Consider the following 47,406-nt stretch of genomic DNA (forward strand, 5'->3'; position numbering starts at 1 on the left):
CTGCCGCCGGCTGACGCAACGATGGCGCTGCCTCCGGTTGAGTAGGAAACAGCGCATCCTATCGGCTCTCCAAACCGGCTGAAGCACGGCCATGGAATCGCACGGGGCACAGCGCCGCCGCCGGCAAGGAGCCCCTGATGCGGCTCCCAGGCGGCGGCGCCCACCGATGGAACTGCGGCATCAGCTTTCAGCAGTTCCGCAGATGTGGCGCACGTATCGGAAGAGCCAGGTTGCGTGAGGCGGCTAGAGGAGACTCGGGAGTCTGAACGCGAAGAGAATCACAACGGCAATTTACACCACTTGACAAGACGTGACCCACCCCTTTTCCGTCGCATCCGAAGGTTTCCTTAAATTGTATCCAACTCGTCAGCATTATTTCGTAGATCGTGTTGCCCGCCTCGGGCTTGGTGAGCTGAACCAGGAGGCGCACGACCTCGACAGGAGTGTAGAACTCCCCGCCTTTCTTGCCTGCGCTGTCGGCAAAATACTTGATAAGGTATTCATAAGCCGCGCCCAGCAGGTCGGGGAATTCGAAATTGTCATTGACCAACACGAATTGAGGTTGGTTGAAATGGTCCAGCAGGTCTTTCCACTTCTGGTCGGGGATCTTGGTCTTGCCTTTGACGGCGTTGAAATCGATGTTGTTCTTGAGCACTCCGGCGAGGGCATCGTTTTCGTCTTCAATCGCAGCTATCGCCTTATTGAGCATATTGCCGATATCGTATTTCAGGTCCTTCAGCGCTGGAACCGTTTCGCCGTTTTCGTCGATCCACGACTGATGCCAGCGAGCGCGCACAGGAACAAAGAAGGTCTCGCCGTAAGATGTCTTGTCCTCAAGGAGCTCGTCAATCAGTTCGGGCCTATCTTTCAGATGAGCAAAGGACTCATGAACCAAGTGTTCGCGCCTGAGATCGAACTCATCCGATAAACGCTTAAGAAATAGCATGCCGAATATGAATTCTTTGAACTCCGAAGCATCCATGCTGCCACGCAGGATATCGGCAGCCCTGAGAAGGAAGTGCTCCAGCTTGGAAAGGGTTATCTTTTCGGTAGACAAACGAAACTCCCCCTGCGCCGTGAATCTCTGGCATAGTTCGTCAGAACGAGACGATGTCCCTGCAGCGGTTGGGGCTAGATCAGCGATGTGCTCTACTGTGCCGCGAGCGAAGACGAAATGCCATCGTTTGAGAGCCCCAACTGATTGAACTGCTCTATCCTGGGCACGGTGATGGGAGACGGCGAGACGATCAAAAGATGTGAACTCGGATAGAGGCCAGAGAGCGGGCACTGCTCCCATCGCGTTCCACTTGCCGGGAGATCCCAGCCGCGCAGCCACACCATCGCACCGCGCCACAGCGCAGCCGCCCCGCCCCGCTGCCCCGATCGATGGCTTAACCTGCAAACCCGCAGGGTGATCCGGGTTGATCCAAGGGGTGGTTACTATCTGTCCATCGAGAGGCAAAGCCTGCATCAGAAGTGTCCACCCAGTGCTGCTCGTGCGTCCGGGCCCCCCGAATCGCACAGCAACTGGGATCGAACCAGGCAAACTGGGACTCAGGACAGCCCCGCCTGCCCTCAAAACCCGCCATCATGCCGAGGGGTGGTGAATTACGATCCAGCGAAACGCGAAGGCTGCACAGAGAATGACCAGGGGGTGGATCGCAACTGTCCACCCCACCGTGGTTCGCAGGATCCGAGCCCGAACACGAGCCCAAACCCGGGGTAGGAGCCGAAGCCGAAGCCGATATCAGAGCAGAGCCCGCGCCGCCGCGGCTCCCTTCTGAGAAGTATGTTCTCAGCAACAGTGAGCGTTGGAATGAGGTTGAAATGAAACCGGGCCTCTCGGCCCGGTCCTTATGTAATTGCCAGTCATCCTAACTCACAGCCTACGCCGCGCCAGTACGCCAGGGCATGCCTATCCGCCTACCACTTGTGGCATTTCACGCACTCGTCATCGTTCTCGATCCACTCTGCATGGCAGCCGATGCAGGTATCGTGGGAGATGCTCACCGGTGCTGATCCATTCTCTCCGTGCACCTGCCCACCGTGGCATGCCTGGCAATCAAGCCCAACTCCCTCATGGAGGGTGTGCGGGATCTTCATTGTCTCAGTCTCGCTGATGCTCTTGGCCTTAGGGTGGCACCTCAGGCAGAAACTCTCGTCCGCCTCAACCTTGAGGTCCGGCGTGGCCCCTGACTTCTCCACCCTCTTCATGCGTGCAATATTGAGCATGCCCCGGACCCATCCGCCGACGCCAGGTCCTGTGTGACAATCCCAGCACTCTACGTTCTTGTGGTTTGATTCCTTCCATGACTGCGCATACGGCGCCATCGAGTGGCATGAACCACACGACTCCGACGCCTGCTCACGCCTCGAGGCTGCCACAGCCCCTCCAATTGCTACGACGAGAACGACCAAGATGATAGCCTGCAGCTTACGCGTAGACAACTGACGAACCTCCTTTGTGATGAACGGGCTGCCCCAATTAGTCGGTGTAGAATGCCAGGCTCTGGAGCTCGAGGGTTAGGTCAGATGCATGGACCTTAACATCCTCAGGCGCAGTGAGGTTCACTGGCGCGAAATTGAGCACTGCCTTTATCCCCGCAGCCACGCACTGATCCATCACTGCCTGCGCGTGATCGGCCGGCGCCGCGATCACGATTATCTTGAGCCCAAGCTCGCTGATTCTATCCCTCAATTCATCCACATGAAAGACGGGAACGCCTGACTGCTCAGATCCGATCTTCGAAGGATCCACATCGAATATCGCAGCAATGTGCAGCCTATCTCTGACCACGCTGCCTGAACCGCCGTGGGTGTCAACGTGATAGTGAACGAGCGCCCGCCCCAGGTTTCCGAATCCCACCAGCCCGATATCTGTCCTCTCGCCCAATCGGAGAATATCGTGGAGTTGAGAGATGAGGTATTTCGCATCGTAACCGATGCCCTGTTTGCCGAATTCCCCAAAGAACGTGAGGTCCTTTCTGACCTGCGCCGGGGTTAGCCCTGTCCATTGCCCCAATTCCTGCGATGATACGATGACGTGGTCTCTCCTTGCGTAGTCCTCAGCTGCCCTGAGATAGAGAGGCAATCGCCTCACGACCACATCTGGTATCCTGCTCTTCCTCATTTGCTGCCCCCTGGCCTCTCGCATTTGCCCATAGCTGAGCATTCTAGGTTGTCGGGGTCAACCACCTCTGTCGCCACCGACATGAACGAGGAGGCCCCGACCGATCGGTCGTAAAGATGAACCCCATAGTATCCAAGGGCAAGGAAGAGGAACCCGCCGATAGCCGAGGCCAGTGAATGACCGATTACGAGGCCTGCCCTGCTTGCCGCAGCCGGCCCCAACCCAAGGCCCGCTAGGAACGCAAGCAACGGGACTCCATATGCAAGCCCAGCTGCACGCATCAGCTCGCGGCCGGAAAGCTCCAACGCCACGGTGTCGCCTACATCCGCACCTGCCTCGTTCCTCACGGTCACGGCGTGAGGCGCGTTGTTTCCCAGCTGACATGCGCCACAGCTCTTGCACGCCGTTGGCCGGCTTACCAGCACCTCGACATGATCTCCGTTCAAGCGCTGCACTACCCCATACTGCCTCATGCCGACCCACCAAGCCCCCTCTCACCCTCTGCGATGAAATCCCGGATGAACAGGGCCACCTCGGGAAGGCTCAACGGCACATCTCCAAGAGCGGCCCGAATCTCTCTGGTATCCACGTGAAAAGATCTCTCCCCCCGCACGTGATTATACACGAAATCCACGTTTGGGTTACATACTGCCAGCACACGAAATGTGTCAGCCATGTTGCCCAGAGGCGCGCGGTCGATATGCGAGAGCCCAAACACCGCAGTGACAGTCGCCCCAGCGCCACACGAGCTGTCGATCCCGAGACCGCCGCCGCATCTTTCGGCCGCGGCAGCGAAAAGCGGAACTCCCAGGCCGACAGGGCGAGTAATGCGTGAGGTCACGAACGGGTCTACGATTCTTCGGGCGGTCTCTGGATCCATCCCGGATCCGTCGTCGGTCACACGTATGGTCATGGAGTCTGCTTGGGCATTCTCGATCACGTCGATCTGCACAAGCCCGGCGCCCGCGGAAATCGAATTCTGCACGATATCGAGAATGTGAAGCGATAACTCTCTCATGCTGATCCCCCCGCCACTGAAAACGGCCAACCCCGCTGGAATTGCGCAGCCTTGCCTGCGGCCAGTCTATAGGACCTCCACCCGTCGGCCCCCCACTCCGCGTAAGGCCATGATGATCTCCGACGCCGTAGGCGCCTCAGCCCAGATGAGCGAGGAACCAAGTCCAATCTCGTCCAGGGAGTGAGCATCTGATGAACAGACGAGCGTGCGCCCTACAATGGCAGGGATGTGTGCAAAGGCCTGAGTTCCGCAGGTGTTGCGGGATATCTCGACCGCAGGTATGTCCAGGTGTTCAGGGATGAAACCAAGCTGCCCCAGTATGCTGAATGAGGGCCTGTCTACATGTGCTGGCAAGCAGATCCCGCCGAGCTCTGCAGCGCGGAACGCCACATCGTCCACAGACAGGCGCGTGGGTGCAGCAAGAAGCGCATGTTCCTCCCGGATTTCACCTGTGGCAGCGTCCTGCACCCATTGCTCTCCGAAGATCTCCCTTACATTGACTCCCGGCGCCCTCGCAATCGCCACTTCGCGCTCCCACTCCCCCAACGCCGCCAAGCTCGGGAGCAGCACCAACAGGTGGACGTCTTCCACGGTCGACACTTCCATGCCCGCGATTACGGTGAGCACGGATCGGCAGGGGTTCGCATTCACATCCGCCGCCGCAGCTTCCGCCGCCGCCTCCGCGTTCGCTTCTGCAATCGCCCGGGCCACGTTGCCGCCAGTGTTGTGGTCGGTGATGGCAACGACATCGATCCCCACCTCGCGGCATCTCCTCACGATGCTGCCCGGGCTCATCTCCCGGGAGGCGCACGGCGAAAGGAAGGTGTGTACATGCAGATCCGCCGCGAAGGCCCGGGGCATTCTACACTTCCCCTCTCACTCCGAGGGCGTACATCTTTCCTACTGTCTCGAAGGCCGTCATCCGCGTCGTCAGAACCGGTATTCCACGGGCCTCCGCCTTCTCCACCGCATCGGCGTTCATCGTAAGTCCTCCGACTACAACTACTGCCGACAGGTTAAGCAGCGCAGCAACTGCCACGACATTCTGATGAACCTGCGAGGTAACCCATATTGCCCCATCCTTCGCGCGCCCCATCACATCGCTGAGCAAGTCGGATGAATACCCCGCCTCAACCTCGCGATCCAAAGAGCTGCACCCTGCGATGCACACCAATCCGAGGGCATCTGCGATCTCCCTCAACGTCATGGCAACGACTTCCCTTCTCGTTTCCCCATGGACGGCACGTCTTTCTTTGCGAGCCTGAGCAGTTCCTCGGCGACCTCCTGCATCCTCTCTCTCAGCTTGAACACGCAGTCTATCTCCGATGCCCTCCCGCATGCGATGTCTTCAGCGTGGGACCTGCATGTTGGAGATCCGCATGCTCCGCAGTCTAGGCCCGGAAGGCCCTCCACCATCCGCTCGAGTTCACTCATCTTCATTATTGCCGTCTCAAGGCACGCATCAAGCTCAAGGCCTGATAGGGGCGGAATCTCACCGGATATCGAGAAGAACTCCTCGCCCAGCTCGTCCACAGTGCCGATAGCAGATGCAATCGCCTCAGCCGTGTTTCCCTCCAGGCTCTCGGAGATCTCCCTCATCCTCACCCTGGCCACAAATGGATTTTCAACGGTGACCGGCCCCCCAACACATCCTGCTGGGCAGGCCAGGGCCTCGATGTAATCCACTCCAGAGAGGCGCCCTCCGTCCGCCTCCTCAAGCACGCCGAGAACGTTGTGGATTCCATCCACTGCGAGAGAGTTCCGAATCCCGATGGCACGGAGTTCTCCTCCGTTTCTCGCCCATCCGAACCCCAGAGACGAGCCTCTGTGCATCGGTCGCGCGACCCCGTTCGCACCGAGGCGGCTTACGATCTGTCCGTAGATATCAGCGATGGATATAGCCCCATCCACATACGATTGCACAGAGCCCACAGGCGCAATGGCAGATGTTACCTTGGCCGCACACGGAGTTATGAAGAACACGCCGATTCGGGCGTCGTCGATGCCGAGGCTTCGCGCGGCCTCCAGCCTGCTGACCCTGGCCGCCGCGTACATCGGGCTCTCCACCCTGGCTATGTGCGGGATAAGACCTGGGAAACGCACCTGGATGAGGCGGACCACAGCCGGACAGGCAGCAGATATCAAGGGCCTGGGCTCGGGGTGACTGGAAACATACCGACGGATGCACTCTGTCGCTATGTCCGCGCCGTACGACACATCGCACACGGAATCGAAACCAAGCTGTAGCAGTGCCCACACCACTTCGTCAGGGTTTTGGGCCCGTCTGATCTGCCCATACAGAGTTGGCGCAGGCACAGCTATTCGGTAATCGAAGCGCATCAGGTCATCGAGGGAACTGGTGATCACGGCCTTCGCGTGGTTCTCGCATGTACGCACACATTCGCCGCAATCGATGCACCTTTCGACGCTGATCACGGCCTTTCCCTCCCGAACCCTGATGGCCTCGGTAGGGCATCTCTTGATGCAATTCGTGCATCCTTTGCATTTGTCCTCGAGGAGTCTCACGGAATGGAATCTGGCAGTCAAGTCCGCATCAACCCCTTCACGACGTCGACGATAGCAGAGCCTCCCCCTAGTTTACGCCGATCACGATCGTCACTACGGTGCCTGCACCCATATTCGATTCGATGTTGAACAGATCGGAGCATCTCTTCATGTTCGGCAACCCCATTCCGGCCCCGAATCCCATCTCTCGCACCTCATCTGAGGCGGTGGAGAAGCCCTCGCGCATAGCAAGTGAGATATCCGGTATGCCGGGGCCCTCGTCCCGCGATGTGAGGGTGATCCGCCCCGAATCCACCACAAGAGACAGACTCCCGCCGATTGCGTGGATCACCAGGTTCATCTCAGCCTCGTAGGCCGCCACGGCAGCCCTCCGAACTAAGTCGGATGAGATGCCGAGCTGCCTGAGGATCTGCTTTATCCTGGCCGCTGCCTCGCCGGCCGCAGCGAAGTCGTATTGGACGATGGGGAATTCCATGGAGATCATGACCCCGCTCGCCCCATCCGCACCTCCCGCCCCGCCCGCGCCCTCTGGCTGCCCGCAGCAGCTCACGGCCCTCACACCCCAGAGGCCGGAGAGGGCCCGTGCTGCTCGCGAATGTAAGTGCCGCTGATTCCCGCGCCGTACAGCACTCCGCAGGTCTCAAACAGAGGCAGACAGGTTGCCATCAGAGGGATTCCCCGCTCACGCGCTAACGCGATCACGTCGTCGCTCGGGCGCTTGCCCCTTACGAATATTATGCCTGAGAGGCCCGCCACCTCAGCGGTCCTCACTACCTGAGCGCTTGTAAGGCCGGTGCAGAGCAGCGTGTTCTCATGAGTGAATGCTAGAACATCGCTCATGAGGTCCGCACCGCAGGCAGTGTCGATCTCCAGAACCGAGAGCTTGTCCTCGCCTGCAAGGATCTCAGCCCCGATGAGCTTCTTGATCTCACCTAGCTTCAAGGATTGTCCCTCCATTTGCCGCAGCTGAGTGCGTTGCCACGTGTGCTGCCGCGCCCGGAAAGCCGAGCGGGTGGCCCGGCCGGCGCAGTAGGCGCCTGCCGGGCCTTCACATGGCACTCACTCAACGATCACCACTTCATATCCTTGAGATGTGAGTGCATCACTGAGAGCTATTGCGTTCTCCCTCCGCGCAAAGGCCCCGACCTGCACAGAGTAGGGACCCCCGCCTGCCACGTAAATGGGATAACCCTGTGCTTCCAGTTCAGCCGCAACAGCAACTGCTGCCTCCTTGGTCCCGAACGACCCCACTCTGACCCGGAACAGCGGGCCTGAAAGCGCCGCCGCCTGAGTTCCCGAGCCAGATGAAGTAGTTTTGGAAGCGGCAGCGGCCTGCGAACCTGGTGAGGTCGACTCTGCTGACGGACCGGTCGATGTCGCTGTTGCTGTTCCAGCGGCGACTGTACTTGAGCTCGCGCTGGATTTCGGAACATCGATCTTCGGAACAGCCGCGGAAGGCTCCTTCGACGAATCCGTCGCACCGGAGTCGCCCGTGCTCTTCCATGGGTAGTAACTGTAGCCCGCATCTGCTGAGTCGCTCTTGGCCTGCGAGCCCCGGTTGGGGTTCATCAGGCTCAGCACCTGCTGCCCGATGAGCCAGCCCACCCCGATCGCAGCCACACTCACCAGGACCACGGCGAGGATCCACGACAGGGCGCTGCTTGTGGATGCCCGTTTGACCGGCATAGACGATCCCTTCCTTTTGCTCGAATCATCCGGCACGGGGCATGGCCCCGTCTCAGTAGATACTTCTATTCGGTAGTAATACCACTCATTCCTGACTGATTCCTTCCCACGGAGGCAACATGAACCTATCCACTACGAAAGCGGGCGCCCCGCGATCCCGGGTGATAGCGCTAACAAGGCCAGGGTTGGCCTGTTCAACCCCTCGTGAGACGGCGAAGAACCTCACCGGGACATCAACACGCAGTGAAAGCTCTTCTGCAGCATCCAGGCCGGCTCTCACCTCATCCAGAGTGCTCTCGGCGCCGAGGTTCGTGTTGGACACAATGCCAGAGCACGACAGGCGGGACGCACGCTCTACTGCACGAAGCATCGAGATCATCTCATCCAACGTAGAGGAGAATGGCCTGAGTGTGTTGACAACGTACAGCATATCATAACCGGAGCGCTCCAGATGTATGTGGAACCGTCCGATGGCGCGGGCGCCGTCATCATCCCCACCCATATCCACAACGACCTGCACCAACGGATCATCAAAGGCCCCGAATATCTCCGGCGACACTGCAGGCAAGTCCGCCATCTCGAAACTGGCCATGGTGGAGACCACCCTGATGCCACGAGCTCTGAATCCCTCCGCAAGTTCCCTCGACCGGAACATGGGCTTCAGTATGTCGATATCCACTAGGGTCACGGGGCGTCCTTCATTGGCGATCGCCACTGCGAAGTTGGCCGCAAGTTCCGTCTTCCCGGAGCCGAACGCGCCTGTGAACACAGTAATGCGCGAACTGCGAAGCGAATCGATTCCGGCCTCCCCCAGATATCTCTGACGATTGCGGGCATCATCTACCGAAGGCGTCAAGATCAGTCCCTCCACATCCCTCTTACTTCGCCGATGAGATACAGCGAACCAGACACCACCAGGAGTGAAGCGCCGCGCGTGCGCGCCTCCTGTAGGGCTAGCTCCACACCTCGGCCGGCCGGGCACTCCACACGAGCATCCACCCCGGTCGCTTGGACGAGCGACGCTATGTCGCTGGGCTCCGCCGCCCCGGAACGGGTGTGCTCAGGGGCAGTGGCAATCACCAGATCGAAATGCGGCGCCAGTTCGGCCACGATCTGGTCCACCCGCTTATCTTTGGAGCACCCGAGCACGAGCACGCGCTGGCGCGCGCGTCGGCCCGAGCCTCCCATGATGTCCTCTACCGTGCGTGCAAGTGCGCGAGCGCCATCAGGGTTGTGGGCGCCATCGAGGACCACGGCAAAGGGAGATGTCTGAACCACCTCGAACCTCCCTGGGTGAACCACCGCTGCCAGCCCCAGGTCGATCTCGCTCAGGGATACGCCGCCGAGCACGCCCAGGGCCGCCATTGCCGTAGCGCAGTTCTCTGCCTGATGCCGCCCTACAAGGGCGGTTGTTACTCGAACACGGCCGAAGCCAGGCATGTCGACCTCCATGGCAGCGCCCTGCATGCCAACGGATGCCACGCTGAACCCGACATCGCGCCCCACTGCTATCGAAGGCGCGCCCACATCCCGAGCAGCGCTCTCCAGCACCGCAAGCGCCTCCGGCTCCTGTGGCGCAAACACAACAGGGACACGAGGCTTGATGATGCCAGCCTTGTCGGAGGCGATCTCCCCAAGTGTGTTCCCAAGCTGCTCCATGTGGTCCATTGCGATATGGGTTATAACGCAGACGCTGGGAGTGATCACATTCGTGGAATCGTACCTGCCGCCTAAGCCCACTTCGACTATTGCGATCTCCACACCCGAGCGCCGAAACCATTCAAAGCACGCGGCGGTCGCCACCTCGAACTCGGTTGGAGCGCCCACAGCAGGGTCAGCAGCGAGGCGTTGAATCGCAGGAACCATGTTCGAGATGATCCCCGCCAATTCATCCTTTGGGATCTCCTGCCCGGCTACGCGCATGCGTTCGGTGTATCGCTGCAGGTGCGGCGAGGTGAACAGCCCGGTCCGGCGGCCAGCTGCCCTAAGCACCGACTCGATCATCGCGGCAGTAGATCCCTTTCCATTCGTGCCGGCGATATGAACCGCGCGCATGCCGCGCTGCGGGTTCCCCATCGCCTCCAGCAGGCCCGCGGCTCTATCCAGCCCGGGCTTAATACCGAACCTGGAGAGGCCATGCAGATACTCCATGGTTTCATCGTAGTTCATCAGCTTCCACCCCACCTCAGTCAGACCGCAGCGGCCCTTCACCAGAATCCAGCGCCGCCTGACACCCCGGCCTCACCTGGCACAGGTCGCACGCCGGCTTTCGGGCATGGCACGTCCTGCGTCCATGCGTCACCATGTTCATGTGCAGCTGGTAGGTGATGTCGGCAGGCATCGCCCGAGCGAGCTCAGCCTGGGTCTCAGCCAGGTCCTTCGTGTGCACCAGTCCGAGCCTGTTGGACACCCTGTGAACATGAGTGTCAACCGGGAAGACCGGCCGGCCCAAGGCGAAAAGGAGCACACATGCAGCGGTCTTCGGCCCAACCCCAGGAAGCGACGTAAGGTAGCCGAACGCCTCCTTGTCGTCGATGCCCCCGAGCATATCAAGGGAGATACTCCCCTGCTCTTCCCTGATCCTGCGAAGAACCTCTACGATCCTGGCGGATTTGATCTCCGCCAGGCCTCCGACTCTGATCAGATCCGCGATCACAGCCGCAGGTGCATCGGCAACATCCTCCCAGCTGGAGAAGGCGTCCCTGAGAGATGCATAGGTCCTGTCGGAGTTCACGTCCGACGTGTTCTGCGTAAGTATCGTGTGAACTAGCTCACCCACAGGATCGCCGTGAGGCCGCAGGGGCTTAGGGCCATACATGGCCTCAAGCCCCCGGTTCACCCAGCGCAGGCGTTCCGTAAGCGCGCCCCGAGGGGATCCATCGCACCCGCCTGTGTGTATGCCTCCACAGTCCTCGGCGCAGCCAGACCCCATGCTCACGTGCTTTTCGTCTGTCACTTCGTAAGCTCCTCGATCCTGGCCCTGACCTTCGCAAGGCTCAGCTCTGTTTCGGCGAGCTTGTCTCGGTGCTTCTGCACGACCTCAGCCGGCGCCTTCGCAACGAATGACTGGTTGGCAAGCCTGCCCCGCGAACGTTCCACCTCCGCCTCAAGAGCCTCAACTTCGCGGGTGAGCCGCTCTGTCTCCTTGCTGATGTCGATCATGCCCGCAAGCGGCAGGTAAACCTCAATGCCCAGGGCAACTGCAGCAGCGGCCTTCTCCGGCTTTGGCTCTGTGGTCGGCCGGATGGATGCACTCTCAATCCCTGCGAGATGCGACACCATCTCCAGATTGGCGGCAAGAGAGCCTGCGGCATCTCCGTCGGCATGGAATACCGCCTCCACTTTCCTCGAGGGGGCCACATCGAACTCCGCCCTTATGTTCCGGATCGCTCGAACCGTCTCCATGAGAGCGGCCATCTCCGCTTCGGCCTGCGCGTCTAGCGCACAATCCTCCATCACCGGCCATGGCGCGATCATGATGCTCTCTCCCACGTGGGGCAGGTGCTGCCAGATCCCCTCCGTGATGAACGGCATGAACGGGTGAAGCAGCTTGAGCGCCCCGTCGAGCACCTTCCATAGCACGAACTGCGCCGTACGTCGACCTCGCGCGTCATCCTTGCTGTACAGCCTGGGCTTTGCAATCTCTATATACCAATCGCAGTACTCGCCCCAGATAAAATCGTAGATGGTCCGGGCAGCCTCTCCAAGATCGTACCTCTCAAGCTGCTCGGTGATCTGCCCAGCCACTCTGGAGCACCGCGAGATGATCCATCGATCAGCCAGTGAAAGCTCGAGGTCGGGCGGAAGCGAGCCGTCGGTGGGCGCCTCGAAGCCCTCCAGGTTCATCTGCACGAACCGGCTTGCATTCCAGATCTTGTTCGCGAAGTTCCGCGAGGACTCCACCTTCTCCGGGCGCCACCTTATGTCGTTTCCAGGAGTGTTTCCGGTTATCACGGTGAACCTCACAGTGTCTGCTCCATATTCCTTCACGATGTCAAGGGGATTGACCCCGGTTCCCTTCGATCGGCTCATCTTTGACCCGTCAGCATTCCTTATCAGCCCGTGAAGGAGTACATCAGTGAACGGCCTCTCCCCGGTGAACTCCAGGCTCATGAAGATCATCCTGGCCACCCAGAAGAAAATGATATCGTACCCGGTCACCAGTACCGACGTTGGATGCCACTGCTCAAGCTCAGGCGTATGCTCGGGCCAGCCCATTGTGGAGAACGTCCACAGACCCGACGAGAACCACGTGTCCAGGACGTCCGGGTCCTGCTCCACCCCGCCCCCGCACGCGGAGCAGGAAGACGGATCCTCGATAGACGCGAACATGTGGCCGCAATCACGGCAATACCACACAGGGATCCGATGGCCCCACCATAGCTGCCTGGAGATGCACCAATCACGCACATTCTCCATCCAGTTGAGATAGGTCTTTGTGAACCGCTCGGGAACGAACCTTACATCCCCTTCTACCACGGCTCTGACCGCGGGCTCCGCGAGAGGCGCCATCTTCACAAACCACTGCTTTGATACCAGCGGTTCCACGGCAGCTCCACACCTCTGGCAGTGGCCCACAGCGTGAGTGTAGGGCTCGGTCTTTTCGAGGAGCCCGGAAGCATCGAATTCGGCAACAACTGCCCGCCTGCACTCCTCCAGAGAGAACCCGGCGTACTTCTGCGCATCGGCCGTCATATGCCCGTCCTTCCCTATCACGGTGATGGACGGCAGGCCGCACCTCTGCGCTATCTCGAAGTCATTTGGGTCATGAGCAGGTGTAACCTTCACAGCCCCGGTCCCGAATTTCGGATCCACGTGAGCGTCGGCAACAATCGGGATCTCCCTACTCACGATCGGGAGTGTCACATTGCGCCCGACCAATCGTGCGTATCTAGGATCCTCGGGGTTTACCGCCACGGCCGTATCCCCGAGCATCGTCTCAGGACGAGTGGTGGCGACTGTGATGAAGCCCGACCCATCCGACAGAGGGTAGCGCAGATGCCACAGGCTAGTCTCCACATCCTCATGCTCCACCTCCACGTCGGAGAGTGACGTCCCACAGCCGGGGCACCAGTTCACCATGCGGTCTCCCTTGTACACCAAACCCTTGTTGAATAGGCGCACGAATACCTCTCGCACTGCCTTTGAGCACATCGAATCCATGGTGAACCTGCTTCGCTGCCAATCGCAGGAAGCGCCGAGCTTCTTCTGTTGCTCGACGATCTCGTCGCCATACTTGCTCTTCCACTCCCACGCGATCTCGAGAAACCTCTCACGCCCGATATCAGCTTTGGAGAGGCCATCCTTAGCGATGCTCGCGGTGACCTTGGCCTCCGTCGCGATGCTGGCATGGTCAGTTCCAGGTATCCAGCAGACATTGGCGCCCTGCATCCTCTTCCACCGGACAAGGATGTCCGGGATTGTCACATCGAGTGCGTGCCCTAGGTGAAGCGTACCCGTGATATTCGGCGGAGGCATCACCATGGTGAAGTGCTCTCTTGCAGGATCAGGGTCTGGCTCATCGTGGAAGTACCCACGGTCGAGCCAGAACTGGTACATCTGTTCCTCGATCTCCTTTGGATCGTATGCTGTCGGTATGTCCGTTCCTCCCATGTGCCTCTCCTGCCTCCCATGTGAATGGTCCAGTAGCAAAAGAGCCTCCCCGCCCACCGTAGGGCGAAGAAGGCTCTCCTTCGCGGTACCACCTCTCGGCAACGCCGGCGCCCGAGTCCGCTCGCCAAATGGCCCGCGGACACGCGCAACCATGCGCAACTCTCTTCGGCTTTAACGGGCCACCCGCCCGGCCCTACCCAGCGTCCCAATTGGGGTATGGGCGCCTTCAGGCCAGTCGCTCGGGAGCGACCTTCGCGCACGCTTGCTGCCAGGGCGCCTTCCAGCCGTTGGACGCCCCTCTCTTTGGCTGCGCCTGCGCTACTCCTCCCCGTCATCGCGTCTTCAGTATTTGATGCATATCATATCATATTCCGACAGGCGTGCAACAGCGCGCTGCCATCGCCATCCAACACCCGCGTTATGCGTTCTCCTTTTGCTTCTTCGCCTGCTCGATCACTGCCGCAGCCACGCTCGAGGGCGCCTCTTCGTAGTGGTCGAACTCGGTGACGAAGGATCCGCGGCCGCCCGTCATCGACCTGAGGTCGATGGAATACTTGAACATCTCCGCCATTGGGACCAAAGCCTTCACGACCTGGTATCTTCCCTGAGGCTCCATGCCAAGAATGCGCCCGCGCTTCTTGTTGAAATCCCCCATGACATCGCCCATGTACTCCTCTGGCACCGTGACCTCGGCCTTGACAATGGGCTCGAGGATGATCGGGTTCGCATCAGCGCACGCCTTCTTCAGGGCGAGCTGGGCGGCGATCTTGAAGGCCATTTCGGAGGAGTCAACAGGGTGGCTCGAACCGTCAGTCAGCGCGCACTTGATGTCGACTAGGGGGTAGCCAGCCTGGATGCCCTCTGGCAACGCCTCTCTGAGCCCCTTCTCAACGGCCGGGATGAACTGCCTCGGGACCGATCCTCCAAACACCCTATCTTCGAACTCGAAGCCAGAGCCTGCTGGAAGCGGCGAGACCTCGATCCACACATCTCCGAACTGCCCGCGTCCGCCGGTCTGCTTCTTGTGCCTGCCCTGCACCAGCACAGTCTTCTTTACTGTCTCGCGGTAGGGCACCTTCGGAGTATCAAGAGTGACCTCTACGCCGAACTTCCTCTTAAGACGGTCGGCAATGATATCGAGGTGCACTTCGCCCATTCCGGCAACGACGAGCTCGCCGGTTTCCAGTTCCTTTGTGTAGCGCAGAGTGGGATCCTCTTCGAGAATCCTCACGACGCCCTGCCCTATTTTATCTTCATCGCCCTTGGACTTCGGCTTGATGGCCATGGAAAGCACAGGGCTTGGGAATTTCACGCGCTCAAGCAATATCGGCTTGTCCTTATCGGAGAGAGTATCGCTTGTAGTGGTGTCGGTCAGCTTCGCTACGCCCGCGATATCTCCAGGGCCGACCTCAGCGACTGCCACCTGCTGCTTGCCTTTCATAAGGAACACTTGGCCGAACCGCTCCATCTTCTCCTTGCTCGCGTTGTACACCTGAGAGTCAGACCTCACGATGCCGGAGTACACCCGAAACATCGTTATCTTGCCTACGTACGGGTCAGCGAGGGTCTTGAAGACCAACGCAGAGAATGGCTCAGCCTCTTCTGGCTTCCGCTCAGCACTCTCCTCGGTATGGGGAAGATGCCCGCGAGCGGCGCCTACAGCTACAGGAGATGGGCAAAGAGAGACGATGGAATCGAGAAGCGTTTGAACGCCCACCATGCGAAGGCCCGATACGCAGAACACCGGCACTACCGTGCCTGTTGCCACGCCCATGGCCAACCCGCGCTCGAACTCCTCCTGAGTGAGAGACTCCCCCTCGAGATACTTATTGAGCAGATCCTCATCATTCTCGGCGGCATACTCCACGAGCTTATCCCGGTACTCCTGAGCAATATCGGCGAGATCCGACGGAATGTCGCCGAGGGTGAAGCTCTTGCCGGTCGCATCATTCCATGTGCAGGCCTTCATGTGGACCAGGTCCACCACTCCACGGAACTTGTCGCCCTGGCCGATCGGAATCTCGGCGACTGCAACATGATTGCCAAACGCGCTCTGCATAGAATCGATGGCCTTATCGAAATTGGCATTCTCACGATCTATTCGGCTGATCACCGCGATACGCGGAATCTCAATGTCGTCTGCACGGCGCCACATGAATTCCGTGCCCACTTCGACGCCGGATACCGCATCCACCATTACCATGGCCGCGTCAGCGACGCGGAGCGCCCCCACTACCTCACCGACGAAATCGGAGTAGCCGGGGGTATCGATCACGTTGATCCTGCAGCCGTTCCACTCCACGGGAGCGACCGAGGCATTGATGGATATCTTGCGCCTCACCTCGTCTGGATCGTAGTCCATAGTGGCTGAGCCGTCGTCCACGCGGCCGAAGCGGTCAACGCCGCCGCTCAAGAAGAGCATGGCCTCGGTGAGAGTCGTCTTGCCCGCCCCACCGTGGGAAACGATAGCGAGGTTCCGCAGTTGATCCACCCTGTATTTCTTCAAGCGATCTCCTCCCTTAGACGCGTCGCCCGCAGCTGTCACATGCGTTGCCAATGACCCATAAAGGCTCACTGTAATATTCTACACTCTAGCGGTTCGGGAGGCAATAGCAGATCGCCATCGGATCGCAGTTCGCGCTGGTTGAGTCATTATCGTATCTCGTTCTAGAACTTGAAGGAAACGCCAACATCTGCCGAAGGCTCTGCAACAATCAACTCGGCTGCGCCTTTGGCTTTCTCCACAGTCACTTTCCATCCGATGCCGCCATCGACAGTCACCCCGTTCACCGGACCTATACGGGCTGACAACCCAAGCGACGTGGTAGTCTTCCGGCTTGATGCGTCTGCCTCGGGAGGCTGCACGCCATCTGAGGGCTCCTCGTCATCACCCTCTGCATCAGTGTCTGGGGCCCAAGTGGAGGTCATGGCGCCGCCGGCGGTCAGCTTCACCCCACGCAAAGGCTCCCATCCAAAGCTGAGTTTAGCGGATGCCTTGGGGGATAGCTCAGAATCAGGCCGACCAATGAGCTTGGAGCACCCGAGGCTAGCTGCCGCATCAATGCTCCACACAGCTAGCGGCCTGTAGTTCAGAGAAGCAGACGCGCTGATCCCGGCCACGTCCTTAGCAGGGGCGAACGCCCACTTCTTCATGTCCATCCCCACATCGAACTCGAGCGTGTGCTGCTTACCAGGTTTCCATCTGCACGCCATTCCAAGCGCGCCTGCTGAGTAGGACTTGCCAGGCGAGGCCGGATACTCCCGTCCCCTACCGGATAGCTGCGCCGATGCCATGATCCCGGGAGCGGGTTCCCATCCCAGCGCCGCAGATGATGCCCAATGAGACGAACTCCACTTGGGATTGCCAGGCATCAGTTTCCTGCCCACTTCAGCGTCGCTCGTGAAGCTGAGCTTTGGCCGTTCCCAAAGCAGCCCCGAGAGCTTGGCAGTGCACACGCCCTCGACGTAGTTCCTGGCGCTGTTGAAAGGATAGTCCCTGACAGCTGCGGAAGTCTTGCCCTCTAGCTGCCAGGGACTTACTGACTTCCCAGTACGCGCCCGCGCGGCCAACGATACATCACTGTGACTTGATGCAGGCTTGGACCAGGATGCCGAGTTCGCATAGGCCATGCTGCCGAAGAGACTGCCCCACGTTTCGGAGTGGGACACGTCGGCCGAGGCCTTGACGACGAGCGAGCCGTCAGAAGCCGAACGCGCCGACAGCAGCACTGCACCCGCCTTGTAGGATGCGTTCACGTCGAATCCGGCGCCATATCCCAGTTTCAGATCGAGCGAAAGTGACCGCGTCGCCCCTGCCCCCCATGCCGGAACGGCGAGAGCAAGAACCAGCGATGCCGCCATCGCTGCCGCAATCACTTCATGACCAGGCCTTGGCCTAGCAGAGTGTTGAAACCGCACAGCAGATCACCTCCGCAGGGTTTGCGCCTTGCGAGGATGCCTCCGTACCGCGTCGGCACGCCTCCATGGTACCATTCACTGGAATGATTGTAAACCGATGGAGAGGGTGATTCTGCAGCCACCCTTCGGGTGATCCTGTGCGTTCTCCGCTATTTGCAGTTCCGCCGAAACACTCTAGCCCGGACTATATCGGCTAGGTCAGGGCCTGAGACTTGCTCAAGATCATATCTCACCCTAACCGCAGGCTTACGGATACTCAGAACGCGCCTGAGGTCGATTGGGGTGCCGATGACAACAACGTCGGCATCGGAGTTGTTGATGGTCTGTTCAAGCTCTGACACCTGCCTCTTGCCATAGCCCATAGCAGGCAGAAGCGGTTCTAGGTGATGGAACCTGTTCAGCGTATCCACTATGCTTCCTACTGCAAACGGCCTCGGATCCACGAGAGAGGCCGCCCCGAACTGGTGCGCAGCAACAGTGCCCGCGCCGTACCCCATCCCGCCGTGGGTCAGTGTGGGGCCGTCCTCAACAACCAGGACCCGTGCGCCCCGGATGGCCTCGGCATCATCAACTCGAACAGGCGATGCAGCCTCGATTATCTGCGCACTCGGATTGATGCCAGCGACGTTCCGGCGCACCGCGTCCACATCCTCACGCTTGGCGGTGTCGACCTTGTTGATGATCACAACATCCGCCATCCTCACGTTGGCCTCGCCTGGATGGTATGACATCTCGTGTCCGGGCCGATGCGGATCGGCGAGGGTGATCATGAGATCCGGCGTGTAAAATGAAAGGTCGTTGTTCCCCCCATCCCACAGAACCACATCAGCCTCCTTCTCCGCCTCGCGGAGAATCGCGCCGTAGTCAACACCTGCGTACACTACGACACCCCGATCGATGTGGGGTTCGTACTCCTCGCGCTCCTCGATTGTGCACTCGTGCTTGTCCAGATCCTCATATGTGGCGAAACGCTGAACCGCCTGGCGCGCCAGATCTCCGTACGGCATCGGATGCCTCACTGCAACAACCCGGAGCCCGGCGTCGATCAGCACCTGGCTTATGTATCTCGTCGTCTGGCTCTTGCCCACTCCTGTGCGGACCGCGCAAACCGCTACGACCGGCGCCTTCGATTTGATCATGGTCGTGGCCGGCCCCATCAGGCGGAAGTCGGCGCCAGCCGCGAGCACTGCAGATGCCTTGTGCATGACATCGACATGGGCGATATCGCTGTAGGCGAACACCACCTCAGTCACGTCATTCTTCTTTATCAGGTCAGTCAGCTCGGTTTCGGGGTGAATCGGAATTCCGTTCGGGTACAGCTTTCCTGCGAGCGCCGAAGGATAGACTCTCCCGGCGATATCAGGGATCTGAGTGGCTGTAAACGCAACCACCTCATACCTTTCGTTATCCCTGAAGTATACGTTGAAGTTGTGGAAATCGCGCCCTGCGGCGCCCATGATGATAACCCTGGTCCTCACCATCTGTTCGCCTCCACGCCCCTTTCGAGAATTCGCGCACACCGCTTCATGCATACCCTGCGTAGGGTTATGGTACACAAGAAGGGGCAACTGCATCCACTGGCCTGCGCCAAGAGGACGATCCGTGAATGCAGTAAACCGTATGTATATGCACTCGTGCATACTCATTGGTGTAGATTCGATTCCGTGCCGTCAATTCCTTCAGAGAGTAGAGACAAACTGCATCAGCACATCATCTCAAAACAGCAGCGCAACCCTGATGGGTTGCGCTGTTTGATCCCGTTGCATTGCCGCGCTCGCTCAGCACGACACTGGCGGCTGATGGTGATGGGGGACTGGCGGAGGCAACATGTCCTGAGGGCGAATCTTGATGGGAGGGCCCACCGGTTCTCCTGTGTCCGCACTGTTCATGCCTAAGCCCTCTCGATCAGCTGACTTTCGATGAGTCATGGCGACTGCAAGCACCTCATCCATGTGGGCAACCGCTACGAAGTGCATATCCGACCGGATGTTTTCCGGGATCTCCTCAACGTCCTTTCGGTTCTCCTCAGGTATGATGACTGTACGGATGCCGGCTCTGCGCGCCGCGAGAGCCTTCTCCTTGAGCCCTCCTATGGGGAGGACACGTCCGCGGAGGGTGATCTCGCCTGTCATGGCTACATCGCTCCTGATAGGAACGCCAGATAGCGCCGACGCCAGTGCGGTCGCCATTGTGATGCCTGCCGAAGGCCCGTCCTTTGGTATCCCTCCCTCCGGGATGTGTATGTGGATGTCCGCCTTCTCGTAGAAATCCTCAGCAATCCCAAGCTCACGGGCTCGCGACCTTACGTAAGTGTATCCGGCCTGCGCCGACTCGCGCATTACCTCTCCGAGCTTCCCGGTGAGCATCAGTTTGCCGCTGCCCTTCATCGCCGATACCTCTATCGCGAGGATATCCCCACCTGTTTCAGTCCACGCAAGCCCGGTGGCCACACCGACCTTGTCGTCGGCATCCACGACGCCATACCTGAACTGCGGAACGCCCAGGAATTTCTGAAGGTTCCCACTGTTCACGTTGAACGGCCCCTTCGCGCCTGCCACCACCTCGCGCGCCAGCTTGCGGCAGATCGAACCTATCTGCCTCTCCAGGCCGCGAACCCCGGATTCCCGAGTATACAGCCTGATGATCTCGCGGGTCACATCATCGCCCACAGCAACAGCATCGGCTTCCAGGCCATTCTCCCGCACCTGCTTCGAAATGAGGAACCTGCGGGCAATCTGCAGTTTATCCTCTTCTGTGTAGCCTGGAATCGATATGATCTCCATCCTGTCCTGCAGCGGGCGAGGGATCGAGTACAGGTTATTTGCCGTCGTGATGAACAGAACGTCTGACAGGTCTACTGTGACTTCCATGTAGTGATCTCCAAACTCGCAGTTCTGCTCTGGGTCAAGCGCCTCAAGCAGGGCTGCCGACGGGTCGCCTCGGAAATCGGCAGACATCTTGTCGATCTCATCCAGAAGGATGACAGGGTTCATGCTGCCTGCCTGCTTCATGATCTGAACTATCTTGCCAGGCATAGCGCCCACATATGTGCGCCGATGCCCACGGATCTCCGCCTCGTCACGCACTCCGCCGAGGGAGAACCTCACGAACTTGCGGTCAAGCGCTCGGGCTATGGATTTCCCGAGAGATGTCTTGCCCACTCCGGGGGGGCCGACCAAACAGAGGATCGGACCCCTCAGGCTATCTGCGAGCTGCCTCACGGCCAGGAACTCCAGTATCCTCTCCTTGACCTTCTCCAGCCCCCAGTGATCCTCATTCAGGATCTTCTCGGCGGCCACGATATCCAGACGGTCTTCAGTTCGCACGCCCCACGGTATGGACAGAAGCCAGTCGAGATAGTTGCGCACTACAACTGACTCCGCAGCCATAGGCGGCATGTGCTCTAGCTTGTCCAGTTCCCGCACTGCATGATCGAGAGCCTCGGAGGGCAACTTCGACTCATCGATTCTGTGCCTCAGCTCGTCTACCTCCGCGGCCTTCTCGTCCTTTTCGCCCAGTTCCTTCTGGATTGCCCGAATCTGCTCACGGAGATAGTATTCCTTTTGCGTTTTCTCCATCTGTTTTCGTACTCGCTGGTGTATTTTGCGCTCCAGTTCGAGGATTTCCACCTCACGCGATAGGAGCACCGAGAGCGTCTCAAGCCTGCTCTTTACGTTGAGCGATTCCAGAACAGACTGTTTGTCTTCCACGCGAAGAGGAAGATGGCCCGCGATATCGTCAGCAAGTTTCCCAGGATCATCTGTTCCTGCCACCGACACGACGATTTCCGCAGGTATCCGTTTGGATATCTTCACGTACTGCTCAAAATCCCGCATTACGTTCCTAGAGAGAGCCTCAACTTCCATTCCGCGCTCTTCCTCGGTGGCCAGGCGCCTGACCCTTGCCATGTAGCATGGATCGGACGCGACATACTGGAGTATGCTTGCGCGTTCCATGCCCTCCACGACGACCCGCACCGTCCCATCAGGCAGTCGGACCAGCTGCTTGATCTCTGCAATCGTCCCAAGGCTGAATATGTCATCTGGTGAAGGCTCGTTTATCCTAGCAGCTTTCTGAGCGGAAAGGAGAATGAGCTTCTCGCCTGACATCGCCTCATCAAGGGCAGCGACGGATCTATCTCTCCCTACCTCTAGGGGTATCGTCATTCCAGGAAAAAGCAGGACACCCCGAAGAGGCAGAAGTGGCAGCACTCTCTGTCCTGCTGTGTCGTCCCCAGTTTTCGTCTCTTCCGCTCTAGCCACGGGTCTATGCACCTCCTGATTGCACGCTACCTATTCTCCTCCTGCCTTCATACTCCTTCAGGAAATGCAGGTCACGGAATCCAAAGTGTGGTGTAGCTGGGGTAACAAAAATGGCGTCCCTCTTCGGGGCGCCCAACATCCAGTGCGTGTCAGTATCTCATGTCGGGAACAGAGCTATCTGGTTGTTGCAACAGCAACCTGCGTCGCGGCCACGGTCGTCTTCGTCTGGGTTGCCGACACAGCAGGGCTCACTGGGCTCGCTGGGGTCACAGAAGACAGGGATGAGGCGGCAACGCCAGGCAAGACCACTAGATCGTGGGGAAGCCCCAGGGGTGCGTCATCAGCGCATTTGGCAGCGAGAGCGACTGCCTCGGAGATGTCGCTGATCGCTACTGCCTGTATATCCGCCCTGTCCGCAAACCTATCCTGCCAATTCTCCGCGGGTATGAGTACCTTGGATGCCCCCGCCGCCGCAGCAGCGTCGATCTTCGCGGGCACTCCGCCGACAGGCTTCACCGCTCCTAATATCGACAGCTCACCCGTAATAGCGATCCTGTTATCCACGGGCGTGCGCCTGACCGCCGATAGCACCGCGATTGCCATTGCCACTCCTGCGGACGGCCCGTCCACAGGGCCTCCACCTGGGAAGTTCACATGTATGTGGTAGCTAGATAGGTCGACTCCGAACCTAGATCGAAGCACAGTGGCCACATTGTCGACCGAACTCCGCGCCATGCTGCGCCTTCGGATTACCTTCGAGCCATCCCCCTGCTCCTCCTCATCCACGACTCCAGTAACGGTGAACGCGCAGGGATCTTTGCCGCCTATCGCCGGAGAAGCCGATGCCTCTATCTCGATTAGAGCGCCCATCGACGCTCCCCACACAGCAAGCGCGTTCACTACGCCGATAGCGGGCTTGTCAGGGATCCTTCGTTCAGGCCTTGGGGAGTGCCGACCGCTCTCCACAACCCACTCCATGTCCGACTGAAGCACCATCTGATGGCCATCGGTAATAGCGACACCCGCAGCGAGCTGCACCATGTTCACGGCGTCCCGCCCATTCTGGGCATACTTCATGATGATGTCGAGGACGCCCTCCTGTGCCTGCATATGGAGTTTGTCGAGAGCCCCCGAAGCAACTTTGCCAACCTCACTCGGCGAAAGCGCCCTGAAGTATACTTCCAGACAGCGCGAACGTATCGCCGGAGGTATCTCCTGGTTCGACCTTGTGGTAGCTCCGATGAGCCTGAAGTCCGCCGGAAGGCCATTAGTGAAGATGTCGTGGATGTGCTGGGGAATGCTGGCATCCTCAGAGCTGTAGTATGCAGATTCCAGGAATACCCTTCTGTCTTCGAGCACCTTGAGAAGCTTGTTCATCTGAACCGGATGCAGTTCACCGATCTCGTCGATAAACAGGACTCCGCCGTGGGCCTTCGTGACCGCTCCAGGCTTGGGCTGGGGTATTCCCGCGATCCCCAGAGGCCCGGCCCCCTGGTAGATGGGATCATGCACTGACCCTATGAGCGGATCCGCTATCCCTCTATCATCGAACCTGGCCGTGTTTGCGTCGATCTCCACGAATTTCGCGTGGTCCTTGAAAGGGGAGAGGCTGCACTTCTTGGCCTCCTCCAGCACCACACGGGCAGCTGCGGTCTTTCCCACCCCAGGCGGACCGTACAGGATCACGTGTTGGGGGTTTGGCCCGCATAGCGCAGCCCGGAGCGCTCGGATCGCGTCAGCCTGCCCGATCACATCCTCAAGGCACGTGGGCCGAGTCATCTCCGTGAGGGGCTTGGTGAGGCTTATGGCGCGGAGCTCACGGAGTTTCTCCATCTCGCGGCGGGACTCGCGGTCCACAGCAGATTTCGATCCTTGCTGCGCACGGAGAAGGTTCCAGAAATACAGGCCGATCACTGCGGCGAAAACCAGGTTAATCAGCCCAAGGACCCCAATATTGCTCACCGTGGCTCGCCCCCCATCCACGGTGTAGCATGCCCCTCGAAAAAGCAACTATCCCGGCGGGCACAGGCGCCACACCGGGATATAGCAGGCATTTTATCGACGCCAGGCCTCAGGCGGTCTCCTCTTTCTTCCTGGCAGGCTTCTTCTCAACCAGCACAAGTGCGGGCTGGGCCTTGCCTTCCACTGATTCCTTGGTAACGACCACCTTTTTCACATCGGTACGGCCTGGTATCTCATACATGACGTCAAGCATCAGCTTCTCAGTGATGGATCTGAGGCCTCTTGCGCCTGTCGCTCTTGCGATTGCTTTCGACGCTATGGCTGTGAGGGCATCCGATGTGAACTCAAGGCCCACTCCATCCAGTTCAAACAGCTTTTGGTACTGCTTGACCAGGGCATTCCTGGGCTCAGTGAGGATCCTCACCAGAGCCGCTTCATCAAGAGCATCGAGGGGAACCACCACCGGGAGCCTGCCTATGAACTCGGGGATCAGTCCGAACTTGAGCAGGTCCTCCGGCATTGTCTGGCGGAGAATGTCGCCTATCAGCCGGTCGATCTTGGGTCGGAGCTCGGAGCCGAATCCAAGTGTCTTGCGGCCCACCCTGTTCTCGATCATCTTCTCGAGGCCCTCAAAGGCCCCGCCGCAGATGAACAGGACATTAGTGGTGTCGAGCTGGATGAATTCCTGATGAGGGTGCTTGCGGCCTCCCTGCGGAGGAACGCTTGCTACAGTGCCCTCGAGAATCTTGAGAAGCGCCTGCTGCACGCCTTCGCCCGAGACATCCCGAGTAATCGAAGGATTCTCCGACTTCCTGGCGATCTTATCCACCTCATCGATGTAGACGATGCCCTTCTCAGCTCGCTCGATGTCGTAGTCGGCATTTTGTATGAGCCTGAGCAGAATATTCTCCACATCCTCGCCCACATACCCTGCCTCTGTAAGGGATGTTGCATCAGAGATGGCAAACGGCACATTCAGGATCTTCGCCAGGGTTTGAGCAAGGAGCGTCTTGCCCGACCCAGTGGGGCCAAGCAGAAGGATGTTGCTCTTCTGGAGCTCCACGTCGTCGGTCTTGGATGCGGCGTTGATCCGCTTGTAGTGGTTGTATACCGCAACCGAAAGAGACTTCTTGGCCTCATCCTGCCCAATCACGTACTGATCCAGTGAGCTCCGGATCTCGTGGGGCTTGGGGATTTCGCCGAAATCCCCGCTGGATTCGGCGCCTATTTCTTCGTCTACGATTTCATTGCACAGCTCAATGCACTCATCGCAGATGTACACTCCAGGCCCTGCGATGAGTTTCTTGACCTGCTCCTGCTGCTTCCCGCAGAAGGAGCATTTAGGCTGGCCCTTTTCATCGGTGTATTTGAACATGCTACCACCTCTCGGCTATGGCTTGCCGGCCTTGCCCTCAAAGATGCTGTCGATAATGCCGTACTCCTTGGCATCGACGGGCGACATGTAGTAGTCGCGATCAGTGTCGCGCTCTATCCTGTCGACAGGCTGCCCAGTGTGCCTCGCCAGGATCTCGTGGAGAATCCCCTTGATCCGAAGAATCTCCTTGGCCTGGATCTCGATATCAGTGGCCTGCCCTTGGGCGCCCCCAGCAGGCTGGTGCATCATGATCCGGGAGTACGGGAGGGCATAACGCTTGCCATGAGCGCCAGCCGCAAGCAGCACTGCAGCCATGCTTGCCGCAAGCCCAACACATACCGTAGAGACCTGGGGTTTCACGTACTGCATAGTATCGTATATTGCCAGCCCGGCTGTGACAGACCCGCCCGGGCTGTTGATATACAGGTTGATATCCTTTTCAGGATCCTCACCCTGCAGGAATAGCATCTGCGCGATTATCAGGTTCGCCATAGTATCATCGATCTCGCCGCCCACGAAGATGATCCTATCCTTCAAAAGCCTGGAGTAGATATCGTAGGCGCGCTCGCCACGATTAGTCTGCTCAACCACAATTGGTACAAGAGTCATGCAACTGCCTCCCTACTCTTCGTTGGGGATGCCGTGGTCATCACCCTCCGCGTGCTCGTGGTCGCGGCCATGATCCTCGTTATCACATCCATCGCAGTGTGCGGTTTCCGGGTTGGCATCGCATGTATGCCCGAGGAACCCGCGCACGTTCTGGTAGGTGAGCAGATAAGCTGCGTCATCACGGGTCTCTGGGTCGGAAGCCAGCTTTCGCAGGTCCGCCTTGCTCGGATTGCCATAGGACCTGAAGAGCATCATCACCGCGTAGGTCACCTGTTCCTCAGTAGGCAGTAGGCTCTCCCTCTTTGCGACAGCCTCAACAACCAGCCTCTTCTTCGCGGATACTCCGGCGCCTTCTGCGAATTCCTTCACAAGCTCCTGCTCCGACGTGCTCTTCGCCAGAAGATACTGTTCCCATGTGAGGCCCTGCTGAACCACACGATCCCGCACGCGTCCTACGGCGCGCCAGGCTTCGCGGTCGACCAGGAGTTTCGGCGCCTCCACCTCGGAGGTTGTGACGAGGGAATCCAATGCTCGCTCTCCAAGGTCAGACACGGAATCGTCCAATGCTCTGTGGATAAGCGAATGGCGCACCTTCTCACGGAGCTCATCAATGCTCCCCGCGCCACCCATGTCCCGAGCGAACTCATCGTCGAGATCAGGCAGTTGCTTTGCCTTAATATCCCTAACAACAACGTTGAAGGCAGCATCGCGCCCACGAAGATCCTCATTGCTGTGCGACTCAGGGAGCTTCACGGTGATCTCCTTCGGCTCGTTCAGCGAAGCCCCAATCAGTCCGCTCTCGACACCGTCAACGAGAAAACCCGAGCCTACCTCGAACTCCACGTCATCATCGGAAAGCTCGTCAATCTCCTTGCCATCCACCGAACCATGCAGGTCGGCTGTGATCAGATCTCCCTGCTCAACTGTGGTCCGTTCAACTGGAACGAACTCCGCCCGTTCCTGACGCCAGTTCTCAAACACCCGCTCCACATCAGCATCGGTGACTTCACGCTGCTCGCGGTCTAGCTTAATCGCAGTGTAGTCGCCTAGTTTGACCTCAGGCTTCACGGTCACCTTAGCAGTGAATGTGAGCGGTTCGCCGTTCTCAAGATCTGCCGATTCAAGCCCATCGAAACTGGGATCCTCCAGCGCAGTCAGGTCATTGTCGCGAAGAGCCTGCATGTACGCCTCGGGCGCGAATGCCTGGATCGCCTCGTCGTAAAGCGCTTCCTTGCCAACGAACCTCTCGAGGATGGCCCTTGGCGCCTTCCCCTTACGGAAACCCGGAATGTTGACCCTCGACGTTAGCCTACGGGCGGCGCTGCCCAATGCCTCTCGGAGGGCGTCAGGGCTTACGGATATTTCGATCGTTGCCAGCCCTGCCTCGATACTCACTACATTGCCTTTGTACATGATGCACCTCGTTCCCCCGAGCATCGGCTCACCGCAACCTGCGCAAGGACTTGTTCCAGCTGAATGCCTTGGATCGAGCGGTGTCCTTCGGGTAACCTATTCGACGATACCTCGGACGATTCCTTTGCCAAATCGACGCTACCAAAAAGCATGCCCCGGCAGGCGGCTCGCATGGCCACAACCGAGGCAGGACTGATCATGCCCTATATGTACCCCTGATGCACCTCTCTGTGCCGTAAATTGGCGCGCCCGGCAGGGCTCGAACCTGCGGCCTACGGATTCGAAGTCCGTCACTCTATCCAGCTGAGCTACGGGCGCCCCCCCATCATGCCTGCGACACAGTATAGCATAACCGCATAGGGGTGTAAAGCGACATCAGTCGGTCTCAACTGCGACTCTAGCGGCGTCTACCACATTCCTCGCCATAGTGAGCGCCTCGTCGGCCATACCTTTGGAATACACGTCATCCGGGGGCTTGTACTCCCCCCTATGGACCTCGTACGGGTATCGGACATCAGACACATACTCCTCGAGCTCATCCACACACTCCACGAGATGCTGAACCTCGGGAACCGGGTCACCGTGAAGGAGCCTGGCGCGCATTATCGGAGACACCACGTGGGTCTTGCCAGTTATCACGCCGCGGTCCGCAAGGTACGCTTTCGCCGCCTTCTCCGCAGCCTGTTGGCAGTGGTACAGCACAAGGCCGTAGATCCCAGCATCGTAGAGGACCGTGGCGGCCTTGAGGTCCTGCTCTGCGTGGGCTAGGTATGCCGCCTTGAAATCCACGCCCGCCACTCCTTCTGGTACTCGTAGTCCCTGGCAATCCTGCTGCAGAAATCGTTGACCGCTGGGACCTGGCCAAACAGCACCCTGTGGCCCTCGCACAGCCCGAACATGAGCGGTGCATCCTTATCAAGGTTCATCTCGAGTTCCTCAGGGGTGAGGAGGACTGGCGACACCCTCCACATGTGCTCTCCCACGCCGTGCATAGCTATGGCCAGGCGTCTGCGCTGATCCCTGCCTGCCGGAAGGTTATCGGCAATGATGAGAAGATCCACATCATCGCTTTCGTTGGTCTCCTCGCGCTGTGCGCGGCTTCCGAATAGTATGATCGCCTTGAGATCCGCCCCAAACTGGCTGACGATGCTATTGACAATCTCAGAGTAATCAGGAACCATGTGACTCCCTCCAAGAGGTAGGCCTCAGGTGGTGCGCTCGCATTAGATTGTACCATATTGGCCAATTCCATACAATGCCATTAGGGGCCATTAGGGGCCTCCGCCGCGGGACATCCCGCGATCCAGTGGCCATCTCCAGAGCCGCCAAGATGAAAAAACCCCGAGCATACTCGCCCGAGGCTGGGAAGCTTATGGGGTGGGTGATGGGACTTGAACCCACGGCCCTCAGAGCCACAATCTGATGCTCTAGCCACCTGAGCTACACCCACCATGTCGCTTTTTGAATTCTACCATGGGGCCTGCACTGGGTCAAGTGGGGTTCGACGTTCGTGGTTCGTTCATTTGCACAAATTGACAAGGAGTCGCAGTAGGTGATAGGATTGGTGGCGTTCGAAAGGGGTGTTTTACCCTAATGGGCACAGATAACGCCCTGGCCGACAAGGTGAGGCGCGTGAAGCTCAACCCGTCGCAGGCTCTCGTCGCAGGCTTTGCCGCCGTTATTCTCCTCGGGGGGATCCTGCTCTCCATGCCTGTGGCCTCCAATGATGGCCACAGTCTCCGTTTCCTAGATGCGATTTTCACAGCGACCTCGGCGACCTGTGTAACTGGGCTGGTTGTGGTCGACACCGCCACCCAGTACTCGGTATTCGGTCAGGTCGTGATCATGCTCCTCATTCAGGTGGGTGGTCTCGGTTTCATGGCCCTTGCAACGATGATCGCCCTGGTCCTCGGCAGGCGCATCACCCTGCGCGGGAGGCTGTTCCTGCAGGAATCGCTCAATCAGTTCAGCATGGCGGGCCTAGTCCGCCTTACTCAGTATCTGCTTCTCACTACCTTCATAGTCGAAGGCGTTGGCGCCGTGATTCTGACTATACGGTTCTCATCTGTGATGCCACTGGCGAAGGCGGCCTACTTTGGAGTGTTCCATGCGGTATCCGCATTCTGCAATGCAGGATTTGATCTGTTCGGGATCATAACCGGCCCGTTTACGAGCCTCACATCCTGGGAGGCCGATCCCACGGTGGTGTTCACCATCTGCTCCTTGATCATCCTGGGAGGCCTCGGCTTTCCCGTGATAATCGAACTCGTTGGGCACAAGCATGGAAACAGATTCTCGCTTCATACGAAACTCGCACTCAGCGTTACTGCCCTGCTGCTTCTCGTGGGCATAGGCGGGATACTCGTGCTCGAGCTCACGAACCCCGGCACCCTCAAGCCTCTGCGATGGGATGGACGGCTGCTCGGGGCCATCTTCCAGTCGGTGACTCCCCGAACCGCGGGATTCAACACCCTCGATATCGGGCAACTTCGACATGCCACGCTCTTCCTCATGGTCGTCCTGATGTTCATCGGCGCCTCTCCGAGCTCCACGGGAGGCGGGATCAAGACTACTACTTTTGGCGTGCTGCTAGCCTCGATCGCAAGCACTGTCCGAGGTTATGACGAGGTGGAGCTTTACGACAGGCGAATCCCCAGAGATCTCATAATGAAGGCGATAACCATAGCCACGCTCGCGCTTGCGCTGGTTTCGGGCGTGACCATGATCCTGTCAGTGACTGAGCAGGCAACCTTCCTGCAGGTTCTCTTCGAGACCACATCCGCATTCGGGACAGTCGGGCTCACAATGGGGATCACGCCGGACCTCACCGACATCGGACGCATTCTGATCATCGCGACCATGTTCATGGGGCGCGTGGGTCCTCTCACTGTTATGGTTGCTCTGGCCCAACGCAAGAAGGCCGCAGTTAACGTACACCTGGCGGAGGAGAAGGTGCTAATCGGATGAGACTATTCATCATCAGGCATGGCGACACGCACCACAACCGAGATGAGGTCTTCCGCGGACGGGCGGACATACACCTCGACGACTCGGGTGAAGCTCAGGCCGCCGCGACCGGCCGTGCGCTATCTGGGAGCGGACTATGTGCGGTCTACGCAAGCCCCCTGTCGCGCACAGTCGAAACCGCCCGAGCCATAGCTGCGCCACATGGCCTCCCAGTTGAGACCGTGGACGGACTCAACGATATCGATGTCGGGCTGTGGGAGGGGCTCCCCGTCAAGCGCGTTCGCTCCGAGTATGGCATTGAGTTCGTGGCCTGGCAAACCGGCCCCGAGCTGTTCAGGTTCCCTGGGGGCGAGAGCCTCTCCGACGTCTCGCGCCGCTCCACGGATGCCCTCTCCTCCATCATCTCATCACACGGACAAGGAGACTCAATCGCCATCGTGTCACATCGAGTTGTAGCAAAGCTCCTACTGCTTCACATGGTGGGAGCGCCTGTGTCAAGCTTCTGGAACATATCGCAGGATCCATGCTGCATAAACCTGATTCAGTGCACTGACCTAGGATACATACTGCACAAGGTGAACGATACATCACATCTTGCTTCGCTATAAGTATAAGAGTAAGGAGCGGGATCTATGGATCTCCACTCAGTGATGCATTTGCCGCACGACCCCATGGCATACCCAATCGGGCAAGATGAAATAGAGTTGGTGCTCCGAGCAGGCCGCGGTGACCTCAGCCGCGTGACGCTTGCCTTCACGGATCGGTATTCACCACGTCGGCGCCCTGCGCGCATTAGCATGGCTATTCTCGGACACGACTCTCTGTTCGAGTATTGGACTGCCCGAATGAGATTGAAATACGGCCGTTTCCAGTACTACTTCATTCTAGATGACGGCAACAAGGCGGTTCACTATGGCGAGGGGGGATTCGCTCAGGAGGTCCCGAAGCATCAGCCCTGGGCATGGTGCTTCCACTATCCCTACGTCTGGTGGCATCCTGAGATTGACAATCCACCTGCCTGGGCTCGCGATGCAGTAGTCTATCAGATCTTCGTCGACAGGTTCGCAGATGGCGATCGGTCCAACAACCCCCCAGGCGCCGCGCCGTGGGGCGCCCGGCCCACCCCGCATTCGTTCGCCGGAGGCGACCTCTCTGGGATTCAGAGCAGGCTGCAGTACATCTCTTCCCTGGGAGTCTCATGCCTGTACCTGACTCCGGTATTTCTGGCGCCATCGAATCACAAGTACGATACCACCGACTACTTCGCCATCGACCCGGCGTTCGGTGATGAGAATGCGGCTTTCGACCTTGTTCGCGCATGCCACGAACGGGGAATCCGGGTGATGCTCGATGCAGTCTTCAACCACTGCGGTTGGGATTTCTTTGCCTTCAAGGACGTCCGGGAGAATGGTGAACGATCCCCATATGCGAGCTGGTTCAATATTCATGAGTTTCCGGTGAGATCAGGCCCCAAAGGCAACTACGAGACATTCGGAACCGATGTGTGGCAGATGCCGAAGCTGCGCACAGATAACCCGGAGGTGCGCGAGCATCTCATATCCGCCGCGGAGCACTGGACGAGGGAACTCCGGATCGACGGGTGGCGCCTGGACGTCGGAGATGATGTAGATCCAGGCTTCTGGCGGGAGTTCCGAAAACGCATCCGAGCCATCGACACAGATGCCCTGATCGTGGGGGAGGTCCTGCACGACGCAACGCCCTTCCTGCGCGGAGACCAGATGGATTCGATAATGAACTACCCCTGGCGCGAGGCGTGCCTGGCGTTCTTCGCCCGCCGCGACATCAGCCCCGCGGAGTTCTCAGACCGCCTGACATCACTGCAAGTTCGCTACAGGGCACAGGTATGGCAGGCGCTTTGGAACCTACTCGGTTCCCACGACAGGCCGCGGATACTGACCATGTGCGGAGGAGACGCCCGTCGAGTCGCGCTGGCCGCCATGTTCCAATTCACCTGTGCTGGGGCGCCATACGTGTATTACGGGGATGAAGTGGGAATCGAGGGCCTCGATGACCCTGATTGCAGAAGGTGCATGCCATGGGACGAGGCCTCGTGGAACACGGAACTGCTGGCCCACTTCCGCGCCCTGGCAGCGCTGCGCAAGAGGTTCACATTGCTCAGGCGCGGGCGGTGCATCACCCTGATCGCCGGGGAATCCGCGCTCGCCTACGCCAGGTGGGACTCGCGCACCTGCATGATCGTTGCCATGAACAACTCGGATGAGCGGGCTGAGATAGGATTGAAGGCTCTCGATGAATCGCTCGGGGCCGCAACCGGAAGCCTCGCAAAATGGGCTGGGCGACCGCTTCAAGCTTTGTACTCATATGCAGGAGCAAGCTTGGAGAAGACAGATGGCGAGGCCTGGGGCGGCGAATCCGGCGGTCAAGCGCAAATCGCCCTGCCTGCCATGAGTGCAATCCTGCTCAGGGTCGTGTGAAGCAGCGTCGGGCACTACGCCTTGGCAACAGTGAACACTATGGTTACGCCGTACCTATCTGCAGTATCCTGCCAGGTGATGTCCATCTGGAAATCCATGGGCAGTTTCACCCAGTCTGGGCCCATACTCTCGTAGATCTGCGTAGACTGAGTTGAGAGAGGAATGAACTGCCCGGAACTGGATCGCCTCACCTTCATCTGGCTTACGGGGATCCGGTTTCCATTGGGCGAGACCAGCATCTCCTCGTCGGCGGCAACGGACACGACAAACGGCACATTCCCGCGGACATCCGCGACGATGGAAGACGGTTTCCGGGCTGTCCGTCCCTCCACGGTCTCTTCCCCTGTCAGAAAATCCTCTGCCGAGAACGTCAGCAGAGATCGATCGAGGATCATGATCACAGTCTCAGGCACAAACACCCTCACCGGCAGGCTTGAGCTAGCAGCGCCTGGAGGAAGGGCGGGCCTTGCCGACGAGAGTGCAGCACATGCCGACCCACCCGCAAGGAGCAGTGCCGCCAGCATCACACATGCGGCCTCGAACCCTCTCCATGCAATGACATGCCCGATACGCGCCATGCCCCTGCCCCCCATCAGAATATGAACCAATGTGCGGGCTTACGCCGCGCACTATCGATAGAACCCTATGCCCGCCTCAAAGGTCACTGCGTTGTGGTCGTTTCCAGTGACCGACCCAGCTCCGATGCTCCGTACCGCGCCAAGCGACAGCCCGACCCCGCCCGGGAAGATGAACCCCCCGGTGACCCTGATGCCCTTCAGGCCGGGATCGCCCAGTATTGAAGCCGAAGCAGTCAGCAGCATGCCCTCACGCCGGTCTGGTTCGGCTCCTTCTGCTCGGTCCGATCCAAAAGACGCGGTTGCTCCTGCCTCCCACACCCCCAGGCCCCGATACACCCGAAAACGCTCATCGGCGCCGCCTGAGCTGCCTGCGCCGCCAGCGCCGTCTGCTGCGTAATCCTCGGAACCCTCTGCCACAAGCCCCACCGGATCCCATCGCGCCCATAAGCGAAGCCACTTGGCCACCTCTACCTGGTCTGAGAGGCCTAGCATCAGCGCTTTCGCGCCGCCGGGGCCCACGTTGCTTCCCATTCGGAGTTCGAAGGAAGAGCCCGGCTCAAGCCCAGTGGGCGCGTATGCAGCAAAGCTGAGGGTTCCGGCAGAGCTCAGGATCATCTGAACCCCAGCTCCAGCGGCGCTCGCAAGCGCTCCTTGTTCGCCCGTACGCGGGCCGAGGTTGCGATCGAACGCAGACGACAGCCCGAAAGCGTCGGCGGCAAAGAGCACCGCGGATGGATGCTCAGCATCGCCCGGATTCACAGGCATCGCTGTCAGCAGCACTGCAAACTCCCTATATTCGGCCTGTTCGGCCTGATGGCCATCCGTCGCGTCGCCGGACGCGGATGCAGCCTGCCCGGCAAATGCGGCACGCGCCACAGCGATGAGCGTTCGCTCGCCCGCACCGAGGGCTACTTCCTGAGTGACCCCATCCGTCCTGTATCCGCCACTGGATAGCGTGATCCGAGTGCGCGATTGCCCGGCAGCAGCGTCAAGGCCGAGCAGGACAAGCTCGATGACGTACTCATCGGTGACTGGCATCCCATGCGTGTACCTGGTGACGCTTGATGCGAAACGAGCCTTGCCGCCCTGCAGCACGATGAACCTGGCTTTACGCTCCGACTCTTCCCGAGCCGTCGTCGTTTCCGGAAGGATGTGCGGACCCACGTTCCCCATGAGCCCAACACTGCCAGGGGCGATGGCGAAATGGATGCCATGCGCCTCATCAAGGTGCGATGCAGCAATCTCCCTCGCGGCCGAAGGCCCAAAGACGCTGGCGATATCAACTACCTCAATTTCGTACAGAACCGCCGCAAGGCCGATGGGATCGCCGCCCGAGGCAAATGCGTGGGAAGCTGCCGACAGCAACAGCAGCGCCGCCAGCACGATGGCAGCCAATTCCCGGCAGGCCCGCATGGAACCATGCTTGGGGGCTTGCTCCGAGGCCCTCATGCTATTTCACAACCTCAGCCGTGATGAAGACGAGAAGCTCATTCTCCACCTGCTGCTTCTCAGCCCTCTTGAACAGGAGACGGATCAGAGGGATATCCCCGAGCACGGGCGTCTTGGTCTCTCGGTCCAAAAGGTCCTTGCCGGAAAGCCCAGCTATGAGCAGGGTTTGTCCGGGAGTGATCCGCACAACCGAGCTGAACTCCGCCGCCCGCACCACAGGGCCGAATGTGGACTTGTCGGTGAAGTAACTCACCTTCTGGGATAGCTCCAGCTCTATCTGCTGGCCCCTGACCCGGGGCGTCACCTTCAGCTCAGTTCCGGCCTCGATCTTCTCCACGCGCGGCGTTGTGGTTGTTTCCGAACCGATCACTAGGTTGTACCTGTCGCCCACGAAGAGCGAGCCCGTCTTCCCATCGGAGATGATGATCACAGGATCGGCGTTCACACGCGCCCTGTCATCGCGCTCAAGCGCCCGGATCTTTGCAGCGATCCTTCCGAACACATCAGTGTCGAGGCCGATCGATCCCGATGCCAGGCTCAGCAGGGCGGTCCAGTCCGGTTTCACGGCCTGCCCATGCTCGAGCTCCCACTGGAAGCTATCGATGCCCCACTCCCGAACGACCTCACTCCTGACCTCGGTGACCAGCGCCTTGACCCTGATCTGAGGGCGGTCAGCGTCGATCTTGTCGAACAACGCCACAAGCCTGTTGATGGTCTCTCTCGGCGCTGATATCACTGCGATATCGCGTTCGGAGTCGAATTTCACGAATGGCTCATAAGCAGTGGGTGTAAGGAACCTGGCAGTAGAGGCGCTTATGCTCTTGAAGACGTACACCTCCGCCTCAGCGAGGTCCCCGAAGACTCTGTTTCTCGGATCGGCAAGGCCGACAATGTAGAAGTCATCCACGCGCCGGAATGCGTAGCCTCCTCCAGCGAGCACCAAGCGAAGTGCACGCTCAACCGGAACATCGATGAGATCGAGGCTTACAGTGCCGGTGACGCTCGGATCCACTGCAATGTTCACGTCAGCCTGCAGCGCCAGCTCGGCTATGGCCTCGCGGATGTCGGTGTCGAAAAACGTGGCAGTGATGCTTGCATCCGCATGCTCCCCCGAGCCTTCGGCCACCCCGGATTCCGGCGAGCCAAGGGGCGCGGATGTAGGTGCAGCGCAAGCAATGCCCGTTGGCGACATTGACGAAGACCCAAGTAGAACTGCCACGAGAATGATGAATGCGGCTACGTTGCCACTGCGCAAGACGATCAACCCCTATCCCAGAAACCGTTTGCTCACTTAATCACTATTTCGAACGAGCTTGCGCCGATCTGCGCCTCATCCTCGTACACCCTGATCTCTGCCGTGTACTTGCCCGGCGCCACCCCCGACAAGAGCCCCGAGAGGGTGAGAAAACGGCCGGGCAGAACCGTTGGGCGATCCGCTCCCTCAACAGTAAGTCTGCTGGTTAAGGTCGCATTTCCGTTTGCTGGCCTCAGAACCAGAGTGGCCTTTGGCGACAACCTGACGTCTCCCGAGTTCCGGATCACCATCGACACCAGCGCCTCTGCACCAGTGCGGTCTGCATTCAGACTGGCGACCTCCACAGCCCGAGCAGCCTTCCCGGGCACGATGGCTGCGAGGTCCACTGTCGTCTCCTCGAGGAGCCGTCCATCCGGTGAGATCGACTTGACCCTGAGAAGACCATAGTAGCCGCCTGGCGCAACATCCTTGGGAAGCCTTGCCGTAAGCACTACGGTGGCAGCCCGCCCAGCCAATAGCTGGAAGGAGGCGCCGTTCCTGACCTCCACATCGGCTGCACTGAATATCGATCTGGGGTAGTCGGTTTCGATCTCAGCAGGCTCCAAGATCACCTTGATGGGGCTGGAAGCTCGGTTCTCCACCTTGATGCCTTTGCTTGTCACAGCGCCTGCCCTGGCCTCGAACTCGATCTCGGTTGGAGTCACCTTCGTCGACAACACTGAGGATTTTGGGTAGACAAAATCGCCGGGCTTCACCTGAACGCTCTTGACCTCAGTAATCTGCAATCCCGACGCGTACCGGAAGAATAGCCTGAGCTCGTAATCCCCTGGAGGCAGTGGCTCTTTGGGCATGCCGTAGTAGAGAACCTCAGCGTACGGATACAGACGCGGCTCTGAGATGTTCGAGGTCCACGATCCCTCAGGCTTGACCTCTACGCGCTCGACAAGCCTCTTCTTCGAGTCGCGAATCGTTGCCTCAGCAGAGGTGAGGTAGTCCATTGGAGATGCATTCCTGATCAATGCCCTCACCACTGGCTCTCCCTGCTCGCCCCTGGCAAGCTCCAACTTGCTGACCTGAGCTGAAGGCTTCTGGCCAGGTCGATCCACGCGGATATTCAGGCGCACCGCGTACCTAACTCGCAAGCTCACGCCCGTGTCCTTCTTCGCAAACTCCGGCTCCACCATGATCACCACGATGTTTGAGCCGGCGGCGTCGTAGGGAATCCTCACGCTGCCTGCGACCCGAGTCTCCTGCCCTGGAGTGGATACGGCGGACTTGGGCAAGCTCACCCATGCCGAAGGCGGATACGTCTTGGAATCAGCCTGCTCATACCCGAGATTGCCGTTCTGCATCTGAACAGGGCGATACAGTGTGAACTCGACTCTCTCCTGCTTGTCTCCTGGCGTGAGGAACAGCTCGAACTCGGCAGTGTCGCCTGGGTTCACCGCTAGATCCAATACCAGAGGTCTGATGCCTGCGGCTGTGGAATGGCCTTCCGCAAGAACAAGCACGATCACGACAGCGAACGCCACCGTCAGAAAGCGTGCAAACCTGCAACTGATCCGCAACGTGCATACCACCTTGCATAGGAATGTCCTGAGCGCACACTCGCGCGAAGGGCAGACCAGTGGAGGCAGATCCGCCCCACTCTCGCCTGCCCGCAGAAAACTGGGGAACCCTAGTTTGCCGCGACAGTTAGGATGAGGTTGCCGGTGTAGGCCTGGGAGAGCAGTTCATACCAGTCTGTCCAGGTCGCGCCGCTCTTCTTCGCAATAGAGAACGCGCCCGATGTGGTCCCATAGGTGGCCTTGGTGTAAACAAGCCCAGTGAGCTCCACACCTGTGCTCTCGTTCACGGGGACGCTCTTGGCGACAGATGATCCATAAGTGAACACATACTCGACCAGAGGATTCAGCACAGTGGTGGAAAGGTTTGAGGTAGCCGTCACCTTCACTGGGGTGTTCGTCTTGAGGCTAAACGACGAGGAGTTCGCGCCCACCGCAAAATCACCAAGGCCGTCGGGGGTGATTGTGGCATCGAGGGACGCGCTTGTGAACGATATCTGGGCCGCCTTGGCCACATTGATGTTAACCGGAAGGGTTTGGCTCACCGGAGGCGCTCCATTGGGGGCCGCAAATGCGGAAGTCGATATCAGAGCCAGGGCCACAATCGCTAGGATAGTCATCACTGTTCTCTTCATTGTGGATCGATCTCCTTTTCATCTGAGTTCTACGTAGCAATATGCCTATCGCCGCACGGCGGCGAGATGACATCTACTGCGGTTCCAGGGTGAACACCAGCTCTCCCCGATACTCCCCCGCCATCACTGAGTAATCAGTCTCAATAGAGAACTCCAGCTTTGCGAAAGGCGCCATGTATTGGGCTCCAGAGAAGAGCAGCGTGGGCAGTTCCCCCATCTGGAACCACTGGCTCGGTGTTCCGGTGTTCCATGGTATGGTGTGCCTCACTCGCATCGCTTCCGGCCCGATCACCGCCTCCGGGTGCTGCACGTTGGCCACTGCGCTCAGAGAGACCCTCACGGACCACTGCGCGTTCGGCGACTCCACCGTGACCATCGCTGGGCTCGTCGCCTGGTAAACGCCTGGCTGCGGAACATCGAACTCGAGCTGCGCGAGATTCACATTCACACTCCATCTGGGCCAGATCACCACAGAGAAGGGAATCTCGGCGTGATCGACGGACCCGAGGAACACGTGGTCCACTATGAGCCTGATCGAGCCGGTGTATGTGCCAGGGGCGAGGCTCGCAACTTCGGGTGCAACAGTGACATCGAACCATGATTCGTCATCAGCGTATTTCATGATTGTTGTGTTGAAATTGCACTTCGCGAATTGGTTGCTGTACCTGTGCCTCGCCCATATCGAGCCCACTGGAATCACGTGCCCGCCGCCGTCACTGAGGGGCGACACTTCCATGCGGACGTCTCCCACTAATATCCAGTACAATGAGGGCAAGCGAGTCATTGATACCCGCTGCACGGGCCCATCTCCCACCGCCGAAAAAGGCCCATTCACAGCCAGTTGCACCGACGCAGGATTCGCCACAATACAGCCTGTCGCTGCCAATGCAGGCACACTCGCCATGGCGAGCAAGAGCATCAGCGGGACTGCGACTCTGGAAATTCGAGATTTACTCAAGTCCGCCAACACCCTTCGAGCGGATTCGGCAGTCACATAGTTCAGTTTGTATTATCCACGGGAATGTTGCAGGAATGTTGCATTGGTTCGGCAGAAGCAGCCGGAACTGAAAGGAGAGGCGCTGAAAGCCGGGGGGAGAGCAACGGATGTACGCGTGATCCGCCTACCTGACAGGATCGAGAGCCCGGGTCGTCACATCAGCGATAACTCCGAGCAACTGAGGATCAGTGGAGGCGAGGTCCCGAATTCTGCCTGCAACTATCTCTGCGCCCCGCAGATCGGTGGAGGTGAGAAGAAAGACGAGGTGGGCATCGTCAAACCTGCACACCGCATCGCCCTTTCGGAGGGCGCCGCTGTACGCCGCCTCGATCCTATCCAGGGCTGCACCGTTTCCAACTAGATCAGGCTGGTCCGACGAGTCGCTCGATCCAACGGTAACGAAAACAACAGAGGACTCCTCGCCCGTCCTTGCCACTCGCCTTCTCTCCAGGGCCAGCAGTTGGTGGAAGACCTCCACATCGCACTTGAGTGCACCGGGCGCATCACCAACTGAGATGAGCATCTCCTCAAGCTCTGTACGCTTGCAGGTCCGCGCGGACTGGTCCATTGCCTTTCGGTCTGGCTCAGCCCGGTCTGAACCTGTACGCTTGCAGGTCCGCGCGGGCTGGTGCTCACGGAGATCCTGGTAGAGCTGCTTGTACTCCTCCGATGGACTGATCCCAAGCTCCCGGTAAAGAAGGCCGGTGCTGTACGAATAGTGGTCCGCAGCGCCAGTCCAGTCGCCTAGACCCATGAGCGCCCGAGCATAGAGAATGTGAAGCTCCTCTGCGAAGCTATCCTCAGCTAAAGCGTGCTGCAGGACAGCCCTTGCCCTTGTGCAGTCGGATGCGCCCATGAGAATCCTCGCGGCCTCCTTGGACGACTCCATGAACAGCCTGCGGTAATGCTCCCGTGGAACCACGGTCCAGTCAGAATATGGGTCCTCAGCAAGGAAATAGCCCCTGTACAACTCGAGAGCATCGCAGAACAGGTTGCCCGCCGCAGCCTCGTCCGACGCTCTGAGCTTGAGTGCATGAGCGCAGGTGCGTTCAAACTCCTCGACGTCGATCCACACCTTCGCGGACGGGTTGAATGCACACACATCCCTGGCGCACGTCAGATAGCTGGACCTAGAGTAGGACCTACTGCCAGGCTCCAGCATGCTCTTGAGCCTGGAGAGCGTCGTGCGCAGCTGGGATGTGTTGTCGTCGCTGTCGCTCTTGGGCCAGAACACCCGGATTATCTCAGAGGTTGGCGCCGCAGTCCCGCGCCGCGACACGAGATACTTGAAAAGCGCCCATGCCTTCTGCGTTGAACCCACACCAATTGGGCTCGTGTCGCCTGGCCGCACTACCCTGAATACGCCGAGACAGTAGACGCGAAGCGCGTCCACGCCATCAACCTGGGGCGCAGCACAGTCCCCCCGAGAATGCGCGGAGTGGTCAGCCGCATCTGTCCATGTCACCCGCCATCGCCTCCACACGCCCCAGCCAGGACCAAGTGATAGATGACACCATGATCATATATACGCCCCGCAACACTGATTGCCCTGCTGAGAATCGGCGGAGCACAAGGAGACTCCAGACAGCCGCGAAGCCGGTAGAAACGATAGGCGCGGAGCATCCAAGCCAGCCTTCACCGACCAAGATGCCCCGCCCAGCGGTCGTGCATTCGCAACCGCAGCCAGCTCCGGCCCGTATTCGCCTGTTCGAGACTCACTGAACTGACCAGAGCCCCACGCTGTACTGAAGCGGGTATGTCCCACTGTCCGCTGAGGAGGCTGGAATCGAGAGATCGAAGGTCACCTCGTAGGCTCCTGCGCCAGCCCCTACAGCTGACCCCGTGACCACTGCATGCTGCTGGATCGTGCTTCCGCGGCCCACGCCCATAGTGGTTACCGTGACTGAACTCACCACCGGGACGACCCCAGGCGCCATCGGCTCCACATCCACAACAGCCTGCCACGGGACATTGGAGAATACCCCTAGACGGACTGCGCTCCTCACCATCATTGCCTTGCCGGTGTAATCCACCTGACTTACCTCGGAGATGCGATCGACCCTTTGCATTGCAGGAACCACAATCTCCACCTTCAGATCCGCGCGCGCCTGCGCCGCAGCGGCGGCGCCTCCGTACGCCTGAACAAGCAGCAAGAGCACGATCGTGAGCGCAGCGATGGCTCTCCGTGCCATCATGACACCCTCCTTCGGCTGCCCGGCTGCCATAGCGCATCAAGTGCGCCTTAGGCCCGTGGCTTTGCGTCCCCGTCTTTAGGCGGGTTTGCCTTTGTCGTGAAGGCGACAAACACTCCGACGTTTGTCCCTACATCCGTGTATCTCAATTGCTTGACAGTACAGGACGCGAGACAGCTCGCGCCCAGACTCCTAGATGCGTTTTCCCTAGCTCTCACTCACCTTGCTTCGTGCGCGAATACTCCGTGAGTTCCCCATCCCCCCTTTCCGGTTCCCCAGGCAGGCAAGAAGTGAAGCCACGGCTGCAATCAGCGTGGCCACAACCGCAGGAGCCGCAAACGGCCCCACAGCCGCGGTGGCCGCGAACGGCCGCAGCCTGATCGATACCTGCACGGGGGAAACCGCGAATCCCCCACACCCATCTCACAGACACACGAGCACGCTGTCCAAGGCATGGAACGCTGATGAGCTGATGTGCGATCAGCGGACGCCCGGAACACACTGCGCCCCGGCGCAAGTTCGACGGTTCTGGTCATTGAGACTATCGGCAGAGAACCCACACTGGGTTAGCCGCGCAGGCACAAATGCCTGTGGTGCAGCCCTGCCACATGCGCGAAACATGCCTTTGCGTCTTTCCCAATTCGCGGCATCTACGCACAGACGCGCTGCAAGAGGCCACATTCACAAATGGCGAGGCAATACCAGTAACCACCCGCTGTGGCGTCACGGTCACAGATTGCCGTTCATGTGGATCGCACACGTGCACCCAACCCGAGAACCCGAACGATAGCGTTTTTGACGACACCGAACGGTGATGCTATAATATTGAGGTAGGTTGTCGTCAGCACTCCTACACGCACCGCGCGCCTGTAGCTCAGGGGATAGAGCAACGGACTTCTAATCCGTGGGTCGCAGGTTCGATTCCTGCCAGGCGCGCCATATCAAGCAGCTATATAGCAGGCATTATGATAAACGCGGCTGGGGTTGGTTCCCAGCCGCGTTCGCATTTGTGTGCGAAATGAAAGGCCTGTGTGCATGCCCTATTTCCGATCCCCCGTAAACAGCATCCCTTCCATCTTGTCCACCGCGCTCTGCTGGGTCACGTCTTGTCAAGTGGTGTAAATCGCTTCTGCGTATTTTCGGCATCTCCTTCAAAGCCATCGGCCCCGATGCTCGCCCCCTAGAGGCCGAGCCGATCATATTCCTCCCACGTGGGCTCCTGCCCCCGCTTGGTTCAGGGGGGACGCCAGGCTGCCCCTGATGATCGGCGCGAGCATCAGGCCCATTATCACCAGCGTTGTGATCTCGTTCTTACCGCACCTGCGGCAGGAACACCTATGCCGCACATGCTCCAATAACCTCCTAATCTTGGGGAGCAGCTCGGCGTCTTGTTTGCGCAGCCGCCCGAGTTGTAGTTGGTGGGTGGAATGGTATAATCAAAATACAATTGGCGGCGCGACGACACCACCCACAGAGGCACAGGGAGGCGCCTGTCCGCCGTTTGGGAGGATCGCTAAGTGAGAATGGGCACTCGGAACAAGCTCCATCTGCTGCTTGTGTTGTTGCTGGTTATGATCGCGCTGTTAGTGCCTTTCACATTCACCTCCGGCGCCGCGGGCTCGCCCGAGGCCTACCTTGGGCTCGCTGCTTTGGCGCAGCAGAAAGCCGATACCCTCGTGAGTGTCTTTGGAGTCACCAGTGTTCAATACGCCGTAATATCCCAGGGCGAGACCATGCTCTCGGGCAGCGCCGGGGTATATAGCCGCACCGAGGATAAGCCCATCACGGCCGATACCATGTATGGGATCGGATCCACCAGCAAGATGTTCACCGCCGCCGCGGTTATGCTCCTGGTGGATCGGGGCCTGATAGATCTGGATGCTCCTATCACTACATACATCCCGGAATTCATCATGGCTGACCGGCGCTATACCCAAATCACCGTCCGTATGCTGCTTAACCACTCGTCCGGCCTGATGGGCTCCACTTTTCGCAATGCATTCCTGTTCAACGATGGCGATCAGATGGCACAAGAGCAGCTCATCGCTGCTCTTGCAGGTCAGCGGCTCAAAGCAGACCCCGGTGAGTTCTCAGTGTACTGCAATGATGGTTTCACCCTGGCCGAGCTGATAGTAGAGAGGGTCAGCGGCGAGAGCTTCACCGATTTCATCAAAGCTAACATTACTGTCCCGCTTGGGATGAGCCATACGGCCACGCCGCAAAGCGATTTCGATCGCTCCGGCCTGGCCAGGACGTATGTCGATGTGGCCGGCGACCGCGAAGTGATCGAATCACTGGGCGTGATAGGAACGGGCGGAATCTGTTCTACGGCCGAAGATCTATGCAAGTTCGCCGGAATCTTCATGGATGACCCTGGTTACGCACTCGCCCGGGGCATGCTTTCGGCCCAATCTCGCAGTGCTATGGCCGCTGCTGAATGCGAGAACGGAATCTGGCCCGAGCGGGGTCCGAGCATATTCAACTACGGTCTCGGCTGGGATTCTGTGAACACCTACCCCTTCAGCGCCTACGGCATCACAGCCGTCGCTAAAGGCGGCGACACCCAGCAATACCATTCTACCCTGCTCGTCTTGCCCGCTTACGATCTTGCGGCGGCGCTTGTATCATCGGGCGGATCCAGCACCATGAATCTGATCGTTGCAGGCGAACTGCTACAGCATGTGCTGGAATCAAGAGGCGCCCTCACCGCAGCTAGGCCCGAGATGCCAGGCGGTGCGCCCGCAGTCGCGCCTATGCCGCCCACCTTTTTGGGATATTCAGGGCTGTATGGGAACGCATCCTTCCTCAGCTCAGTGGATCTTGCCGCTGATGGATCGTTATCCATCGCTGCGCTCGGCGACGATGCCCGGCCCGTCGAGAAACTGGTATACGTAGGCGGCGGCGTATTCACCTCCGCAGAGGGCAACAAACAGATGAGCTTTGTAACAGAATCGAACGGCCATACTTACATAAGGCGGGTGGCGCACCAAGATGTGCCCGGCCTGGGGCTTGCGGCGATAACAGAATACTCCATGCAGAAGCTCGCGCCGGCAGAGGTCGACGAGAGCACACGAAAGGCCTGGTGTGAGAGGGATGGAGTGAGCTACTATCCGGTAAACGAGAAGTTTAGCTCGCAGTACTATGCGCAGCCTGGCAACGCTATGACAATCTCGTTATCGAAGGAGCAGCCCGGATACGTTGGAACGCTGCAGATCATCGACGAGAACAACGCGGCGTCGCCCATGCAGATCCCGGGAATGGGCGGGCGCGACCTTGTCGATCTCACATTCTATGTGCAGGATGGCAGGGAGTACATGAAGGCCACTAACATGGTCTACGTAAGTGAGAAGAGTATGGATGTCCTCCCCACAGGCCAGAGCGCCACGTACACAATAGGCCCGGATGGCCACGGGATATGGCATCGTATCACCAATGTCGGCGACGACAAAACGATCATCGTGAGCGTGCCCAGGCAGGGTTCTTTTGCGGTATACGAGAACGGAAAGTGCATTGAGTTCTCGTGGATAACCGGCCATTGCGAAGCGAGACTGCCGGCCGAAGGCATGATCGTGTTCGCCGGCGCGCCTGGCGCAGTTTTCGAGGTGAGTTTCGAAACGGCCGAATAGCATACAACGCAGGCATGCCGTTGTCCGTCCGATGTGAATGCAGAGGTACGCCAGATCATCGGCATTGTGGAGAGATTGCTTGCGTTCGACCTGTTCCGCTGGGTATCCCGACTGGCACATGGATCTTCGATGCGAAATTCCGCTTGGATACGCAAACCGATGGCGATGGCACCGCCAAGTTCGGTGACATCTGCAAGATGCACGCGTACCACGATGCACTGCTGCGGTGTATCCCGGGGATGAGCGGATCATGTACAGCCCCACCCGCGGACAACTGGGCCCCGAGGTCGCAGTGGCCGTTGACGGCGTGGGAGCCATCCCTGCACGGCCAGGCGAGGGCGTGTTGAGCGCCGCGGTGCGTGATGCTGTGCGCGAGTTGCTTGGTCTGAGAGCATAGGCGGCGCCGGCTCCGGGCAGGGTGATTCCGTGAAGGTCAGCTTGCTAGCGGGCAAGATATCGGCGCCATTCCGAGCCTTTGTGCTAAGCCGAGAAACAAAGTGGTATGTCGTGTATCACGACTATGGTGACTTAACGGCGGAAGAAAGGCTGCGATTGAGTGCTTGCTTATCCGTTAAGCACGGTATGCCAAATCAAGGCGAATTTGGTTGTTTGGAACTTGCGGGCGGGCATTATGCAGTCGGCACATTCCTGCTGAGATCTGACGAATATCAGCGCGTTTGGAACTACATGCTTTCAAAATGGCTCCCAGATAGCGGTTATTTACCAGACGAAAGCTTTTGTTTTGAGTATTATCCAAATCAGGAAATGGAAAATGTACAATTGAAGCATATTGTTGAGATGCTTATACCAATGAAGTCTTTATGAATATTAGGTGAATTGGTAGGCATTGTGTCATAATAAAGTTTACGGAGTGATATGGGAAAATGATGAGTTATTATGTCAATGCTGAAAAGATAAATCTTAATGAGTTGCGGAAAAGGATTGAGGATACCGATTTGGTTCCAAGTCGCAGTTGTCTACTGGAAGATATTAGTAGTCGTTTTGAGGCATTAAAAGAGAACGGATATGTTACGTTTGCGGATTTGCGCAGCGCTTTGAAAAACGCAAAAAATATCCCCTCAATTTCAGAAAAAACGGGTATACCATCCGAATATCTAGCATTGCTCAGACGGGAAATAGAAAGCTATTTCCCAAAACCGTTTCCAATTAGTTCATTCGACTGGCTTCCGGAAATAGATATTGAGAAACTGGAAAAGCAGGGGTATAAGAATACCGCTTTACTTTTTGACGCACTTAATCCTCCAGAAAAAAGAGAAGAATTGCAAACTGCTCTTGGAATCAGTCATCAAGTTATTGATGAGCTTTCCCGTCTTGTGAATCTCACAAGAATACAGTGGACTAGCCCAACGGCGGCGAGAATGCTGGTCGATGTCGGCTATTATGACGCAAAAAGCGTATCCGAGGCGGATGCGGACATAATGTGCAACGAACTGGATAAAGTAAACAAGGATAGTAATTACTTCAAAGGAAAAATTGGGCTTAGGGATATCAAGCGATGGATTCACGCCGCATCCTACGTTTCGTGATACATCAAATAATGTATCACTGCTGGACATTCTCCGCCGGATGGGGATGGACGAGGACGCTGATTTTCTCAGGGACGGCGCACAGCTTCTGACTCAAAGGCTCATTGAACTGGAAGCTATGGAAAGGATCGGAGCGGACAGATACGAGAGAACGTCGGAGAGATCAACGTACCGGAATGGCTATCGGTCCAGACCCGGGGAAACGAGAGTAGGCAGTCTGGATCTCAGGATACCCAAACTCAGGGAGGGAACGTTCTTTCCAAGCTTCCTGTCGCAGGCTTAGCGGAGTGAAGCTCGTGATAAGCGATACCCACGAAGGACTGAAGAAAGCGATACAGAAGGCTTTCCTAGGGCGTCGTGGCAAAGGTGCACGGTGCATTTCATGCGCAACGCGCTTGCCCATGTGCCCGGGCCGCGCAGCAAATGGTTGCAGCCTACATCCGGACGATATTCGCTCAACAAACCCTCTTGAGAAGCTGAACAAGGAGATCAAGCGCCGCGCGGACGTAGTAGGCATTTTCGCTAACTCCGATTCAGCGCTCAGGCTTCTTGGATCGGTGATGATAGAGCAGAACGATGAGTGGATCGTACTGCGCAGGTATTTCAGCCAGAAATCCATGGGCAAGC

At 58.7% G+C, this 47,406-nt stretch carries 40 protein-coding genes, 3 tRNA genes, 2 pseudogenes and 1 riboswitch; of the genes and pseudogenes, 9 read left to right on the top strand and 36 right to left on the bottom strand.

What is annotated here, in order from left to right; translation table 11 throughout:
• Positions 1-376: 376 nt before the first annotated feature.
• The 27 genes and pseudogenes from VB144_09410 to VB144_09540 all read right to left on the bottom strand — a co-directional run bounded on the left by VB144_09410 (position 377) and on the right by VB144_09540 (position 28,962).
• Positions 377-1,057, bottom strand: a pseudogene (locus tag VB144_09410) (type I restriction-modification system subunit M N-terminal domain-containing protein).
• A gap of 866 nt (positions 1,058-1,923) precedes the next feature.
• Positions 1,924-2,448, bottom strand: a complete 525-nt coding sequence (locus VB144_09415) for a NapC/NirT family cytochrome c (protein MEA4883852.1) — start codon at positions 2,446-2,448, stop codon at positions 1,924-1,926.
• A gap of 37 nt (positions 2,449-2,485) precedes the next feature.
• Positions 2,486-3,130, bottom strand: coding sequence for a redox-sensing transcriptional repressor Rex (locus tag VB144_09420; GenBank protein ID MEA4883853.1), 645 nt, complete (start codon positions 3,128-3,130; stop codon positions 2,486-2,488).
• Positions 3,127-3,603, bottom strand: a complete 477-nt coding sequence (locus VB144_09425) for a SoxR reducing system RseC family protein (GenBank protein ID MEA4883854.1) — start codon at positions 3,601-3,603, stop codon at positions 3,127-3,129. Before VB144_09425 ends, VB144_09420 begins: the two co-directional genes overlap by 4 nt.
• Positions 3,600-4,148, bottom strand: a complete 549-nt coding sequence (locus tag VB144_09430) for an ATP-binding protein (GenBank protein ID MEA4883855.1) — start codon at positions 4,146-4,148, stop codon at positions 3,600-3,602. The genes VB144_09425 and VB144_09430 overlap by 4 nt, the downstream gene beginning before the upstream one ends.
• A gap of 66 nt (positions 4,149-4,214) precedes the next feature.
• Positions 4,215-5,009, bottom strand: coding sequence for a PHP domain-containing protein (locus VB144_09435; protein MEA4883856.1), 795 nt, complete (start codon positions 5,007-5,009; stop codon positions 4,215-4,217).
• 1 nt (position 5,010) lies between these two features.
• The gene (locus tag VB144_09440; GenBank protein MEA4883857.1) at positions 5,011-5,355 is read right to left on the bottom strand and encodes a DRTGG domain-containing protein; all 345 of its coding nucleotides are present in this window, start codon (positions 5,353-5,355) and stop codon (positions 5,011-5,013) included.
• Positions 5,352-6,674 (bottom strand): [Fe-Fe] hydrogenase large subunit C-terminal domain-containing protein, encoded by a 1,323-nt coding sequence (locus tag VB144_09445; protein MEA4883858.1) that lies wholly within the window; start codon positions 6,672-6,674, stop codon positions 5,352-5,354. Before VB144_09445 ends, VB144_09440 begins: the two co-directional genes overlap by 4 nt.
• A gap of 67 nt (positions 6,675-6,741) precedes the next feature.
• A complete protein-coding gene (locus tag VB144_09450; protein ID MEA4883859.1) occupies positions 6,742-7,224 on the bottom strand; it encodes an ATP-binding protein in 483 nt (160 codons plus the stop codon).
• Positions 7,225-7,229: 5 nt separating this feature from the next.
• Complete coding sequence (locus VB144_09455; GenBank protein ID MEA4883860.1) at positions 7,230-7,616, bottom strand: DRTGG domain-containing protein; 387 nt, start codon at positions 7,614-7,616, stop codon at positions 7,230-7,232.
• 117 nt (positions 7,617-7,733) lie between these two features.
• Positions 7,734-8,360 (bottom strand): SPOR domain-containing protein, encoded by a 627-nt coding sequence (locus VB144_09460; protein MEA4883861.1) that lies wholly within the window; start codon positions 8,358-8,360, stop codon positions 7,734-7,736.
• A gap of 85 nt (positions 8,361-8,445) precedes the next feature.
• Positions 8,446-9,216 carry a hypothetical protein gene (locus tag VB144_09465; GenBank protein MEA4883862.1) on the bottom strand — a complete coding sequence of 257 codons (771 nt, stop codon included), beginning with the start codon at positions 9,214-9,216 and terminating at the stop codon, positions 8,446-8,448.
• A gap of 2 nt (positions 9,217-9,218) precedes the next feature.
• Entirely contained in the window at positions 9,219-10,529 is a 1,311-nt protein-coding gene (locus VB144_09470) for a folylpolyglutamate synthase/dihydrofolate synthase family protein (GenBank protein MEA4883863.1), read from the bottom strand.
• A 16-nt stretch (positions 10,530-10,545) separates the two neighbouring features.
• Positions 10,546-11,316, bottom strand: coding sequence for an endonuclease III (gene nth, locus VB144_09475; GenBank protein MEA4883864.1), 771 nt, complete (start codon positions 11,314-11,316; stop codon positions 10,546-10,548).
• Positions 11,313-13,973: a valine--tRNA ligase gene (locus VB144_09480; GenBank protein MEA4883865.1), complete on the bottom strand. Its 2,661-nt coding sequence runs from the start codon at positions 13,971-13,973 to the stop codon at positions 11,313-11,315. Before VB144_09480 ends, nth begins: the two co-directional genes overlap by 4 nt.
• Positions 13,974-14,391: 418 nt before the next feature.
• Positions 14,392-16,479 carry an elongation factor G gene (gene fusA, locus VB144_09485; GenBank protein ID MEA4883866.1) on the bottom strand — a complete coding sequence of 696 codons (2,088 nt, stop codon included), beginning with the start codon at positions 16,477-16,479 and terminating at the stop codon, positions 14,392-14,394.
• Between the two features lie 161 nt (positions 16,480-16,640).
• Positions 16,641-17,891 carry a hypothetical protein gene (locus VB144_09490; GenBank protein MEA4883867.1) on the bottom strand — a complete coding sequence of 417 codons (1,251 nt, stop codon included), beginning with the start codon at positions 17,889-17,891 and terminating at the stop codon, positions 16,641-16,643.
• 149 nt (positions 17,892-18,040) lie between these two features.
• The gene (locus VB144_09495) at positions 18,041-19,372 is read right to left on the bottom strand and encodes a cyclic 2,3-diphosphoglycerate synthase (protein ID MEA4883868.1); all 1,332 of its coding nucleotides are present in this window, start codon (positions 19,370-19,372) and stop codon (positions 18,041-18,043) included.
• A gap of 297 nt (positions 19,373-19,669) precedes the next feature.
• Positions 19,670-22,153, bottom strand: coding sequence for an endopeptidase La (gene lon, locus VB144_09500; protein ID MEA4883869.1), 2,484 nt, complete (start codon positions 22,151-22,153; stop codon positions 19,670-19,672).
• Positions 22,154-22,327: 174 nt separating this feature from the next.
• A complete protein-coding gene (gene lonB, locus VB144_09505) occupies positions 22,328-24,115 on the bottom strand; it encodes an ATP-dependent protease LonB (GenBank protein ID MEA4883870.1) in 1,788 nt (595 codons plus the stop codon).
• Positions 24,116-24,224: 109 nt separating this feature from the next.
• On the bottom strand, positions 24,225-25,490 hold the full coding sequence (clpX, locus tag VB144_09510; GenBank protein ID MEA4883871.1) for an ATP-dependent Clp protease ATP-binding subunit ClpX: 1,266 nt from the start codon (positions 25,488-25,490) through the stop codon (positions 24,225-24,227).
• A 15-nt stretch (positions 25,491-25,505) separates the two neighbouring features.
• Positions 25,506-26,099 carry an ATP-dependent Clp endopeptidase proteolytic subunit ClpP gene (gene clpP / locus VB144_09515; protein ID MEA4883872.1) on the bottom strand — a complete coding sequence of 198 codons (594 nt, stop codon included), beginning with the start codon at positions 26,097-26,099 and terminating at the stop codon, positions 25,506-25,508.
• A 12-nt stretch (positions 26,100-26,111) separates the two neighbouring features.
• Positions 26,112-27,512, bottom strand: coding sequence for a trigger factor (gene tig, locus VB144_09520; GenBank protein ID MEA4883873.1), 1,401 nt, complete (start codon positions 27,510-27,512; stop codon positions 26,112-26,114).
• A 241-nt stretch (positions 27,513-27,753) separates the two neighbouring features.
• Positions 27,754-27,830: transfer RNA gene (locus VB144_09525), tRNA-Arg, on the bottom strand.
• A gap of 57 nt (positions 27,831-27,887) precedes the next feature.
• A complete protein-coding gene (locus VB144_09530; GenBank protein MEA4883874.1) occupies positions 27,888-28,301 on the bottom strand; it encodes a HEPN domain-containing protein in 414 nt (137 codons plus the stop codon).
• A complete protein-coding gene (locus VB144_09535; protein ID MEA4883875.1) occupies positions 28,277-28,693 on the bottom strand; it encodes a nucleotidyltransferase domain-containing protein in 417 nt (138 codons plus the stop codon). Before VB144_09535 ends, VB144_09530 begins: the two co-directional genes overlap by 25 nt.
• A gap of 192 nt (positions 28,694-28,885) precedes the next feature.
• Positions 28,886-28,962 (bottom strand) — tRNA-His (locus tag VB144_09540).
• Between the two features lie 143 nt (positions 28,963-29,105).
• On the opposite strand from VB144_09540, the gene VB144_09545 reads away from it, so the two are divergent.
• From VB144_09545 to VB144_09555, 3 genes are read left to right on the top strand one after another with little or no spacing between them, the layout of a single operon-like run.
• Positions 29,106-30,479 (top strand): TrkH family potassium uptake protein, encoded by a 1,374-nt coding sequence (locus VB144_09545; protein MEA4883876.1) that lies wholly within the window; start codon positions 29,106-29,108, stop codon positions 30,477-30,479.
• A complete protein-coding gene (locus tag VB144_09550; protein MEA4883877.1) occupies positions 30,476-31,087 on the top strand; it encodes a histidine phosphatase family protein in 612 nt (203 codons plus the stop codon). Before VB144_09545 ends, VB144_09550 begins: the two co-directional genes overlap by 4 nt.
• Before the next feature lie 24 nt (positions 31,088-31,111).
• Entirely contained in the window at positions 31,112-32,935 is a 1,824-nt protein-coding gene (locus VB144_09555) for a glycoside hydrolase family 13 protein (GenBank protein ID MEA4883878.1), read from the top strand.
• Positions 32,936-32,949: 14 nt separating this feature from the next.
• On the opposite strand, the gene VB144_09560 is transcribed toward VB144_09555, so the two are convergent.
• From VB144_09560 to VB144_09595, 8 genes are all read right to left on the bottom strand, one after another.
• Positions 32,950-33,513 carry a hypothetical protein gene (locus tag VB144_09560; GenBank protein MEA4883879.1) on the bottom strand — a complete coding sequence of 188 codons (564 nt, stop codon included), beginning with the start codon at positions 33,511-33,513 and terminating at the stop codon, positions 32,950-32,952.
• Between the two features lie 51 nt (positions 33,514-33,564).
• Positions 33,565-34,908: a hypothetical protein gene (locus VB144_09565; GenBank protein ID MEA4883880.1), complete on the bottom strand. Its 1,344-nt coding sequence runs from the start codon at positions 34,906-34,908 to the stop codon at positions 33,565-33,567.
• 55 nt (positions 34,909-34,963) lie between these two features.
• Complete coding sequence (locus VB144_09570; protein MEA4883881.1) at positions 34,964-36,217, bottom strand: secretin and TonB N-terminal domain-containing protein; 1,254 nt, start codon at positions 36,215-36,217, stop codon at positions 34,964-34,966.
• A gap of 32 nt (positions 36,218-36,249) precedes the next feature.
• Positions 36,250-37,785: a hypothetical protein gene (locus tag VB144_09575; protein ID MEA4883882.1), complete on the bottom strand. Its 1,536-nt coding sequence runs from the start codon at positions 37,783-37,785 to the stop codon at positions 36,250-36,252.
• A 110-nt stretch (positions 37,786-37,895) separates the two neighbouring features.
• Positions 37,896-38,417: a hypothetical protein gene (locus tag VB144_09580; protein ID MEA4883883.1), complete on the bottom strand. Its 522-nt coding sequence runs from the start codon at positions 38,415-38,417 to the stop codon at positions 37,896-37,898.
• Between the two features lie 73 nt (positions 38,418-38,490).
• Positions 38,491-39,375, bottom strand: a complete 885-nt coding sequence (locus VB144_09585) for a hypothetical protein (protein ID MEA4883884.1) — start codon at positions 39,373-39,375, stop codon at positions 38,491-38,493.
• Between the two features lie 163 nt (positions 39,376-39,538).
• Positions 39,539-40,879, bottom strand: coding sequence for a BTAD domain-containing putative transcriptional regulator (locus VB144_09590; protein ID MEA4883885.1), 1,341 nt, complete (start codon positions 40,877-40,879; stop codon positions 39,539-39,541).
• A 250-nt stretch (positions 40,880-41,129) separates the two neighbouring features.
• A complete protein-coding gene (locus tag VB144_09595; GenBank protein MEA4883886.1) occupies positions 41,130-41,606 on the bottom strand; it encodes a hypothetical protein in 477 nt (158 codons plus the stop codon).
• A 13-nt stretch (positions 41,607-41,619) separates the two neighbouring features.
• Positions 41,620-41,709: riboswitch (cyclic di-GMP riboswitch) on the bottom strand.
• 760 nt (positions 41,710-42,469) lie between these two features.
• Between VB144_09595 and VB144_09600 the strand changes: the two genes are divergently transcribed.
• Positions 42,470-42,545 (top strand) — tRNA-Arg (locus VB144_09600).
• Positions 42,546-42,802: 257 nt separating this feature from the next.
• Here VB144_09600 and VB144_09605 read toward each other — a convergent pair.
• Complete coding sequence (locus tag VB144_09605) at positions 42,803-42,952, bottom strand: hypothetical protein (GenBank protein ID MEA4883887.1); 150 nt, start codon at positions 42,950-42,952, stop codon at positions 42,803-42,805.
• Positions 42,953-43,129: 177 nt separating this feature from the next.
• On the opposite strand from VB144_09605, the gene VB144_09610 reads away from it, so the two are divergent.
• The 5 genes and pseudogenes from VB144_09610 to VB144_09630 all read left to right on the top strand — a co-directional run bounded on the left by VB144_09610 (position 43,130) and on the right by VB144_09630 (position 47,406).
• The gene (locus tag VB144_09610) at positions 43,130-45,232 is read left to right on the top strand and encodes a serine hydrolase domain-containing protein (GenBank protein MEA4883888.1); all 2,103 of its coding nucleotides are present in this window, start codon (positions 43,130-43,132) and stop codon (positions 45,230-45,232) included.
• A 250-nt stretch (positions 45,233-45,482) separates the two neighbouring features.
• Positions 45,483-45,629, top strand: a complete 147-nt coding sequence (locus VB144_09615; protein ID MEA4883889.1) for a hypothetical protein — start codon at positions 45,483-45,485, stop codon at positions 45,627-45,629.
• A gap of 29 nt (positions 45,630-45,658) precedes the next feature.
• The gene (locus VB144_09620; protein MEA4883890.1) at positions 45,659-46,057 is read left to right on the top strand and encodes a GyrI-like domain-containing protein; all 399 of its coding nucleotides are present in this window, start codon (positions 45,659-45,661) and stop codon (positions 46,055-46,057) included.
• 59 nt (positions 46,058-46,116) lie between these two features.
• Positions 46,117-46,779 carry a DUF4332 domain-containing protein gene (locus tag VB144_09625; protein ID MEA4883891.1) on the top strand — a complete coding sequence of 221 codons (663 nt, stop codon included), beginning with the start codon at positions 46,117-46,119 and terminating at the stop codon, positions 46,777-46,779.
• 40 nt (positions 46,780-46,819) lie between these two features.
• Positions 46,820-47,406 (top strand): annotated as a pseudogene (locus VB144_09630) (transposase).

It is taken from the genome of Clostridia bacterium (assembly GCA_034926675.1).
In the GTDB taxonomy this organism is placed as follows: domain Bacteria; phylum Bacillota; class DTU025; order DTU025; family DTU025; genus JAYFQW01.

Coding starts and splice junctions, on each gene's coding strand:
- VB144_09420 (MEA4883853.1), bottom strand. CDS start 3,130: ATGAGGAAGAGCAGGATACCAGATGTGGTCGTGAGGCGATTGCCTCTC.
- VB144_09425 (MEA4883854.1), bottom strand. CDS start 3,603: ATGAGGCAGTATGGGGTAGTGCAGCGCTTGAACGGAGATCATGTCGAG.
- VB144_09430 (MEA4883855.1), bottom strand. CDS start 4,148: ATGAGAGAGTTATCGCTTCACATTCTCGATATCGTGCAGAATTCGATT.
- VB144_09435 (MEA4883856.1), bottom strand. CDS start 5,009: ATGCCCCGGGCCTTCGCGGCGGATCTGCATGTACACACCTTCCTTTCG.
- VB144_09440 (MEA4883857.1), bottom strand. CDS start 5,355: ATGACGTTGAGGGAGATCGCAGATGCCCTCGGATTGGTGTGCATCGCA.
- VB144_09460 (MEA4883861.1), bottom strand. CDS start 8,360: ATGCCGGTCAAACGGGCATCCACAAGCAGCGCCCTGTCGTGGATCCTC.
- VB144_09470 (MEA4883863.1), bottom strand. CDS start 10,529: ATGAACTACGATGAAACCATGGAGTATCTGCATGGCCTCTCCAGGTTC.
- VB144_09480 (MEA4883865.1), bottom strand. CDS start 13,973: ATGGGAGGAACGGACATACCGACAGCATACGATCCAAAGGAGATCGAG.
- VB144_09495 (MEA4883868.1), bottom strand. CDS start 19,372: ATGGTGAGGACCAGGGTTATCATCATGGGCGCCGCAGGGCGCGATTTC.
- clpX (MEA4883871.1), bottom strand. CDS start 25,490: ATGTTCAAATACACCGATGAAAAGGGCCAGCCTAAATGCTCCTTCTGC.
- clpP (MEA4883872.1), bottom strand. CDS start 26,099: ATGACTCTTGTACCAATTGTGGTTGAGCAGACTAATCGTGGCGAGCGC.
- tig (MEA4883873.1), bottom strand. CDS start 27,512: ATGTACAAAGGCAATGTAGTGAGTATCGAGGCAGGGCTGGCAACGATC.
- VB144_09535 (MEA4883875.1), bottom strand. CDS start 28,693: ATGGTTCCTGATTACTCTGAGATTGTCAATAGCATCGTCAGCCAGTTT.
- VB144_09545 (MEA4883876.1), top strand. CDS start 29,106: ATGGGCACAGATAACGCCCTGGCCGACAAGGTGAGGCGCGTGAAGCTC.
- VB144_09550 (MEA4883877.1), top strand. CDS start 30,476: ATGAGACTATTCATCATCAGGCATGGCGACACGCACCACAACCGAGAT.
- VB144_09555 (MEA4883878.1), top strand. CDS start 31,112: ATGGATCTCCACTCAGTGATGCATTTGCCGCACGACCCCATGGCATAC.
- VB144_09560 (MEA4883879.1), bottom strand. CDS start 33,513: ATGGCGCGTATCGGGCATGTCATTGCATGGAGAGGGTTCGAGGCCGCA.
- VB144_09580 (MEA4883883.1), bottom strand. CDS start 38,417: ATGAAGAGAACAGTGATGACTATCCTAGCGATTGTGGCCCTGGCTCTG.
- VB144_09595 (MEA4883886.1), bottom strand. CDS start 41,606: ATGGCACGGAGAGCCATCGCTGCGCTCACGATCGTGCTCTTGCTGCTT.
- VB144_09610 (MEA4883888.1), top strand. CDS start 43,130: ATGGGCACTCGGAACAAGCTCCATCTGCTGCTTGTGTTGTTGCTGGTT.
- VB144_09615 (MEA4883889.1), top strand. CDS start 45,483: ATGTACAGCCCCACCCGCGGACAACTGGGCCCCGAGGTCGCAGTGGCC.
- VB144_09625 (MEA4883891.1), top strand. CDS start 46,117: ATGATGAGTTATTATGTCAATGCTGAAAAGATAAATCTTAATGAGTTG.